This is a genomic window from Paenibacillus luteus, from assembly GCF_006542765.1.
Taxonomy (GTDB): domain Bacteria; phylum Bacillota; class Bacilli; order Paenibacillales; family Paenibacillaceae; genus Pristimantibacillus; species Pristimantibacillus luteus.
This window is the reverse complement of record NZ_SKCD01000037.1, coordinates 1-44905: the sequence shown is the minus strand read 5'-3', so window position 1 is coordinate 44905 and position 44905 is coordinate 1. Positions and strand designations below refer to the sequence as shown.

The 44905-nt window shown below is 43.3% G+C and carries 27 protein-coding genes; 25 read left to right on the top strand and 2 right to left on the bottom strand.

Going from position 1 to position 44905, the window contains the following annotated elements:
* Positions 1-585: 585 nt before the first annotated feature.
* From E0496_RS25205 to E0496_RS25125, 17 genes are all read left to right on the top strand, one after another.
* Positions 586-1887, top strand: a complete 1302-nt coding sequence (locus E0496_RS25205; RefSeq protein WP_241674986.1) for a S1C family serine protease — start codon at positions 586-588, stop codon at positions 1885-1887.
* A 605-nt stretch (positions 1888-2492) separates the two neighbouring features.
* Positions 2493-3059 (top strand): RNA polymerase sigma factor SigW, encoded by a 567-nt coding sequence (gene sigW / locus E0496_RS25200; RefSeq protein ID WP_139990775.1) that lies wholly within the window; start codon positions 2493-2495, stop codon positions 3057-3059.
* Between the two features lie 208 nt (positions 3060-3267).
* Positions 3268-3906: a zf-HC2 domain-containing protein gene (locus E0496_RS25195; protein WP_141504517.1), complete on the top strand. Its 639-nt coding sequence runs from the start codon at positions 3268-3270 to the stop codon at positions 3904-3906.
* A 140-nt stretch (positions 3907-4046) separates the two neighbouring features.
* Positions 4047-4889 carry a diadenylate cyclase CdaA gene (cdaA, locus tag E0496_RS25190; protein WP_141504516.1) on the top strand — a complete coding sequence of 281 codons (843 nt, stop codon included), beginning with the start codon at positions 4047-4049 and terminating at the stop codon, positions 4887-4889.
* Positions 4882-6276 carry a CdaR family protein gene (locus E0496_RS25185; protein ID WP_161601563.1) on the top strand — a complete coding sequence of 465 codons (1395 nt, stop codon included), beginning with the start codon at positions 4882-4884 and terminating at the stop codon, positions 6274-6276. The genes cdaA and E0496_RS25185 overlap by 8 nt, the downstream gene beginning before the upstream one ends.
* 83 nt (positions 6277-6359) lie before the next feature.
* Positions 6360-7700, top strand: coding sequence for a phosphoglucosamine mutase (gene glmM / locus E0496_RS25180; RefSeq protein WP_141504514.1), 1341 nt, complete (start codon positions 6360-6362; stop codon positions 7698-7700).
* 554 nt (positions 7701-8254) lie between these two features.
* Positions 8255-10087: a glutamine--fructose-6-phosphate transaminase (isomerizing) gene (gene glmS, locus E0496_RS25175; RefSeq protein ID WP_141504513.1), complete on the top strand. Its 1833-nt coding sequence runs from the start codon at positions 8255-8257 to the stop codon at positions 10085-10087.
* A gap of 273 nt (positions 10088-10360) precedes the next feature.
* Entirely contained in the window at positions 10361-11185 is an 825-nt protein-coding gene (locus tag E0496_RS25170; RefSeq protein ID WP_141504512.1) for a TnsA endonuclease N-terminal domain-containing protein, read from the top strand.
* Positions 11182-13386 carry a Mu transposase C-terminal domain-containing protein gene (locus tag E0496_RS25165; protein ID WP_141504511.1) on the top strand — a complete coding sequence of 735 codons (2205 nt, stop codon included), beginning with the start codon at positions 11182-11184 and terminating at the stop codon, positions 13384-13386. The genes E0496_RS25170 and E0496_RS25165 overlap by 4 nt, the downstream gene beginning before the upstream one ends.
* Entirely contained in the window at positions 13383-15053 is a 1671-nt protein-coding gene (locus tag E0496_RS25160; RefSeq protein WP_241674985.1) for an ATP-binding protein, read from the top strand. Before E0496_RS25165 ends, E0496_RS25160 begins: the two co-directional genes overlap by 4 nt.
* A 12-nt stretch (positions 15054-15065) precedes the next feature.
* A complete protein-coding gene (locus tag E0496_RS25155) occupies positions 15066-16793 on the top strand; it encodes a TnsD family Tn7-like transposition protein (protein WP_141504510.1) in 1728 nt (575 codons plus the stop codon).
* Between the two features lie 35 nt (positions 16794-16828).
* Positions 16829-17236, top strand: a complete 408-nt coding sequence (locus E0496_RS25150; protein WP_141504509.1) for a hypothetical protein — start codon at positions 16829-16831, stop codon at positions 17234-17236.
* Complete coding sequence (locus E0496_RS25145; RefSeq protein ID WP_206669857.1) at positions 17223-18440, top strand: Tn7-like element transposition protein TnsE; 1218 nt, start codon at positions 17223-17225, stop codon at positions 18438-18440. Before E0496_RS25150 ends, E0496_RS25145 begins: the two co-directional genes overlap by 14 nt.
* Positions 18441-18536: 96 nt before the next feature.
* On the top strand, positions 18537-21101 hold the full coding sequence (locus E0496_RS25140) for a sensor histidine kinase (RefSeq protein WP_141504507.1): 2565 nt from the start codon (positions 18537-18539) through the stop codon (positions 21099-21101).
* A 17-nt stretch (positions 21102-21118) separates the two neighbouring features.
* Positions 21119-23479 carry a hypothetical protein gene (locus E0496_RS25135; protein WP_141504506.1) on the top strand — a complete coding sequence of 787 codons (2361 nt, stop codon included), beginning with the start codon at positions 21119-21121 and terminating at the stop codon, positions 23477-23479.
* A 120-nt stretch (positions 23480-23599) separates the two neighbouring features.
* Positions 23600-25279: a DNA adenine methylase gene (locus tag E0496_RS25130; protein ID WP_161601562.1), complete on the top strand. Its 1680-nt coding sequence runs from the start codon at positions 23600-23602 to the stop codon at positions 25277-25279.
* Positions 25280-26422: 1143 nt separating this feature from the next.
* Positions 26423-27100, top strand: coding sequence for a stalk domain-containing protein (locus E0496_RS25125; protein ID WP_141504504.1), 678 nt, complete (start codon positions 26423-26425; stop codon positions 27098-27100).
* A gap of 622 nt (positions 27101-27722) precedes the next feature.
* Here E0496_RS25125 and E0496_RS25120 read toward each other — a convergent pair.
* The gene (locus E0496_RS25120; protein ID WP_141504503.1) at positions 27723-29741 is read right to left on the bottom strand and encodes a methyl-accepting chemotaxis protein; all 2019 of its coding nucleotides are present in this window, start codon (positions 29739-29741) and stop codon (positions 27723-27725) included.
* A 342-nt stretch (positions 29742-30083) separates the two neighbouring features.
* Between E0496_RS25120 and E0496_RS25115 the strand changes: the two genes are divergently transcribed.
* The 8 genes from E0496_RS25115 to E0496_RS25080 all read left to right on the top strand — a co-directional run bounded on the left by E0496_RS25115 (position 30084) and on the right by E0496_RS25080 (position 43966).
* Positions 30084-31814: a sensor histidine kinase gene (locus E0496_RS25115; protein WP_141504502.1), complete on the top strand. Its 1731-nt coding sequence runs from the start codon at positions 30084-30086 to the stop codon at positions 31812-31814.
* A 3-nt stretch (positions 31815-31817) separates the two neighbouring features.
* Positions 31818-33401 (top strand): response regulator transcription factor, encoded by a 1584-nt coding sequence (locus tag E0496_RS25110; RefSeq protein WP_141504501.1) that lies wholly within the window; start codon positions 31818-31820, stop codon positions 33399-33401.
* A gap of 77 nt (positions 33402-33478) precedes the next feature.
* Positions 33479-35188 (top strand): type 2 periplasmic-binding domain-containing protein, encoded by a 1710-nt coding sequence (locus E0496_RS25105; RefSeq protein WP_206669856.1) that lies wholly within the window; start codon positions 33479-33481, stop codon positions 35186-35188.
* A 277-nt stretch (positions 35189-35465) separates the two neighbouring features.
* Positions 35466-38813 carry a glycoside hydrolase family 9 protein gene (locus E0496_RS25100; protein ID WP_141504499.1) on the top strand — a complete coding sequence of 1116 codons (3348 nt, stop codon included), beginning with the start codon at positions 35466-35468 and terminating at the stop codon, positions 38811-38813.
* A 374-nt stretch (positions 38814-39187) separates the two neighbouring features.
* Complete coding sequence (locus tag E0496_RS25095) at positions 39188-39676, top strand: hypothetical protein (RefSeq protein ID WP_206669855.1); 489 nt, start codon at positions 39188-39190, stop codon at positions 39674-39676.
* Positions 39677-40097: 421 nt separating this feature from the next.
* Complete coding sequence (gene helD / locus E0496_RS25090; protein WP_141504497.1) at positions 40098-42515, top strand: RNA polymerase recycling motor HelD; 2418 nt, start codon at positions 40098-40100, stop codon at positions 42513-42515.
* A gap of 52 nt (positions 42516-42567) precedes the next feature.
* Complete coding sequence (locus E0496_RS25085; RefSeq protein ID WP_161601561.1) at positions 42568-42843, top strand: MFS transporter; 276 nt, start codon at positions 42568-42570, stop codon at positions 42841-42843.
* A 754-nt stretch (positions 42844-43597) separates the two neighbouring features.
* Complete coding sequence (locus E0496_RS25080; protein ID WP_141504495.1) at positions 43598-43966, top strand: hypothetical protein; 369 nt, start codon at positions 43598-43600, stop codon at positions 43964-43966.
* 176 nt (positions 43967-44142) lie between these two features.
* Here the strand turns inward: E0496_RS25080 and E0496_RS25075 are convergent, their stop codons facing one another.
* Positions 44143-44475, bottom strand: a complete 333-nt coding sequence (locus E0496_RS25075) for a hypothetical protein (RefSeq protein WP_141504494.1) — start codon at positions 44473-44475, stop codon at positions 44143-44145.
* Positions 44476-44905: the final 430 nt, after the last annotated feature.

The window sequence follows — 44905 nt, the reverse complement described above, 5'->3', positions numbered from 1 at the left end:
TGGGGAGCTTTTTGTAGGCGACAGGGACGAACGTCGGATAGGACATCTAAGGGAAGAAGGAAGGTGGAAGGAACAAAACCACCACCGTCTCCTCTTCCCAAAGGAATGAAACGTGTTGCCGTAAAGATCATAGTGGAGAAGTAGTCAAACAACAGAATAATACCATAAAATGGTAACCACCTACAATTAAGCCTCCTCTATTCTTTTTCTTTTAAGAGAAGGAATTCAATTGTAAAATTATTCATTTCGAAATAAAATTTGGATTGATGTTAGGTTGTTTGTAAGGCTAGTGTAAAAAGTAGATCTATTTCATCGGAAACGGTCCAATTGGCGAAAATAGGTCTAAAAAGTAGATCTAATCTGGATGGGGGAGCTACTCTGGGGCGTAGACTTAATTTTTGATGTAATTTGAAACTTTTTGAGCGCATAAAATATATATTTCCATTGATAGAATCTCCGCAAGAAGAAAACATAACTTCGTTGTTTTCTTATGTTCATTTATAACCGGCTTAAGTTTCGTTTAAGGTACATCCTGCATGATAGGTACATGGGAAACAGACACCTACATTGGAGAGGATGAACACGATGAACGAGGAAAACAAACGCATGAATGCGAACAACAATATGAATCACAATACGAACAACGATACAAACAACGATACAAACAACGATATGAATTACGATACGAACAACGGTGCAAATATCGATTTGAACAACGATATGAACTATGATGCGAACAATCATTCGAATACGAATCAAACTGCCACTCATACCTCTGCTACGCATACATCTGCCACGGGCAACCAGTCACCATCGGTCACTACTTATATCTATGAATCTACCAAATCGAGCAACGATCTGAGAGCATCATATGAGAGGGAACTGAGACTTCAGCAAGAGACGGAGCAGCTTCCAGATGAGGAGCAGGGGAAAAAGAAGAAACGTTCCGGAGGAAGCTCTCCCAAAACGCTGCTCGCATCGTTTCTGATCGGCGCTATGGTAATCGGAGGCTTCTCGTACATGGCGGACAAAAACAATTTGTTCAGCGGAGGGACAGCGGCGGTTCAGGGTACGGGCTCCAGCGTAGTGAGCAACACGGCGCAGCAGGATGCAGGCTTATCGACCGCATCGCTCAGCACAAGCGAGGATATCGCATCTGTGTATGCCGCAACAAGCCCGGCGGTTGTGAAAATTGAAAACTACGGTGAAGCGGCTAGTTCCAGCTCTATGTTTGACGACCCGCGGTTTCAACAGTTTTTTGGTGGCGGGCAATCTGGCAGAGGCGGTCAGCAGCAGGAACAACAACAGCAGCAGCAACAACAGCAAAGTGCTGCGGAACTGGAGCTGGTGGGTTCAGGAACCGGATTTTTCTTTGAGCAGGACGGTTATATTTTGACGAATGAGCATGTGATTGCAGATGCCAAAGAGGTAAAGGTGACGGTGCAAGGCTATGACGAGCCGTTGACAGCTAAAGTGCTTGGTTCTAGCTATGATCTCGATTTGGCCGTGCTTAAGGTAGAGAGCCCTGACGGAAAAGCATTCCCGTCACTCAAGTTAGGTAGTTCAGATGAAACTAAAATCGGGGATTGGGTGATGGCGATCGGCAACCCTTATGGCTTCGACCAAACGCTGACGATGGGTGTTCTAAGTGCCAAGGAACGTCCAATTACGATTGCGGATGAACAAGGCAACCATGAATACGAGCATTTGCTGCAAACCGACGCTTCCATTAACCCAGGCAACTCTGGCGGACCGCTTCTAAACGAGCATGGCGAAGTAATTGGCATTAATACAGCGGTGAACGCGGAAGCACAGGGCATTGGGTTCGCCATTCCGACATCGACCATTACAAAGGTGCTCGATCAGTTGAAAACAAATACGCTATAATCTCTAGCGTCAGCAAAGTGTAGAGAAAAGCTTGGGAGCCGCGAGGTGCCTGAGCTTTTTTTGGCATCTACAATCCATGCAGCCTAGCCGGAAGTCGAAGCATGAAACTAGCCTAAAGTCGATTGCTGAGCGGACATTAAACGTATATAATTGGCTAAATGGTTGCCATCCGAAACGTACGCCAGAAAATAGAGCCTGCATCGTCATTTCTAGCGACTGAGGTTTAGGGCTGTACGTGGTAAGTTAGTCTTCCAATTTGGGGGATATGTTACTACAGATTGGCATTTTCTTTTCAATTGCCTTGCTTTTTCAGTTCAGGTCGATTACGATTTTTCTATTGCTATATAAGATTGCTGGGCAATATTGATGACGTTAACGATGAATATGGTGAATGCCTCGGCAAAGAAAATACATATATAATCCTATTAAAGATTTACATAGATAAAGGCTGATACATCGCTCACTGCGGTTACTTGCCTTAGGCTTAGCGGGCGGTTGCTGGCGTACAATTTCTCTTAATTGTAATTGCAGCTTTGGACGGCGGCTCATGCATGGTCTATGGCACACTGGTCAGTTGAACGAACGGAAGGTTTGGAGGAGTTAAGGTGAATGTATTGGAAGCACGCCTGGCGAAGTTAGCGCTCAAAGGCGATCAGCAGGCATTTGCTGAGCTTGTTGACCTCTATCAGGATAAGCTCTTTCATATGGCATATCGAATGTTAAACAGCCGCCAGGAGGCGGAGGATGTCGTTCAGGACACCTTCCTTCGCGTATACAAAAACCTGGATCGGTATGATGATACGTTAAAATTTTCGACATGGATCTACAGAATTGCTACGAACTTGTGCATTGATCGGCTGCGCAAGCGGAAGCCCACTTATTCGCTTGATGCCGAATCGAACGACCATGAAGGATTGGACGGCTATTCCATGATACCGAGTGATAACCGGACACCCGAATCGGAGCTGCTGCTCTCGGATACCCAGCGGATCATTCATTCGGCGATTGCCTCGCTACCGCCAAAGTATAAGAGCGTGATGACGCTGCGTTACATGCAGGATTTGTCGTTGCAGGAGATCGGGGATGTGCTGGACATGCCTGTGACGACGATTAAGACCCGCGTGCATCGCGGCAGAGAGTTTCTGAGAAAGAAACTGGAGCACAAGCTATAACCCAGATTCCTTACTGAACATAAACAAGTGAAGCCATGTCTGCTTTGGACATTGGCTTATTTCAGGGATTAATGGCGACCTTTTTTGGGCTTGGGAGGGTGAGTTGCGACATTTTTAAAAAAAGTGAAACATCCCCTCGCGAGCAACGTATCCTAATAACGAGAATAGAACTTAATGCGCGAGCAATGGAAAGAAAGGACTGGCTGCTATGAATTGCAACGTCGCCATCGTATGGATGCATGACTATTTGGACGGCGAGCTGCCGCGTGAAGATATCGTTACGTTAAAATCTCATTTGCTCTCCTGTCCGGCTTGCCGCAGTCGGTTTGAACAGCTCCAGAAGACGGACGCCGCGGCGTTCCAGACTTTAGAAGCGCTTAAGCCTGCCGCGGATTACGACCTGAAAGCATCAGAGCAATTGACGGAACGCATTATGCAGCAGCTGCCGAAGAAACGAAGCAACCAGCGGAACCGGATCGTACGCTTTATTTACCGCTATCCGGGCGTAACCGCTGCTGCGGTGTTCGTACTCGTAATGCTGGGAAGCTTCTTCACCATGTGGGAAGAGGACACCAAGTTGATCGTCGCGGGCGAGGATCTTCAGCAGGTCATTATAGAGGGCAACACCGTAATCGTACCAGAAGGGGCCCATTTAACTGGCAACCTGACGGTAGAAAATGGAACAGCCGAGGTTAAAGGCGAAGTAGATGGGAATGTTACTGTTATAGACGGTACCTTGAATCTGGCTTCCACCGGCCATATCGCGGGGCAGAGCCGGACCATCGATCAAGCGCTCGATTGGTTCTGGTACAAAGTGACGCAAACGTTTGGCGGGAATGCTCGTTAATGTCGGCTGCCTCCCTCTTGCAGGGAGGCATTTTTTATTTTTTTTTGAAAAAAAGGATTTCCAATCCCACATCTAGAAAATAATAAAGTTGAAAACCAGTATAGACCAGAATAAGGGGATCAGCTGTTGGGGGTTGGCATATGAGTTATTTTTCGGATTCGACTTGGCATGACTGGTTAAAGGACATCATCGATGTTGGCATAGTCAGCTATATTATTTATAAAATGATTTTGCTTGTGCGCGGTACACGGGCGGTTCAGCTTCTGAAAGGGATCTTTATCCTTGTTGCCGTATGGGCGCTGAGCACTTGGTTTAATTTGTACACGCTGAAGTGGCTTATGAACCAGATGTTCACGTTCGGAATCGTGAGCGTGCTCATTATTTTTCAGCCGGAGCTTAGAAGAGTACTGGAGCAGCTCGGACGGGGCAAGCTTTTTGCGAGGTCATATTCGCTTGATCGGGATGTCGTTAATGAGCAAATAGACGGCGTGATTAAAGCTGTCCGTTTTATGGCAGAACGCAAAATCGGAGCGTTAATCGTATTCGAGCGCACAACGGGCCTAAGCGAGCTCATCGAATCGGGCATTCGGATGGAATCGCGGATTACCTCCGAGCTGCTCATTAATATTTTTACGCCGAACACGCCGCTTCATGACGGTGCGGTCATCATCCGCTCGAATCAGATTATGGCAGCAGGCTGCTATTTGCCGCTGTCCGAAAATCCTTTTATCAGCAAGGAGCTGGGAACGCGCCACCGCGCGGCGATTGGCGTAAGTGAGGTCACGGATGCCATATCCGTCACCGTGTCGGAAGAAACTGGACAAATATCTCTTTCGCTCGGAGGCATGATTGTCCGGGATATCAACGAGGAATCCCTAATTTCGAAGCTCTTTGATGAGCTGACGCCGAAGACGAATGGGCGCACCAAGGAACGTGCGACGATATCGTCGCTTTGGAAGCGGAAAGGAGGCCAAGATGGATAAGTGGCTAAGCCATCCTACCTCGCTGAAAATTATTTCAATTATTGTCGGGCTGCTGCTATGGGCGGTTGTACATATTGATCCGGATACGTCGCCGCAGACGATGACTACAAATATTGATACGAAGACGATTGAGGCCTCTGTCATTACGCCGGATGGTCTCGATACCAAAAAATATGTGCTAACGGCCATGGAGCCTACCGTCGTTCGGCTCGACGTACAGGGCAGGCTTACTGATCTGCTTAAGGCCTCCTCCACCGATGATTATGTCGTGAAGGTGGACTTAAAGGGCGTGAAGCCCGGCATTCAGGAATTGCCGCTTACCGTAGACCTGCCTAAGGGGATTCTGCTGGTAAAAATGTCACCAAGGACCGTAACGGTGCAAATTGAGGAGATTTTGACCAAGCCTTTCGAGCTGCAGGTCGTAACCGAAGGCAAGCCGGCAGACGGCTATGTCCTAGGAGCTGCAAGCGTGGTATCGCCTACAGATGCCGTACAGGTTACGCTGCCGAAGGATGATATGAGCCGAGTTGGGCTTGTAACGACTGAGGTAGACGTCGAAGGCGCAGATAAAACAATTGTGAACAAAAAAGCAAAAGTTATCGTATATGATACAGACGGCATTGAAATGACGAACGCAATGATCTCTCCGTCTACCGTACATGTGGAAGTCAAGATTACGCCTCCGTTCAAGAAGCTGCCTCTTCAGGTGCGCTACACGGGCACGCTGCCGGAGGGATTAAGTCTGGTGTCGGTTAAGCCGACGATTGATCAGGTTACCGTATATGGCGATCAGAAGACGTTAGACGGGCTTCAAGTCTATGATGGGGTCGTGCTGGATCTCTCAAAGGTGAAACAGTCCGGCAGTATACAGGCGAAGACCGAGTCCATTGACGGCATCAAGTCGATTGATCCAGGCGAGGTGACGCTTGAGGTTGTCGTGGCGCCGAATATTACAAAAACCTTTACCGGCATGCCAATCACCATTGAAGGACTTGCGAGCGGGACCTCTGCGACAGTTCGCACGCCTGCGGACGGTAAGTTTAATTTGACTGTGAGCGGTGCGGAATCGGTCTTGTCTGCGCTTAAGGCAGAAGCGATCAGCATCATTGCTAACTTAGAGGGGCTTGCACCGGGCTTGCATGAGGTGACGCTGCAGGTGGATGTGCCATCCTACGTACAGACTGTGCTTGCAGAGGGGCAGACGCTTACGGTTTCGATTGAAATTGTAGCGGATGAAGCTGCTGGCGGCACGGATGGGGAAGAAACCGAGGAGGTCGGGGGAACCCCGACAGAGGAAACGCCAACCCCTACGCCAACACCAAGCCCGGCTACCACTGATGGGAGCGGTAACGGAAACAGTGGTGGCAATGCAACTAGCGGAGCATAAGGGTGTAAATCAAATGAATATGGAACAGGAACAACTAACAAAAAACGACGATTGCAGCATATAACAAAGGAGCATTATCTATTATGGGGAAATATTTCGGAACAGACGGTGTACGTGGCGTAGCCAATCGCGAGCTTACACCGGAGCTAGCTTACAAAATCGGCCGCTGCGGCGGCTATGTCTTGACGCGTCAAGCCAAAAAACCAAAGGTGGTCATTGGGCTTGATACACGAATTTCGGGGCCAATGCTGGAGTCTGCGCTGATCGCGGGTTTGCTGTCCATTGGCGCAAGCGTAGTTCGCCTTGGCGTCGTATCGACACCTGCGGTGGCTTACATTACGCGCGAATTGAACGCCGATGCTGGCGTTATGATCTCGGCTTCGCACAATCCTGTAGAGGATAACGGCATTAAGTTTTTTGCCGGCGACGGCTTTAAATTATCGGATGATACCGAGCTCGAAATCGAGCAGTTGATCGATGCCGACACAGATGAATTGCCACGTCCTGAGGGCGGCGATATCGGAGCGGTATCAAGCGATAAAGGCGCGAAGCAGCGTTACCTGGATTATTTGAAAACGACGATTAAAGGCGAGTTCAGCGCTTTGAAAATCGTACTCGACTGCGCAAACGGCTCTGCCTATGAGCTTGCTCCATCCGTATTCCGCGAGCTTGGCGCGAATATTATTACCGTTGGCGCTGAGCCAGACGGCTTGAATATCAATGCGGGCGTAGGCTCGACGCATCCGGAATATTTGCGTGAGCAGGTATTGCAGCACGGCGCGGATCTCGGCCTTTCTTTTGACGGGGATGCGGATCGTCTTATTGCGATTGACGAGAAGGGCGACGAAGTGGACGGAGACTTCATTCTGTGCATTATCGGTGATGCGATGAAACGCGCAGGCAAGCTGAAGGAAGATACGATTGTGACCACGGTGATGGCTAATATCGGGTTCTTCAAGGGCGCTGAGCGTATCGGCCTGAAAACCGCACAAACGGCTGTAGGCGACCGTTACGTGATGGAAGAAATGCGTCGCGGCGGCTTCAACTTAGGAGGCGAGCAATCCGGCCATGTTATTTTCCTGGATCATATTACGACAGGCGACGGCATCCTTACGGCGCTTCAGCTGGTGGATACGCTTGCTGCTTCAGGCAAGAAGCTTAGCGAGCTGAAAGGGCTAATGCGCAAGTACCCGCAAAAGCTCGTTAACGTGCGTGTAGCCGACAAGAGCTTGTACCAAGGCAATACGGCTATCGAAGAAGCAGTAAAGCGCGTAGAGCTTGAGCTGGGCGACAACGGCCGCGTTCTTGTCCGTCCATCGGGTACGGAATCGTTGATCCGGGTCATGGCGGAAGGTCCTGAGAAGGAACAAGTCGAGGCCTATGTGGATCAAATCGCTGACGTCGTCAAAAGTGAGCTAGGTTAAGCATTGTGAGGATGCTGTCGAAAGCCTGTCAGATCGTGTAGAAGGCTGGCTTTCGGCTCCTTATTTTGGAAGATACTTGTGGATATTTTCACACAGTGGTTGCACAGTTTGCTGAAAATGAATATGATAGGTAGTGTGATTCAAGAAGGAAAGCGAGGATTGAGGTTATTTAAGCAAGTTAAGCGCCAGAGCTTGCGTGATGAATGATTCGTTGTAGAGCTTGGAATATTGAGCTTGAAGCGGGTGTTCATACGGGAAGCTGACGAGGTGAAGGTGTTCGAAACATTCGGCGGGGACCTTCCGGTATTATAAGCCAACCGAAAGCCGTTACGTAAAACGGCCGGGCGACCGGTCATACAATCGTGCGGCAGGCTTCGTATATGATTCATTCTCCCGTATGTCCAAGATGCCACCAATGGGTGGGCATGGGCAGAGGGGTTACATTTTCCGCAATAATTGGGATTACTTTGTGACAACTTCATATTGCCTGTGCCACGCATTGGCAGGCATCCGGTTTGGGCGGGAAAATAACCTAATCGGAGGCCTATTAAATTATGTGTGGAATTGTAGGATATATTGGTAAACGCGACTCGCAGGACATTTTGCTCGAAGGATTGAAGAAGCTGGAGTACCGGGGTTATGACTCCGCCGGTATCGCTGTCTTCACGAAGAACGGGCTTGAAATTACAAAGTCGAAGGGTCGTTTGGCGAATCTTGAAGGCTTGCTGCGCGAAGAGCCGCTTGAAGGCTCTGTCGGCATCGGCCATACTCGCTGGGCAACGCATGGCAAACCATCAGACGTGAACTCGCATCCGCATACGGACAACACGGCGAAGTTCTCGGTCGTTCACAACGGAATCGTTGAGAACTACCTGAACCTGAAGGAAGAGCTGGTGACGAAGGGACATATATTCGTATCAGAGACCGACACGGAAGTCATTTCCCATCTGATCGCAGACGAGTATGACGGCAATATCGTTGAAGCGGTACAACGCGCAGTGAAACGTATGCGTGGAGCGTTCGCGCTTGGCGTATTGACTGAGTTTGAACCGGACCGCCTGGTAGCGGTACGTTTTGCAAGCCCGCTGGTTATCGGCGTTGGCGAAGGCGAAAACTTCATTGGCTCGGATATTCCGGCAATTTTGGAGCATACTCGCAATGTGTACATTTTGAACGACGGCGAAATGGCGATCTTGACACGTGATGCTGTCGAAGTGATGACGACTGAAGGCGAAAGTATTTCCAAGGAAATATTCCATGTCGATTGGGATCTGGTAACCGCAGAGAAAGCCGGATTTGATCACTTCATGCTGAAGGAAATTCATGAGCAGCCAAAGGCTTACCGCGACACGATGATGAGTCGTATTTCCGAAGACGGCAAATCCGTTGACTTAAAAGAGCTGGGTATGACAGCTGAATATATTAAATCGATTCGCAAAGTCCACATCGTGGCTTGCGGTACGGCATTCCATGCTGGGCTTGTCGGCAAATCGGTCATTGAATCACTTGCACGAATCCCGGTAGAGACGGACGTGGCATCGGAGTACCGTTACCGTTCACCGATCATCACGCCGGATACGCTTGTTATCGTTGTTAGCCAATCAGGCGAAACAGCAGATACGCTCGCGGCTCTTCGTGAAGCACAGCGCAACGGCGCTCGCGTGCTTGCCATTACCAACGTTGTCGGCAGCTCTGTTGCCCGTGAAGCGGACCATGTGCTAATTACTTGGGCAGGTCTTGAAATTGCGGTAGCTTCGACAAAAGCTTACACTTCGCAGCTGATTGCGTTCTATCTCTTCGGCTTGCATCTTGCAGGAACACTGGAGACAAAAGATGCAGCGTATATCGAAGAAGTTATTGTAGCTATGCATAAGCTACCTGAGCAAGTAGAGCATATTTTGCAGCAAGCGTATGTGCTTAAGCAGGTTGCTGAATCCATTTCTAGCCACAAACACTTGTTCTTCATTGGTCGCGGCGTAGATTATGCTGTCGCACAGGAAGGCTCGCTCAAGCTGAAGGAGATTTCGTACATCCACTCCGAGGCTTACGCGGCAGGCGAATTGAAGCACGGTACGCTAGCACTGATCGAGGACGGCATTCCGGTTATCGCTTTAGTAACCCAGGAAGAGCTTTACGAGAAAACGCTTAGCAACATTAAAGAAGTGAAAGCGCGCGGCGCACACGTTCTTGGCATAGTGAACGAAGGCTCGCAAGAAGAGGTAGCGAAATCTGTCGATGAGCTGTTTGCGATTCCGAAGACTCTTCCAATCCTGTCGCCAGCATTGTCCGTAATACCACTGCAGCTGATCTCCTACTATGCATCACTTGCTCTTGAGCACGACGTGGATAAACCGCGTAACTTGGCGAAGAGTGTGACGGTGGAGTAGGTTAATTATTTAAAATATAGTTTGTGTTAAAAGAAAATAAAGTGTTAGACTGAAAAATAAAGTATTAGACTAGGAAAATAAAGTATTAGACTGAGAAAATAAAGTTGTAGACTGGGAAAATAAAGTATTAGACTGACGGAATTGGCCATACTGCTACTAGGAGCTCTACTACTGTCTACAGAATCGACATCCAGAATAAACAACATGACTCTATTTGAGGCTGCCTTCGGGTAGCCTCATTTTTTTTGAATTTCATTTTGGAGGTGGTTCGTAATGGCCAAACGGAAACGGGAGATCACAGAAGCAAAGATAGATCGCTTTATTAGAGAAGGAAGAGGTCAAGGAACAGGCAAAGATTATCTTCCATGGCTTCGGATTCAGGATGTTCCCTCGGATGGCAGAGCCACTCGTGGTATGGGCTGGACAACGGGCAGAAGGCATGAGCTTCTTTCAGATATAGAACGTGATTATTGCTATCTATTGGATTATTCAGATAATGTGTCGGATATTCGTGAGCAGTTCCCTCTTCTTCCGTTGGAAGAAACTAAGTTGATAGCAGAAAAAATAGGCGTAAAGCACCCTGCTGATCCGAAGACAGCCGTGGACATTGTAATGACAACTGATTTTCTTATTACATATAAGGATAAGCACTACGCAAGAACGCTTAAGCCATTTTCGGAATTAGAAAATGAGCGAACAATCGCAAAATTTGAAATAGAGCGTGTTTACTGGGAAGAACGGCATGTTGACTGGGGAATTATCACCGATCAAGACTTGCCGGATGTTCTAATTAGGAATATTGAATGGATTCATAAAGAGTATCACAACGATGACGTCTCTGAATTAGGAAGATTCGTTATCAATAATTTACAGCGAATGCTTTCAACCCGTCTGAATTCCGGTGAGGCTATTTCCAGAGCTTGTTCATTCTGTGACGAACAACTTGGATTAGAGTTAGGAACGTCTTTGGCACTTTTTCGTCATCTTTTAGCACGTAAAATATGGTCTGTAGATATGAATGAAAGAATCATTCCAACGAATGCAGTGAGAGACTTCATCATAAATGCAGCAGTAGAGAAACTAGCGAAAGGTGGATGAAAGACTTGCAATCACTCTATGAAAATATGGTTGTGGAATGGAAGATGCCTGATTCTGAGGATCGTTTTGTAGAACGTATAGTATGGATTTCGCCTGTCGAAGATATTCTTTTTAGTATTGCGATGGGTGATGAAAAAGCTTTCCCTATTATGAAAACTTACTCTGAGTATACAGCAGGCTTTGAAGCAGATCTGTTAAAACAGATTGATTGGGTTAATGATAATGTTCCCCTATTAGATTCTAATATTGATAGTGAGCATTTAAATATTCGTGATAAATCATGGGATGCTATTAAGGATATAGTGCATGATGAGCCAAGTTGTTTTGAGAAGGGCTTTAGAGGATCTCGCATCAAGGAAGTACAAGAACGTACAGGACTTCATAAAAGTACGATTTATCGTTATTTGCGTAGATATTGGCAAGGTGGCAAGATGAAAAATGCATTATTGCCCCATTTTAATAATTGCGGCAGCCTCGGAAATGATAGAACACCTAAGGAAACTAAACGTGGCCGTCCAAGAAAATTTGAAGATGAACCTGTTGGGATCAATATTGATGAAGATATCAAACAATTGCTCAGATCAGGTATTCGGTTGTTTTACAACAATAAGGATAAATCTCCACTCAAGCATGCCTATCAGAAGACGCTTGAAAAATTCTTTGCATCCGGTTTTCGTCAAAGCGGACAGGCGGTCGTACCTGTACTTCCTTCTCCAGATCAGTTGCCAACCTTCGGACAATACAAATATTGGTTCAAAAAAGAAATGGACCTGGAGGATACGCTTAAAAGCAGACTGGGCAAGAAGAGATTTGCATTAGATTATCGCCCCATTCTCGGTAGTTCTACTTATGAAAGCTTTGGTCCTGGTTCCAGATTTCAAATCGATGCAACAGTAGCGGATGTTTATTTGGTCAGTGAATATCGACGCGAATGGATTATTGGTCGCCCCATTATTTACATTGTAATCGATGTTTTTAGCAGATACATTGCAGGAATTTACATTGGTCTAGAAGGACCAAGTTGGATTGGTGCAATGATGGCATTAGCCAATACGACAACTGACAAGGTAAAGTTCTGCGCACAATATGGTATTGATATTGATCCGGAGGATTGGGTAAGCAGTCATTTACCACAAAAACTAACGGCAGACCGTGGGGAACTTGAAGGAACTAGACCAAGCCAACTTATTGATGTTCTGGGCGTCGATGTAGAAAATGCTCCTCCTTATCGGGCAGATTGGAAAGGAATTGTTGAGCAGCAGTTCCGATTAACGAATCTGCGAAGCATACGATTTATTCCTGGAGCAATTAAAGAACGTTATAGAGAGCGTGGAGAAAGGGATTATCGCTTGGATGCAAAGCTAACCCTTCGTGAGTTTACACAGATTATGATTCATAACATTCTCTATCACAATAATGACCATCATATGTTGTGGTATGACAGGAACGAATTTATGGTGGCTGATGAGGTTACGCCTATACCTAGGGATTTATGGCATTGGGGGATTGTTAATCGTAATGGGCGTCTTAAAAAACAGCCCGAGCATATCGTAAAGCTAAACTTAATGCTTCAAGGTGAAGCTACCGTTACTGCTGCAGGAATTCAGTTCAAAGGCGTGCATTACGTATGTGAATTAGCGATGCGGGAGCAATGGTTCATAAAGGCAAGAGCAGGAAAAACGTGGCGGGTTAAGGTATGCTACGACCCTCGTTCTACTAATGAAATTTATTTGTGGTTGGATAATGGGCACCAATTCGAAACATGTACACTGCTTGATCGGGAAGAAAGATATCTCAATAAAAGATTTGAGGAAGTAGAGGATCTGTTAGAGATTGAGAGATACCAAGGAAGGTATCAGGATGTGAATAATATGCTGTCCAAAATTGAGCTTGATGCTCAAACCAAGGCAATTGTTGAAATGGCAGCTAAGAAAACGAATGAAGCCATTCAACAAAGCGAAGAAAGCAATAATCAACGTGTGAAAGGAACCAGACAGCGTCGTAGCAATGAAAAACTTGAAAACCGCAAACATGAAGCTTTTCAGTTATCCGATCAAGGTGCTGCGTCGAATGACTCAACCAATAATGTAGTTCCTTTAAAACGCGATGATGCTGTTGAGAAAAAACAAACGTATATCCCTCCTGCAGATAAGCTATCGAAAATAAAAGCGTATTTGCAGGAAGATGGTGATGAAGAATGAGTGAGTTTGATATCCCGTTGTTTCAGTTTAGTCGCGGTGAGTTTGTAGAAGCGGACTACCAAGATCCTTTATTGGAGGATTATCGGAATAATCCATTACTAGAAGCACTCCCACCAATCTGGGATGATCAAACAGTAGTGAAAAGCCTGTCTTCAAGTCCGATTTTTAATCCTTCAGAACGTAATTTGCCGGTTCATCTTCGCATGCATTGCGTTCAGAGGATTTCAAGGGATTTCTTTCGGCCGCTATCCAGACATTTGGAATTGCAGCAAAGCCTCTCTAGATTGATTAGAGACGGCTATGTGGGGCGTAATCCACTGACCCCTAATTATGCTTTTAGAGCCCGTAAAGACGCGTATGAGCTCATTATGAAGGGGTCTACAAACGGATACCCGGTCAATACCCCTACCTCTGCTGGATTTGCTCTTGTGGGTATATCTGGAATTGGTAAATCCAGCAGTCTGATGCGGATTTTGCAAATGTATCCGCAAGTCATCCTGCATCGCAAATATAGAGATCAAGATATGCCTGCTCCCTATCAAATTGTATGGTTGAAAATGGATTGTCCGCATGATGGTTCTATTAGAGGGCTATGTTTGAATTTTCTGCTGGCGGTTGATAGCCTGGTCGGTACTAGGTATTACAAAAAGAATGCGACTAAAACTCCGGATGAGCTGCTCCCAATCATGGCTCAGGCTGCTGCGGTTCATTGTCTTGGTGTATTGGTCATTGATGAGATTCAAAATTTGCAAGAAGCCAAAGATGATCGCGCAGCTCAAATGTTGAACTTCTTCGTTCAATTGGTAAATACAATTGGATTGCCGGTCATTCTTGTAGGCACATACAAAGCGCTCCCGGCACTAAATGGTGAATTCCGAAATGCGCGGCGTAACAGCGGTCAAGGGGATGCTACATGGCATCACTTCAAGAAAGATGATGAGTGGGAATGGCTGCTGCGAGGCTTGTGGAAGTATCAGTGGACAGACAAGAAGGTCGATTTAACTCAGGAGTTTATAGATGTTATGTTCGACGAATCTCAAGGGATTTCTGACGTTGCAATAAAGCTGTTTATGTTGACGCAATGGCGAGCGTTGGACAAAGAAATCGAACATATTACACCGGAACTAATTCGATCTGTTGCCAAGGATCGCCTCATCTTAATCAAGCCTGCTCTGGAGGCATTACGTTCGGGTAAGAAGAAGCAAATTCAGATGTTTGCTGATATTTACGATAGTGTTTCTGTGGATGATTACCTAGATCGGATTGAAGCTGAACAACGGCAAGCTGAGAGATTAGAAGTGATACGTACAGAGCTTGGTTATGATGTCACCGAGCAGACTGTTAACGAATTAAGCGCTTGGCTAATAGATGCAGGCGTAGAGGAGTCGGTAGCGCTACAGTCTGCAAATGAGGTAACAAAAGCACATATGCATGAGTTAGATGTCGTTGATCTTCACAAAGAAGCGCTAAAGCTCGCATTGCAGAAGCAGAGGAAAGTTACGAGTGAAGCCTCAGTGCAACGCAATAAACGTACGCCTAAGGTTTTACCGACAGCACCTCATGATTTGCGAGTAATTGTGACCCAGTGGAAAAAGAAGAAGCTATCAGCCTACGATTCACTTAGGGCTGCTGGATATATTAAAGATCCTTTGGAGTTTCTTGGCTAAGGTGGTGATTAAATGAACGAATATGGTAGCTTGCCTCTCCCCTATCCGGATGAATTGTTGTATGGCGTAATCACTCGCTATCACTTGCGTATGAACAACTCAAGTCCAAAATGGACGCTTAGAGAAGTATACGGTACGGAAAGTGTTATTCCGACAATGGATCTTCCCAGTCACTTGGATGATTTCACCGAGCGGAGTTCACAAACAGGAATGTCTTCCGATCATTGGATTGATGAGCATACGCTATATCCGTTCTATGCACCCTTTCTTCCGATTGAACGGAGCAAACGACTGAAACAACTGATGAAAAGCAAAGATGGCTCAGGTATTCATACGTTCGTTGGTATTACGGCTAGCACCATTGATCGAAGCTGTGAATTGAAGTTTTGTCCGGATTGTTACGAGGCTAATATTAAACAGTTTGGAGAGCCCTACTGGCATCGCATTCATCAGAATACTGGTGTAATGGTTTGTCCATTCCATTGTGTTGTATTGCATCGAATAATATATCCTGTGGCGGAGCGACACGGTTTAACGGCGCTGCCTATTTCCAGATATTTATTTAAGTCGGAGCCGATTCAGAAGAATCTACCGGACAAGCTTTTATTAAAGTTGTTTGACATTGCGCTGGATGTTCAACGGCTAATAAGCGTAGGAAAGTCGCTTGAGCTCTATAATCTCCGTGAGTCTTTACTTTATAAATTAAACGAACGCGGATGCTTGACGCCTGGTAAACACATTCGGCAACGTAAACTTGAAGATCAAATCGTGGGCTACTACGGTCGGGAATTACTTGAAATGCTAGATTGTGTGATTTATGGGGAACATTATTCATGGCTGGCAGTGGCAGCTAGGAAAGCTCGTAGGGCTGTTCATCCGTTGAGACATCTATTGCTGATACACTTTCTATTTGGATCCTTCTCGGACTTCTTGGGTCAAATGAAAACAGTTTACTCCCCTTTCGGACAAGGTCCATGGCCATGTCTCAATAAGGCTGCAGATCATTACAAAGAATCTATAATTGAAGGTATAAGGATTACTCGTTGCACGGACACAGGTAATCCGGTTGGCACATTTACATGCAGATGTGGTTTTTCATATTCCAGAAGAGGACCAGATCATAATATTGAGGACCGTTTGCGGATAGGTCGTATTAAAGCCTTTGGCCATGTATGGATGAACCAATTAAAGGATCATATGCAGAATGGTTTATCATATCGGGCAACAGCCGTGAGATTAGGGGCAGATACGAATACAATCATTAAATACTCACGCTATGATCAGGTAATTCAGAAAGCATGTCCTGAAGAGTCACTACCTTCTCAAAAATCTATAAAAGCGCAGTATTCAAGAAAAGGACTTGCCTCGGGTTACGTTCGGATAGATTGGGAAAAACGTGATCTCGAATTAAGCTGGGAAGTTGAAAAAGGTTGTAAAACGCTGCTTGATGAAAGGGAAACTAAGCCTGTTCGAATCACTATTGCCTCAATAGGCAAGCGTATTGGAAGACTGTCGTTGCTTGAAAAACATAAAGAGAAGCTTCCAGTCACAATAGGAATCCTGTCGAACTATCTGGAGTCAGTGGAACAATTTCAAATTCGAAGAGTTAAATGGGCTTCGGAACAAATGATAGACGAATTTCCTATCAAACGATGGAAACTTGTAAGGAAAGCTGCTTTAAAGCCGGGATATTCACAAACTGTTTCCGCAGCGCTTGAATGCTATAACGGCTATGGATAGCATACATTGGAATACACAAATGAGGTGACGACACAGTGCGTTCAATAGGATTTCGACCATGGACATTTTTAGAAGATGAAGATGTCGAGTTGTTTTGGTTTGGCTCGCCTTATATGAATTATAGGAGAGATTGGAGTGTTCGAATTGCATTTAAAAGGGCTTCTGGTGATCTGAAAACCCTGACTTACCCATGGGGGAAAATGCCACTATTAAGATTGGGTCAAATTTATGCAAATGGTAACTTGAATCAAGTTCGCCCGATGAGTGGGTCAGCCTATAATTTCACTATACCATCTCTAGATTCAGGGGTGATTGTGAATTCCTTCAAACTGCCAAAGAGCCTTATTGATTTTGGCAAGAATCCTGAGCTTGGCATGCAAAATATCATTCAATATTCTATTAGGGGGATTAACATTTTGTATTCCTGTTATGGAGCTGCTTAGAGCAATGTTTATTAATTCAAAACTATTAGCTAATTCTTTGCTAGAGCCACATGGCTTGGAACAACTTATTGACAAGTGTGAGTTTGAAAGAAATGTTCTTCACTTTCATTTGGGCAACCGTGTTTCCAATACAATGGCTACGGAGAGCAATGCTCGTCACATATCATGGATATATTTGGACTTTAAGATCAAAGCTATGTGGGATTCTGTTTATCGAATTTTGTTCAGTCAAGCTGTGAATGGATCTCCTATTAATCCTTCTATTATGTTAAGGAGAGGTATTCCACTTAGCGTAGAGTTGCCGCCTACAAGCCCAATTGAAATGACAGTTCGTGGTGAAAAGTTTTCAAATATAATGTTGGTTAAAGAAATTATTGCTTTTGGGGGATTTACACATCCGGCCAATGAAATTGAATTCTGGCATCATTCTAAGAAGCGACAGGAGCCTATTTTCGGCGAAAAACGGTTACGGATAACGTCACGTAGTAAGAATGAAGACATTGTGATTAATGATGAAAGTGAAAATGCAAAAGAAGATACCAATCAAAATGTGTTTGAGGCCCCTCCTACCTACATAAAGTTTATCAATTATCCAGTAGTTAGGACTCGAAAGAAAAGCGTGAGGCGAACGAATACAGGCAATGATGTTATTGTTAACTCCGGGAAAGGCGGCAAATCATCGGGGGGTGCAAAGGAAGTGAGCGTGCAGGATTCGATAGTTGGTGGAGATACGCCGCCCATTGATTTTCAAACGTTAGAGTTGGTTCCGATGACTGAAGCTATTGGTTTGGAAGACTTCTTCAAGATGATCAGTGTGCTGAAGGAGATGACTTCGTATTCTATTCGGATGTCTGTAGTCCGAGTTCCTCCAGGTAAGCGATTTTCCATCTGTCCGAATGGAGCTCGCCGGACTTGTGCTATTGTTCAGGTATCGAATGCATCTAGTACAAAATATATAGTTGAAGTTGCTAGGCCTGATAATTGGTCAATATCGATGCTTATTTTGCAATTACTGAAAGATATTTCACTCAAAGCGGTAGAAAATGAAATTAAACTACTATTAGATGGTCTAGTGCAAGAGGGGGGACATTGGGATCAAACTCTTCTTAATCGATTTAATAATATGGATATTGAAAAAGTAAAACACTATAGCAATGATACAATTGAAGGTTGGTCAAAGAAAATTGTGAATAAACTATTTTAAGTGCATATATTGAGGGAAATAAAGGATATTGAAATCCTTTATCTAATTCTTATATAAAGTTAACTATTTAAATAGTGTAAGGTGGTGATTAAGAGTATGGAACAAATGGATTTATTCGAGAGTTTTTACGAGGATCCGGATATAGACTTTGTTGATATGAATAGAGTAGGTTTTAAGGTCCATGCTTCTTTGATATATAAATTAGGTGAAGAACTGATAGCAGATGAGATAACCGCAATATCAGAGTTAGTTAAGAATTCATATGATGCTGATTCGCCATTCGTAAATTTAATAGTAGATCCCTATTATGAGGAAGAGATAATTGATGAATATAATGGAAGAAAAACTCCATTGACAATCAAGGGACAGATTACTATTAAAGATGCTGGGCATGGTATGAATAAAAAAGATATCATCAATGGCTGGTTGACTATATCGAACTCAATAAAGAAAAAAATGAAGAAAAATAAGGAAGTAACAAAGAAGTTTGAAAGAATGCCACTTGGAGACAAAGGTTTAGGTAGGCTTTCTGTGCAAAAGTTAGGGAATTACATGCTTATGAGAACAAAAAAAGAAGGAGAAACAACGGAATATTCCGTGTATATTCCTTGGGGGCATTTTCGTAAAAACACAACTATTGACAATGTACCAGTCAAAGTAACTGAAAAAAATATTGACTCGAGTGAGGCTGATAAAGGGTACACTGAAATTATTATTAAGGGCTTAATAAATCCTGATTTGTGGACTAATATTAATAGTATTAGAAAGTTAGAAAAAGAGCTTTCCCAGATTGTTTCGCCTTTTAAAACTAACAGTAATTCATTTTATTTATACGCAAAAGTAGGTCAAATTGAGCTGAATTTCAACAAAATTTCTGACGAAGCGCTAGATGGTGCAATATCAAAATATAGTTTTAGTCTAACAAGAGATCAAATAATGATTGAAGGTTACTATAAACCGGAATTTTTTGAAGGGAAAAATGATAGCTTAGTTAATATTGATCACCTGAAAGAATTTATGATTAAAAAAAGTGAAGTCTTAAAAGGCTGTATGTTTATTGATTCTCCAGAGGATTATTATATAAAGTTTGAGCAATCAATTTCATTAGAAAGTATTGGTGAATTGATAACTGACAAGCTGGATAATAGCATTTTGTATCCAGGTAATTTACACGGGGAAATATATTCTTATTCACTAGACCCTTTAAGAATAAAGTCTCAAATCCAAAAGTTGAATTTTGAGTTTTTGGATGATACGTATAAATTTAGAAACTACATAGCAAATAACAAAGGAATAAAGGTCTTTAGAGATGATTTTTCTATATTACCTTATGGTTATGGGGAAAATGATTGGCTTTCATTAAGCGCTAATGCAGCAACAAAGGGAAAGTTTACTGATTTGAAAAACGATACTGTAATAGGTTATATCCAACTACCTGGTAAAGAGAGCTATAATCTTAGAGAGAAAACAAATAGAGAAGGTTTTATAGTTGATGATAATTATAATAATTTTGAGTTGATTATTAAACTTGCTATAAAAAGAATAAATAAAAATAGAGAGAATTTAAAAAAATATTTTAATGAATACATACTTCAAATCTATAGTGATACTCAGCATACTGATTCAGTTACTCTGTCACATGAAATTGCAGTGAAGAAAGCAAAATCAGTCACTGAGAAAATAGAAAAGATAGCTACGGCTTTAGAAAATAATCATAAACAAGTAAATGAGACTAATAAGATATTTACGTCAGTTGAAAATAAAATTGAAGACATAAATATTACTACGGAGGAGAAATCTCTACTTAATCAATATTTGCTGCAACTTCAAGTTGGAATTAATTCTACTAATAATACTCTAATAGAAGCTGCTAATTATATTAAGGAGATTGATGTTTTAAAAAATCAGATTAAAGTAATTGAATATGAGTATGAGCAATTAATTGAAAGGATGGAAGAAATAACTGAGTTAGCTGGTTTAGGTATTGTGGCCGAAACATTAACTCATGAGTTAAATACATTAGTGAGCAATACTAAAAAAAATACTGATGAAGTCGCTGGATATTTTAAAAATAAATACGAACCAGATAAGAAGATTGAACGGTATTTTAATTTTGTTAAGTATTCATCTGATTCCATCAGAAAACAAGTTAGTCATCTATCTCCAGGATTTCGAAGTGTAAGGACTTTGAAAAGGAATATAAAAGCGAGTGAGATATTAAAAGAGCATATTGATAACTATTCAGATAGAGCTACTAGACTTGGAATTAATATTAAATTAAGTATATCAGATGATTTCGAAGTTAATGTCAGTCAGGGCATGATTCATCAAGTGTTTGATAATCTATATCTTAATTCAGAGCATTGGCTACAACATTCTTTAAGAATTAACAAAATCCAAGTGTGTGAATATTCAATAGTAGTTATTGGAAATGGTCGTATACATGTTTGGGATAATGGGATTGGAATTGATCCAAGTATTGAAAATCAAATTTTTGATCCCTTCGTTTCAAATAAGAAAAATGGTCGAGGACTTGGGTTATATATAGTTACTAAATTATTGCAACATAATAAGTGTACAATCAGATTAATGAGAGAAAGAAATCAATTTAATAATTTATACAAGCTTGAACTGGATTTTTCAAAATGTTTAAGTTCCTAGGGGCAGAAAGGAAATTTATGAATATAGTTGATGAGCTATTTAAGACTAATAGTATCAAATTCATTGTAAGCGTTGATGACTGTTACGGTTCGATAGAGGAAACCGTAGAAATGAGCGAATTAATTGATGAGATACTTGAACGAACTGATTCTTATTTACCTATCATTGGTGCTATAGGTAAATATAAATTTAATTTAGTGGATTTTATAGAATTACCTGATGAAATTAAAAGAAAGATGATAACTGAGTGGCTTGATGTCTTAGATAGAGAAGATATAGTAAAGCTTGCAATTAATCCCGATTCGCAAGAGCTGCTTACTCAAAAAAGAACATTGTTAACTTTTTTCGATGATTTAAAAACAAAAGAGATAATTACTGACTTTAAAACGTTTGATTCAATAGAAGTAGCAAAAGAGTTTCTTGAAAAAGGAATATCCGGCTTGTGGGATCCGAATGAAGAAAAAAAAGTGCTATGGCTTATTGATAGAGATTTCGGAGAAAAAGGTGCTGAAAATAAGGGCTTCAGTTTATTAAAAGAATTTCATAGTGAAGAATGCAAATGGAATATTGCAATTCTTGCGACTCAAAAAACAGAGGATATTGAACAAGAAGTTCAGTTTAATGACTTTTTGAACAGAGTTTCTGATTTATCTGAGAGTAAGAATATGTTTTGGAAAATTAACAAAGATTTTATAGATACTAATAGTAATGAAGAGTTTGCAAATGCTATTAGCTTTGGTCTAAAAAGAAATTACACATTTAGAGTAACCAATTTTATGATAGATGCGTTAAAAGAAGGGATAGAGTTAGCAGGGAATGAATTTAAAAACATAGAACAATCTACATTTAATAATATTGTATTAAATTTTAGTAACGATGAAGGTGTTTCTATTGTTGATACGTTAACTCGAGTATTGTTAGTATTAACTAAATATGATTTGAATGAGAAGATCACTCAAAAGTATGAGGATCTGGTTAAACTAATTCATAACTATGAAAACTTATCAACCCGTTCGCAAGGAGATAACAAAATTCAAAACCTTAGCGAAGTAAATCGAATCAGGAACTTAGAAAAGTATAATTCGTGGGTTAATAACCACTATTACCCAGTTGGGTTCGGGGATATATTTTCAATAAATTCAGAAGAATATTTGTTAATTTCTCAACCTTGTGATATTACATTACGGGCTAAAGGAGATAGAAAGATCAAGAATGGGCTTTTACTTAGACTAACAAATGTAAAACCCAAACATGAAAATTTTGTGTTTTTGAACTATTTTAAAAAAGGCGAGCAATACTATGTAAACCTAAAAGATGAATTTCAGATTGATTTGGATATATTAGATCTTTGTGCACTAAATGCTGATGGAGCGGCTAAAATTGTTCTTAACGGTGAAGGGAATTTTGAAATCAACGAGGATTACCGATATTCTAAGGGGCTTAGGAATAGATTGTATGAGGTTTTAGAAAGACTGAAGCAGGTCTACGATAATAGAATCTCTTTAACTAGAACACTAGATAAACTCACAGAAAATGGCGATGAATCTGTTGCGGGTATTATTGCTGAATATAAAGTTAAAGAGCAGGAGATGTGGGGGAAGTTTGTAACAATAAATAATTTTCATCAAGAAAAAGATTATATTTATTATAATGTTCAACGAATTAATAGATTGAATGAATTTGTAACAAATAGCATTTCTTTTGAGCATTTTACAGTTAGTTCACGTATTGGTTTGCCAGGTGACTACGCCAAACAATATAAACTTACTAAATATAATTTAAATGTCAATAATCCTTCTGAGTTTTTTGGTGAAGAACATGCGCCTCCCTTACTTTTAGCAACAGATGATTTCTCCGCACAACAAATAGAAGATACTTTAGAGATCAAAAAAATTATATTAGAAGCAATAAAACAGGTGGCCCCCGCCGTACAAAAAGAGCAAATATTGTTTAAAAAAGAAGGTAATACAATAATAGTAGACTCAAGTGCGTTACCCATTAAGATTAAAGACAGCGAGTATAATTGTGTTATAAAAGCGGATAGTTTGAAAATACCAACTGAAATCATAGCGCTCAAAGCAGTAAAGTTTATGGAACTACTACATTCTCAATCATTAATGCTTACATCAAATCCTTTATTCAGGAAGTTTTACAATAATGAAGCAATGAAACGTTCTAAGATAGTTGTGATAAATGAATCAATTACATTTAAAAAAGAAGATTTCATTACAGGGAATTACTCCTTTGATTATGACGGAACAAGATTATTAACAATTAATGCGTCCTTAAATAAGGTTGCGGATTTTGATTTTGAACTTGTCATGGATTTTATAGAAGAAGTTGACGGGATAGAATCTGTCGCTAGTACTCATAAGTGAAAACATGTATTATAGTATATTGATTTAGTTGCGACTATAGTTGTATACTTAATTAAATCGAGCCGCGCATCACTTATGATGCGCGGCTCAATCCTGGATTCAGTTTGGAGGTGTTGGACGATGGCAACTAGTGTTGAAAAAGAATGGTGGAAGGGACTAGACCTTAATTATACTGGAGAAAACAACTTTGCATCCTTCTTTTCGTCTAACGGAAATATCCATTCTTATCCGGCAAAGGCTGTTCCCGAAATGGTGGTTTCTTTACTAAAAAAATTAAAAGAAGAATACTCAATCAAAAAGGTTTTGGATCCGTTTGTTGGTAGTGGAACTGTTGCGTTGGAATGCAAATACTTAGGATTAGATTTTTACGGGTCTGATCTAAACCCATTATCAATTTTGTTAGCTAGAACTAAGTCGTTAACTGTAAATAACACATCATTTATTCAGAGGTCATTGAAAGTCTTCACAGATTCAATTACCGAAACATATACATCTACAATTTTAGTTGAGTTAGCTAAATTTGATAATATTGAATTTTGGTTTAAATCTAAAAATATTAAAGAGTTATCGTTTATTAGACAAGAAATAAGTATCTTTTTACAAGGATGTTCGCAAAAGTATAAAGAGACTTTTGCATTGATTTTATTAACTGCTTTTAGCTCAACTATACGTGAATGTTCTTTAACACGGAATGGTGAGTTTAAACTATACCGAATGTCGCCAGGTGATATAGATAAGTTCAATTTAGACGCTCTATTAGTTTTTAAAAATAAGATAGAGAATTTATTAGGTTTGCTAGTCGAAACCAAAAAGATATCTAAAAGTAAAACAATAACCGATATTCAAATGAAGAATGCAAAGGAATTATCTCATCTCAATGGTAAGAAAATTGATGCGATACTTACCTCTCCACCTTATGGGGATTCTCAAAGCACGGTAGCTTATGGCCAATTCTCGAGACTATCATTACAATGGTCTAAGGAATTACTATCACGTTATTTAGGAATAAACACCGAGGCCGAAAATGTGGATGAGTATTTATTAGGCGGAAAAAAATCTGCTTGTAATACTTCTCTGAGAAAGGTAATTCGTTCATCAGTAACATTAAAGAATTTATTTCAAGAGATGAGACGAGTGTGTCAAAAAGACACTAAACACTATCGGATTTTAATGCAAAAAATCAAGAACTCAATTAAAGAAATTGATGAAGATAATTTTGATATCATTATGCTGTTAAGTGATAATGAATTATATGAGTTAGTTAAAGAAAGGGTTCGTTTGGACTACTACAGGGTACTTAATAAATCAGGACAATTATCCAACAAAGAAGTTAAAGTAAGGGCCAGAGAATTAGCTGAGGGATTCATGGATGAATTGTCTGCGGTTGATCTTAGTCCTGAAACGATTAAAGAATTAGCCAGCAAGTTACCCTTCATTAGAGAAACGCTGCATAGAAAAGTAATTGCTTTGCCCCGCAGGGTTAAGTCAGTATTACATTTCTTTAAAGAATTATATTTAGTTGTAGAACAGACTGATAGGGTTCTAGTAGATGGTGGAGTACAATCATGGATAGTAGGGCATAGAACAATTTTAGGTTCGATTACCGTGGATATGGCAGAAGTATTAAATGATTGGTTTGTTTCTCGTGGATACGATAAAGTTATTACTTTGCACAGGCAGTATTCTTTTAAAAGACTACCTCACCATATTAATTCAACAGTAACACGAAAAAATGAAATAAAGACCATGATGGAAGAACATATAGTTGTTGTGAGGAAGCCTAAAACTCCTATTGAGTGATCAATAGGAGTTTTAGGCTTTTAATGATGATTACAATAGTCTAATACTTTATTTTTCTGTTTAACAGTAATCAAGACTAACAAAATGGATATAGTCTAAAACTTATTACTTAAAAGCTGACGATTTTCAAACTCAAAAACCGCGTCAAATCAACAACTCCAGTCTAATACTTTATTTTCTTCGAACAGTTTGATGTCCCGGTCTAATAAAGTATTAGACTCGAAAAAAAATTGTAGACTGGCATGGTGATTAGCAAACGGCTGAGCAGCGAGCCTGCAACTCGTGCTACTGATTCTTTTGGATGCACCGTCACATCATTGTAGTGACCCAAAAGATATGGGATGCTAATCAAAGGTTTATTTTAACTCCTAGTAAAGTTGAGGATCTCAACATCCAATGTGGCTATGTTGGAGGAAGTAGATACAAAAAGAGAATTAGATTATATGCCTAAACAGACCTATAGCAAGGATACGCTCGTCCGACTGGTTAGGGTCATGGAACAGTAACCGGCTACTTCACAAAAAAAGTTGGTCGAGCTAATCGGTGTATCCCAGGGAAGAGTGAGCCAGTTAATTCAAAAATTGAAAGAGACAGCTCGCGGATCTGGAAAGTAGTTGGCACTGCTATGGGTATGAAGTACGTATAAGGTGGACCATCGTGTAAGAAAGTTCCGGCCATATACAATTGAATATGAAGTAGGCGCTCCTGGACTATTGCCGGGAGTGCCTTTTTTCGTGTTATGATGATAATACACAGAAGAAGCCCCGATTTCGTTTCCTCCAGCTTGGATTTGAAAACCCTTAAATCATCTACTACCTTTCTATACAAGCGTGAACGAGTTGGATTACTTATCATAACTTATCTGAATCGATAGACAAGCTGTTTATGTTTTACTGATAAATTCAATTTATGCAGAATATAGTTATATGCTTTTAGAAAGGGCTCGGTTAATCAGTAGCTTGGAAGAAGGAAGAACTAGAAATGAAGCATTGGGCTTTATGATATAATAAGGTAAAATCTTCAACTCCAAAAACGCAGAGACTATCCCACATTTAGCGTCATCTTTCAGAGAGATTATCTCTCAATAACCATTGTTACCGGAGTTCCTGGATTTGAAGACACCCCAAGAGGAGGAAAACAAAAATGAAGAAGAAGGTTGTTACGACTTTATGCGGTACCATGATACTTTTGGTGGGCATGGGCACAGGTGCTTTTGCGAGCTCGCATCTCCAAGAAATTAAAGCGCTGTTAAACGGAGATTTAAAAATCAGAGTGAACGGAGAGATTACCCCTCTCAAAGATGGCAATGGCAAAGCGGTGCTTCCCATTACTTATAATGGAACTACGTATCTTCCGGTACGATCTGTTTCTGAGCTGCTGGATGTTCAGGTGAGATATGACGGGACAGCCAAAGAGGTGATTATTGGCGAACAGCAGGCAGGCGTACCTGTGAAGCAGGAGGATTTCAACACCAGTCTGCATACAAAGGACCCTGCACTGACCAAATACGGCGACAAAAATTATAAGGAAGTTCTGTACAGCGCACCTAATTCCAATATTAAATATACCGCGCTCAGCCCTAACGGCAAATATAAAAAGCTTGTTCTGCAATTCGCTGCAGTCGGCAAGGAAGTGGAGTCTCTTGAAATTAAGGATAATGACAAGAATGTGCTCCTTAAAAAAGTAGAGAAGATTTCGCCTAATAGTGATCTTCTGACGATTGAGGTAGATATTACTGGAGTAAAGAACATCGCAATAAATGTCACACAAGCTGTTGACGGCGGATTCATTATCCCGCTAGATACTTCAATTTACAAGTAAGATTAAGCAGAGAAGCCCACAATGCCCGAATAGGTGTAGTGGGCTTATTTTCACTTGAGATTAAATTGGATTTTTCCGTGTTCTTTTGCAATGAAGAGATTTAAATCCAAAAGGATATTAGAAAGCTTAATCAACTCAACCTAATTGAGTTTTCGTAGCGTATTGTGTATCTCAAGGAACCCGAGCGAGTTAGAGAAGAACAAATACAATCCATCACTGGAGACGATTCAACAATTATTAAAGTATTCGATGTTAATGTTTTTGGATTTTATTAGGTGATGAAGCAAATGATCTGAGTATCTATGAGGGAGATGGGATTCTAAATCAGGTGGAAAGATCAATTAAAGCGATTGATGCCATTAATTAACGGTCGTCTCAGGCTTTTTTTCTGTCCTTTTCTCAGCTGTTTCTAAGAGCCCTGACCCCTTAATCCCTGTTTCTCTTCCTGTCTTTCACCACTACGGGGTAACTCGCTCTTGTTCCCAAACAAAAACACCTCCAAGTTGTACGAGTATCTCAAAATATTCGTATCTTCAACTTAAAGGTGTTTTATGCTGTCTCATGCTTTGGAGTCAGTTCCCTTACTTTTACCACGCACCGAGACTTTTCTTATAACTCCATGCTACAGCTTGAATTTATTAATTTGTATACGCAGCTTCTCGGCCATATGAGCAAGCTCTGCGGAGGAGGAAGCTACTTCTTCCATCGAAGCCATTTGCTCTTCTGCCGCAGCGGAAACATTTTGTGATTCTGCCGAAGTTTCAGTGGCCGAGTCGGAGATGAGGCGAATGGATTCTACTAATGTATTTGTGCCGGATACCATCTCGCCAGATGCTTGCGATACGCCTTGAATACTCACGGCTACCTCTTGAATGGAAGAGCGAATGCGGGCAAATAGCTCGCGAGCTTCCTCACCCGTATGTCTTCCTTCAGCCGCTTGGGAGACGGTCTGTTCGGAGGCTTGAAGAGTACGATTAATTTCAGTGCGGATACTTCCGATGAATCCAGCAATTTGTTCAGCAGAATCCATCGATTGGCCTGCAAGCTTGCGGATTTCATCCGCTACGACGGTAAACCCGCGCCCTGCCTCCCCGGAACGAGAAGCTTCAATCGCTGCATTCAACGATAAAATATTCGTTTGGCGGGCGATTTGGCTAATGATGCTCACGACATCGCCGATTTTGCCAGACAATCCGCTGAGAGCATGAATCGTTTGGGATAGCTCGCTGATGCCTTGCTCCATTTGGATCATCTTTCCATTAAGCTGATCCATGGAGGCCGCTCCATCATCAGAAAGATTGGATGCCTCCGAAGCAATGCCAGCCGCATTCGTACTATAAGAAGCAATTCCATCAATTTGTACAGCAATGTTGTCTGCTGCTTGGCTTCCATCCTGCAAGCTGGACGTTTGGCGCTCTGAGCTCTCAGCTACGACGAGAATCGCTTCAGAAATGCTTTGTGCCACGCGCGCGCCTTGATCTGCTCCCTCAGCAAGCTGCTTCGCAGAATCCGTCAGTTGCTCGGACAAGCCATTAACTTCCTTCATTAACAGCTGCATTTGATCGCCAGCGGCGTTAAAGGATTGCAGCGCCTTGCTAATATCGCTTTTGCCTTTGACTGGAATGCGGTAGGTTAAATCTCCTTGCGCCAAAACATCAATGCCATGTGTCAATTGGCGAATGGGGTGTACAATTCGTAGAGCAATCAGAATGGTGGTGATAAGGGCAAGAATAATAATGCCTGAGCCAACTAGGACGATTAAATTTAGCAAAGTATTGACTGGTTTTAAAATTTCACTTTCCTCTGCAAACATCGTTATTACCCAGTTGAGGCCGGTCACACTCATAAACCCAATTTTTTTAGCGCCATTTTCCGTATAATGAATTGCGCTGGTATGGCCTTGGGTTGCATTAGTGAGTGCTTGATCAAGCGGAACGATGCCCAGATCGGACAATTTTTTGCTTAATACATACGATTGATCGGGGTATGATAGGAACGTTCCGTCAGACAACGTCATATAGGCTTTTCCAGTCTCCCCGAATTGAGCTTTGCTAACACCAATTACCGCATCGCTAATGGAATAGGAGGCCCCGTAAAATCCATAGGCTTTGCCATCTTTCATTAATGGAGCGCCAACAATAACGACCATGGTACCCATTGTTTTGGAAATAACCGGATTAGAAATGAACGGTTTGCCTTCTTTGGCAAGCTGAATATAAGGCCGATCGGCTACATTGACGTCCGTATTTTTAACGTTAACGGCGTTGGCACCGATTAAATCAAGCGAGAAAAATATCGATTCAAATTCGGGATGCTGCTTGTGGGCTTGGACGAGAAAATCAAGCTGCTGCTCTCGCTCTGCTGCTACTTTGGAGCCTTGCTCGGCGATAACTTGCATAATCGCTTGTTTCTCTACCAAATTGGCATCAATTTCTTTGGCCAGTAAGCTGGAGTAGAGCTCCATTTGTTCCTCGGCTTGAATTTGAACTTCTCTGGCGGTAGGGACGTAGAACGTGTAGGAGAGGACAGAGACACAAACGATAATAATCAACAGTGTGGATAAGACAATTCTACCTGCGGTCTGACGAATCGAGCCAAGTATAAGCAAATTGCGCATAAAACGGGAGTTCTTAAAGGGCATTACTATTCTCCTTTGTATAAAGTATGTATTTTATTAATATCGGTTGCAGAATACAAATTTATTACCATTATTTTTAGGGTCTATATTGAAAAACTTTCATATTATTAACTCTTCTGATGTAATCGCTTGCATAATACTAGATGATCGCACGTTAAATTAATAATTACTGCGTAGAAATTATTAAGTTATTATGTTTTTGTAAAAACTAGTTAAAATTTAATCGAGCTGCGAATGTCGAACTCACGGGCTAGCTGACATTTTGAATTTACATTATTGTAAACGCTTCCAAATTATTGTAATATATCGGATGAAGTGCAATTTCGAAACAAGGATGGAAATGACATGCGGATCAAATTCAACATCTTTCAGAAATTGCTTGTGATGCTGCTGATTTTGCTGACGCCGATTGTCGCGCTGTATTATTATTCCACGTACAAGAGCATCAACGTCATACAGGAGGAGCTCATCAAGGCGAGTTTGAACCAAATGGAGCTGTTTATGGCGCAGTTGGATGCTAGCATAGAGAAGTTTGATCTGGTCTCCGCTCCCATGCTCGTGGATACGAATGTGCTGGAGTACCTGTATAGCATCAATAAGAGCGAGTATTCCCTTATGAAAACAAGGATGCTAATCGAGGAGAAGCTGTCGCTGGCAAGTGCGTCGGGCAACTGGCGAAATGATGTAACCATCTATTTTCCGCAGCGTCGCGATAGCATATCTTCTTCTCCCTCCTATGAATATAATCTGGAAGAGTTTGAGGGTCGCTTCTCGCTGGGCTGGAGCTACCGTGAAGACTTGGGAAGTGGATCGGGCTTTACTCGAACCTATGTCACGACGGGGTACAAGCCGGCTCATCCGGACGATCTGGATGTTGCCGTTCGCATTAACCTGTACAGGTGGAGCTTCGAGAATCTGCTCGATACCTACAAATCGGGACACTCCGACAATCCGTTTTTTTATAAAAAGGGACATTCCATTATTGCCAGTCGGTCCGCAGAGGGGCTAAAGATGGACGGAATCGTCGCACAGTTAGGCGACAGGGTTAATAGCCGTTCTTCGGGTTTCTTGATCCATTCGTTCGAGGGCATGCCTTATCTGATAACCTATTATTATTCTAATCTTCTTGACTGGCATCTCATCGATTCCGTTCCGCTCGATCAGATCATCGGACCGATCAAGCAGCAGAGGATCTTGTTTGGAGCTTCTTCTATCATTCTGCTTCTATCGGGTATCGCTGCCGCGTCTGCCTTGTACTGGAATGTACAGAGGCCGATCTTACGTCTTGTGCATGCGGTGCAGAGAATTAAACGAGGCGATTACGCCTACCGCTTGCCGAAGAAATCGAACAATGAATTTGCGTTCCTGATGCAAAACTTCAACGAGATGGCAACGCAGATCCAAGATCTCATCGAGAATGACTTACAATCTCGTATTCTTGCCCGAGATGCCACGCTGAAGCAGCTGCAGGCGCAGATTCATCCTCATTTTCTATACAACTGCCTAGGTTTCATCATTAACATGACCAAGATGCGAAAGGATCAGGCGGTCATGGACATGGCGTATCATCTAGCGGACTATTACCGGTACACAACACGTATGGACAATCAGGGAGTCAGCATGGGCGAAGAGCTTGCATTCGTACGCATTCACCTGGAAATTCTCAAGCTTCGCAATGAGACGCTGACCTACAGCATCGAGCTGCCGGAAGAGCTTGCGGAAATCCGCGTTCCCCGGCTTCTTATCCAACCGATCGTGGAGAATGCGATAGTGCATGGATTAGAGAACGTCGATTACCCGGGCCGGGTGGAAATCAGGGTCTACGTCAAGGATAGCCAGGTGCACTTGGAAGTGGAAGATAACGGTATAGGATTGAATGCGGAGGAGATCGACCAACTCCAACTGGAACTACGTGTCCCAGCTGGCGAGTATGCCGGCTGCGGGCTATGGAACGTGTATCAGCGATTGCAGGGCAATTATGGCGCAGACGCTAAAATTGCTTTTATTCCATCTAGGCTGGGTGGGCTAACGGTGCGATTGGTTTGGAGACTGGAGACGAAACATATAGGAGGATGAGCGATGAAGAGCCTGCTTGTGGTAGATGATGAGAAGCACTATGCAGATAGCCTTGCCGATACGATTCCATGGACGAAGCTTGGCATCACCCGGGTGTTGAAAGCTTACAGTGCCAAAGAGGCGCTTTCACTGATGGAATCATTTCCAGTCGACATCCTCATGACGGATATCCGTATGCCGCGTATGAACGGCTTAGAGCTGATCGAGCAGGCCAGGCGGCGCATTCCTCAATTAAAATGCTTGCTGCTCACAGGTTATGCGGACTTCGACTATGCACGCAAAGCGATTGAGCTTCAAGCGCTCGAATACCTGATGAAGCCGGCTAAGGACGAGCATCTGCTGGAGGCAATGGGCCGGATCGTTAAGCAGCTTGAACAGGAGCGAACCATTGATCAGGGCTTCCGTATCTACAGGGATAACAGCGCGGAGCTGAAGGCAGGACTGCTGCTCAAGGCGCTCAGCGGCGCCCTAAACGGCGAGATGCTTGCGGAAAAGTTGAAGCTGTTCGACCTCCCGCTTTTGCTGCCGGGACATGTCTCGCTATGCCTCTTTCGGTTGGGTCCGCCCTTTGACAGACAAGATCTCTATTCGCAGTCCCTCATCCGGTTCGCGGTCACGAATATGCTGGAAGAGCTGCTGATGGAGCGGTATGATTGCTGGCCGGCTGCGAACGAGGAAGGAACTCTGCTTGTGCTGGTGTACGACCTATCGGGTGCGCCGCCTGATCGGGAATGGGTGTACGAGCGAATCGACCAGTTAAAACGAGAAGTACAAAATTTGCTTAAAGGTGAAATTTTCGTAGGGGAAGTGGATTGTCTCTTTCCGGAAGGGCTGCAAGCCAGCTACATGGCGGCGACTTCGTGCTTGGAAAGCGATGGCCGCTCGTTAGGTCAGGTGCCGGAGAGGAACGAGGAGGAAGCGCGCCTCATGCGCAAGCTCTACGAAACGCCTCTTCTGACGCACCTATTGGAGAGTGAGAAATGGGAAGAGGCGGAAGCGAAAATCCGTACGTTCGTATCGCCATTGCTGCACACGGGTTCGCCCGACCTCATGCGGGACGTTTTTTTCTTTCTGTCCAATGCCTTCCAGTATATCGCGAATCGCAGCGGCAGGACGCTGGCTCAGATGCTCACTCCCGGGCAGTCCGCCTATGTAAAGGGCAAAATCATGCTTCATGCGTCGCAGTTGGAAGGCTGGGCACTAGACTCGCTGCGTACGCTTCGCGATAAGCTGGGCGAGGAATCCGAGGATCACAGTCAGGTGATTGTCCGAAAGACACAATCTTACATAAGGAAGGAACTAGACAAGGACTTGTCGCTTACCATGCTGGCAAGGCGCGTCTTCGTGCATCCTAACCATCTGTCTAAACTCTTTAAGCAATGTACGGATACTACCGTTTCCCAATATATTTACGAGCAGCGCGTAATTAAGGCCGGCGAGCTGCTAAAGCATACAAATAATAAAATTTACCATATTGGAGAAAGCATTGGCTACCCTAATACCAACTGGTTTATTCGTAAATTCCGTGACTATTATCAGGTGACACCGCAGGAATTCAGGGACAGATACCGATCGGGAATGGAGTGATTTGTTCTATATCCTAGTTAAAACCAAAGGGGAGGGTTGGGCTGGTGCAGCGGCATAGTAAATGGTTGATAATTCTATTGGCGTTACTGATAGGGAGTCTGCTGCTTGCCGGCTGTTTAAATAGCGGTGGGAAAATGACCAAGAGCAGTCTAGTCAATGATGTAACAAGGCCGTTGTGGGACTTTGAATACGATCCGCCAATTACGATTACGACGACCATCGTGGACGAGAATCGCCCTAACGCATTCAAGCCAGGCGAGAGCCTCACGGACAACGTGCATACTCGATGGATGGAAGAAAACCTGGGACTCATCACGAAGTTTGACTGGATCGTCAGCAAGTTCGAGGACGCGGATACCAAGATTCGGCTGGCGTTGGCCGTGAACAGCAAGCTGCCAGACACCTTCGGGGCAGAGGGAGAGATCCTGAAGGATCTGCTCAAAGCCGACAAGCTGCTTCCGCTAAACGATGCCATCGAGAGGTTCGCGCATCCTAAGCTAAAGGAAGCACTTAAGGAGTACGCTTTTACCATGACCGAGGTAACCAAAGACGGCAAGATTTATGGGCTTCCTCGTTTTAATGTAGGAGATGAGGGAACGGTCATGTGGATTCGCAAGGATTGGCTTGAGCTGCTTTCGCTGGAACCGCCAACGACAATTATTCAATTGGAGAACGTACTGAAGGCCTTTTCGGAGCAAGATCCTAACGGGAATGGCAAGGACGACGAAGTCGGCTTGGCGGTTTCTTTAAAGGAAGGTCCATGGAATTGGATGGGACAAACCGATGCGATAGCAGGCGCCTTCTCCAAACAGATGCTCAGCACCTTCGACATCCGAATGTTCTGGAATGAGGACGAAAATGGCCGCCTGGTTTATGGCGCCGTTCACCCGGATGCCAAGAAATACTTGGAGACGATGGCATCCTGGATGGCAAAGGGCTACATGGACAAGAATGCAGGCATGAAGGACTCCAGCAAAGCGGCTGAGCTGGCAGTCAAAGGAATGGCGGGCGTCATGTTCGGCCCGTTCTGGATGGGAGCATGGCCGCTCGGTGACACGATAAAGGCTGATCTTAACGCGAATTGGCAGGCGTATCCGCTTCCTGCCGGACCTGAGGGACTAAAGGGCAAGGCGCAGAAGCCGTTGTACGGCATTTACTCGGTTTTTAGCAAGGACTTCATCCATATTGAAGCTTGGTTTGCGTATTATAATAAGCTGCTTGCCAAAAATTTTGGTCCGAAGGACCCGTACTTCGATCTTCGTTTTGAAAAAGGGTTCCACGAAGGCTACGATTATGTGCTTATGGACGAGAAGGTCATCACCGTTAATTTTGAAGCGGAAGGCGTGCCCCATAACGAATGGCCGCTCTCGGACGGTTCATCCATCGATATGCGTTGGATGCTGTATCCGCTGACCGGCGGCGCACCGACGCTGCCGTATATGAATGCAGCCGCGATCAAGAAAATAGTGGAAAATTCGAATGCTGAAGTAATGACGCCGATTGAACAGGGCATCAAAGGACTGAATTCGGCCCAGCTAATGGCAGCTGGGGTCGCGATGTCCGAGCAGGGGCTTGAAATTCCGAACCGGTACCACGGGCCGTTGACGGACGGGATGGAGAAACACGGAGTGTTCCTGCAGAAGCTTGCAACGGAGTGCTACCTGGACATCATTTATGGGGAGAAGCCACTCTCCTACTTCAATGAGTTCGTAGCCCAGTTTTATCAGAATGGCGGCGACGTGATTACGAAGGAAGTCAACGATTGGTATCAGGACAATAAACCATAATGGCGTATCAATTAGAACATAGAGGGGGAGGCCGCATTCGGTGCATCGGATGCGGCCTCCCTTATCTTTTGGATAGGACGACGAACGCAATGGCTTGTTTTCTTCTATGATCGTTTATTCCTTCTATATACCGGAACCAGCTTCACGAATTAAAATATTTACATAAGTAAGCGTTTTCATTGAGGGAGAGGTGATGGCGCACAGAAGCCGCTAAGAAGTCGAGTGCGAATAAGATTCATGCAGAGCAAACCGTCAACCATTTGAAGGAGGAGAGGTAATGAGGAAAAAAGTAAGTTTAATCCTTTCGATTACGATGTTCGTTACAATCTTATTTTCGAATCCGATCACGACGAACGCCGCTACCCCCGAAGCGCCAGCAGGGTGGAGAAACTTATTGGATTATAAAATATTTAGCAATATAACAGATGGCTGGGCAGGAGATAGCGGATTCGGCTTGGAAACAGTGGATAGCAAGCTGCCGATTGATCCGACGGTTACGTACAATGGATTGCCTTCTTTACTATTAAATACGAAGACGCCTACCAGTCCGTCCTGGTTCAACGCGTTAATTACGGTTGCCGGCTGGAAAGCGTATGACTTTACGTCTTATCATCCAAACGGTTTTCTTGAGTTTAATATTAAGGGGAACGCCGGTGGAGAGTCCTTCCTTATTGGCTTCAAAGATAGAGTATTCGAACGGGCTGCCGGCAATGAAATTACGACTACAGTAGACATAAAAACCTATACCAACATTACGACGAGCTGGACCCATGTGAAAATACCTTTAAAGGATGTCATTCAGGTCTCGCAAGGCATTGACCGAACTTCGATCGATTCGTTATCCATCAAAAATAATGGTTTTCAACCTTTAAAGGTCTGGTTCAATGACATTAGGGTTACCTCTCCCGATAAGGAGAAAGAGTATGCGCCCATCAAGGTCAATCAAGTGGGCTATCCTGTCGATGGCATAAAGCAGGCACTCGTGACCGGGTTTGAGGATGTCCTTACTGTCGATGAGGGGACGCCGTTTAACGTTGTGAATGCAACCACCAATGCTACGGCCTTCTCCGGAACGCTTGTGCTCACCGATAATTATGAAGCCATAGACAGTGGAGAGCGAATTTTCACGGCTGACTTTACGAATTTCACTGTACCGGGCAAATACTATGTGGCGGTGCAGGGAGTCCAGAATTCACCTAAATTCTCGATTGGCAGTGCTAATGATATTTATGAGCCATTCTTGGTTGACGTATCCAGATATTTTTATCACCAGAGAACCGGTATAAATATTACGAGCCCGTATACTCAGAATTATCAGAGAACCGATTTTACGCCAGACACAGCTGTACCTTTAATGTCCAACCCTTCCATTAAGAAAGACGTTTCTAAAGGCTGGTATGATGCGGGCGATAAAGGCAAATACGTTAACGCTGGCGCCAAAGCCTTGTCCGATCTCTTCTGGGCTTATGAAGTGATGCCGGAGAAATTTACAGACAATCAATTTAATATTCCGGAGAGCGGAAACGGCATTCCTGATATTCTCGATGAGTCACGCTGGGAACTGGAATGGATGCTGAAAATGCAGGATGCGGCAAGCGGAGGCTTCTATGCCCGCGTGACTTTCCAGGATGACGACAATATGGTCGACAGACAGATTATCGACAAAGATACCGTAAGCTCACGGACAGCTATCAAAACAACTGCCGATACGGCTACCGCAGCTGGAGTATTGGCACATGCCTACCTGATCTATCAAAATATCGATCCGACCTTTGCTCAGCAATGTCTAAATGCGGCAGTAGCGGCATGGGGGTATTTGGAGGCGCACCCGGAAAATATCCGAACGCCTAATACGGGCAGATGGCCTTACGATGTTACCGATGATGCTGCGAATCGTTTGTGGGCTGCAGGCTCTCTATATCGTTCAACTGGTGATGTCAAATACAATAATTATTTCCTTGCGAACTACACCAATATGGCGATATTTTTTGAGGATACCCTTGATTTCGCAAGCAGCTGGGCGAACACCTGGAATACGGGCTTCTTCAGTTATATGAAAGCCGCTAATAAAAGCTCTGCAGTCGTCAGCTGGTATACGACCAAATTCCAGCAATGGTTTAATGATAAGGTCACCAGATACAACGAAAGCTCTTGGAAAAGTATCGTAAAAGACAGCAACTATTATTGGGGAATTACTATGCAATATGCCGATACGCCGATGGAAATGATCATTGGCACCAAATTGCTCGGAACCTACGAGAGCAACCGCGCGATTATTAATAAAGTGACTTATAGCCAATTAGACTGGATCCTTGGCCAGAATCCGGTAGGCGTATCTTTCGTATCGGGGTATGGGGATAACAGCGTTAAGTATCCTTTTAGTATTATGTACAGAACCGATGGCTTGCCTGGCGTGCCGAAAGGCTTTTTGGTTGGAGGACCAAATAAATACTCCAACGATGAAGCTGTAGGAAACCAGATTTCCAGATTTGCAGCCAAAAATTATCACGATAACTTCCAGGAATGGACAACGAACGAGCACACCGTCTATTGGAACTCGGGGCTGGTGTTTGTTGCCGCCTATGCCACAGGTAACAACAACAACTCGACAATCAGCCCGGCGACCGCTGCTTTTGACAAGAAAACGGCTATGCAAGTGAACATTCCAGTAACACTTACCCTGAACGGTAATACGTTTAGCGGCATTAAGAATGGTACGGCGTCTCTGGTTGCAGGCACAGACTACACCGTTTCAGGTAACACGGTTACACTGCAAAAAACGTATCTCGCTCAGCAGCCCGTCGGAACGACAAACCTAACATTCCAGTTTAACGCAGGTTCCTCCGCTGCGCTATCCATCGCAGTGACGGATTCGTCGTTGACCAACTCGACGATCAATCCGACGTCCGTTACCTTTGACAAAAATACCGCTATACAAGCCAATGTTCCGGTGACGCTGACGCTGAACGGCAATACGTTTAGCGGCATTAAGAATGGCACTGCTACCCTGGTTGCGGGAACGGACTACACCGTATCGGGCACGTCGGTGACGATTCAGAAGGCTTATTTGGCCGCCCAACCGGTGGGAACAACGACACTGACATTCAACTTCAGCGCGGGAGCGAATGCGACTCTTGCGGTCACCGTAATAAACACCACTTCCAGCGGAAGCGGGTCAATCAAGGTGCAGCGGTACAATTCCACCACCGCGGCAACGAGCAACACGCTGAACCCGCGGATCAAGCTGACGAACACGGGCACTACCGCCATCAATATGTCCGACGTGAAGCTGCGTTATTATTACACGATTGATGGTGAGGTCGCCCAGAGCTTTTTCTGTGACTGGTCGCATGTGGGCAGCAGCAACGTAACGGGCACCTTCATCAAATTGGCGACTCCTCTGACTGGGGCCGACCATTATCTGGAGATCGGCTTTACGAGCGGAGCCGGAAGCTTGGCTGCGGGAGCAAGTATAGAGCTTCAGATCCGCGTGTCCAAGACCGATTGGACGAACTATACGCAGACGGGTGATTACTCCTTCGATTCGACCCACACGGCTTATGCGGATTGGAGCAAAACGACTGGCTACATCGCTGGCGCTCTCCAATGGGGAACGGAGCCCTGAATAGAATAAAGCTGAAATGATGTGGAGCGGGTGGGAGCTTCTCCGAGTTTGGTGGTTGGCATGTCCACTCGAATTCATCATAATAATTTATTGGAATGATTGCAGTATATGATTATTATGGATTGAAAACGAAAAGAATCTGGGTCGCTCTGAAGCTTGATATCAGAACGACCCATTTTTTGTTTGGTGGCAACTGAGACATAACGAGGAGAAATAAAAGCCCTTGTGAAGCTCGAGCAGGAAATATAATTATCATCGCGAATACCTCGGATGTGGTAAATTAGGGAAGGTCGTATTTAAGATTTACTCTGAAAATGATGCAATAACGCTGGGGAGATACTGTGGGAACAATAATGTTATGCTACGTCGAGAAGATGAGGTTTCGCCGTGACGATATCTTAAAACAAAATGGAGTATGGGTCACTCTAGATAAGTGGGTAAAGAATGAAAATGCAGTATTGTACCCTGAACAAAAGCATTCGTTGTGGCATGTGGATTGGGGAGATTTGATATATACGGGAGGTGGATATTGGCTTCATGCCATTCTAGCCAATCAAAGGAACGAATATATTACGATTCCCTATATTAGCAATCCTAAAGGAATGCCTAATGATGTATCAGAAGAAATAAGACAAGAGTTTGAATATGGAGAATCTCAAACGTGTACCTGGTTTACATTTGACGAAATCTTCAATTTTAACTGGGATCAAAAGATAAAATATGAGGATTATACTATGGATAACCAATTAATCACTGATGTTGTTGATTATACAGTAAGCGGAGAAGAGTTTTTACGGGCATTGAAGAGAATAGGTCATGGAGAGCCATCCCATTATAGAGTTGTAATTATGTTTCATAATTAAGATAGCTCTTTATTTAGTGAATTCCAAAAAGCAATAAATACCTAAAAACACTGCATAAAATAAAATCTGTTCCTGACACAATCGTTGTACATTTCGAGGGAGGAGACACCCCTGTTCTCCACCGAACAGAACAGTAGATATAAAAAAAGATGACCCAATTAATTCAAGGGTCATCTCTTGGTATCTTAACTCCGCTATAGTTAGTTTAAATAATCATCAATTCGACTAAGTGTTCAGCTCAGCCTAAATAAAAAATAAATTGAACACAAATTAACGCTATGATATAATCGTTAGCGTAATTGACAAATTAAAATATGAAGGTACTAATTATTACTCCTAATTTAATTGTACATCTGCCACTTTAATTTGTCAATGCTCTTTTTTGTTCCAGAAAACGGAAAAAGGAGTGTGTTCAGAAGAGATGGATAGGATGGATTGGCAGCAGGAACAGGAACGGCTGGAACGGGTCAGGAACAAGCTACAGGAGAGGATCGCTGAGTTAGAGCCAGAGGTGGCGGGGCTGCAAGATCAGGCTACGGACATCCGCAAGCGATTTTGGGAAGAAGTTACGATTAACACAAGCACTTACGAAGATTTCGAAGAGTCCTTCTACACGATAAATCAACAGACCGCGATATTGGCGGAACGGGAACGTGGCCACAAGCTGTTAACACAGCAATGGAAAAGCATGAACCGTCTGCTCCCGTCTCCTTATTTTGGACGCATAGACTTTCAGGAGGATGGCCTGGACTTCGGCGAGCAGATCTATATAGGCGTATCCTCTTTCCTTGACGAAGAGGGATTGAACTTTCTGATTTATGACTGGCGTACGCCTATTGCTAGCTTGTACTACGATCACTCTCCTGGCTTAGCGTCTTATGTCACACCAGCCGGACGAATCGAAGGAACGATGGAGCTCAAAGGACAGTTTCAAATTCAAAACGGGCAAATCCGCAACATGTTTGACGCGAACGATACGATCGGAGATGAGTTGCTGCAGCAAGTGCTCGGCAAGGGTGCGGACTCGCAAATGAAGAGTATCGTGGCAACTATCCAGAAGGAACAAAATGCCATCATCCGCAATGACACAAGTCGGATGCTAATTGTACAAGGGGCGGCTGGCAGCGGCAAGACTTCCGCGGCATTGCAGCGAGTAGCGTACTTGCTGTACAAACACCGCCAGACGATCAGGGCTGATCAGATCGTTCTTTTCTCACCGAATCCGATGTTTAGCAGCTATATTTCTACCGTCCTTCCGGAGCTCGGAGAAGAGAATATTCAGCAGACGACCTTTCAGGAATATGTCGACTATTGGTTAGGTTCTTCGTTACGCGCGGAGGATCCCTTAGATCAGATTGAATATGTACTGACCGCTCAAGGAGAACCGGAGTACGAGGCCCGTATTCAGGGGATCGAGTATAAAGCTTCCGAGTCTTTCCTGCAAGCCCTGCAGAGCTTTGGATTATGGTTAGGAAGGGAAGGCATGAGATTCAACGCTATTCGGTTTCGGGACCGCGATTTGATTACCGCGGAGCGAATGAGAGCGGAATTTTATAATTATGACCGTTCCTTGCCGTTGCTCAACCGTATCATTCTCTTGCAGGAGTGGCTGCTGAATGAGCTTGCTTCGCTGGAACGCATGGAACGGGACGCGCCATGGGTAGAGGAAGAGTTGAACTATCTTGACACCGAGCAGTATGCAGAAGTTTTCGATATGCTGCATAAAGATCGGGAAGTATTAGACATTGCTGAACAATTCGCCACAGTTCGCGAGAAAATGACCAACAAGCGACGAGAAGATGAAAGTGATTTTGACTTCTCTCGGAAGGAGGAGGGGCTGCTCCGCCGAAGGATCGTGAAAGAAAGCTTTATACCGTTAAAGAAAAGTGTAAAGAAACTTTCATTTGTAGATGTCATAGACATATATGGCGAATTGTTTGCGGACGAAGCCTCTTATCGGGAGAAAATGAATGGGGCCGTGATCCCGCCGCTGTGGCTTGAAATATGTAGGCAAACCAAGGAAAAGCTGCTTCGGAACGAGTTGTTCCACGAGGACGCAACTCCGTATTTGTATGTAAAAGAACTGATCCAAGGCGTACGGACAAATACGGAAATTCGCTACGTCTTCGTTGATGAGGGTCAGGATTATTCTTCGTTTCAATATGAATATCTGAAAAAGCTGTTTCCCCGTGCCCGAATGACGGTGCTAGGTGACTTCGGGCAAGCGATCTTCATGCAGGCTACAAGTTTGGCCGCATCCGATTCGCCGCTGATTCGCCTTTTTGGAGAGGAAGAAACAAGTCTGGTCTCCTTGGTACGCAGTTATCGTTCCACCAGGGACATTGTTGAATTTACGAAATCGATGCTTCCAGGCGGAGAAGAAATCGTACCGTTTGAAAGGATAGGCCAAAAGCCGCTTCTGACGAGACTGGACGGCCGGGAGAAGCGTGATGCCCAAATCGTGGCAGATATTAAGGCGCTTAAGGCCGAGGGCTTCGATTCCATCGCCGTTATTACAAAAACCGCAGCTGAAAGCCGGGATGCTCATGAAAGGTTGCGGATTCAAGGTGGCGAAGCTCAGCAGCTCATGACGAAGGAGACAATGGGCTTTGAAAAAGGAGTAATGGTCATTCCTGTGTATCTCGCCAAGGGTGTCGAGTTCGATGCAGTCTTGGTCTACGATGCTTCACCCGAAGCCTATGGCCAGGAAAGCGAACGAAAGCTTCTTTATACAGCGTGTACGCGGGCCATGCACCGGCTTCACCTTTATACGACGGGCGACTGGTCGCCGTTTGTGCAGGCATTGCCTGCTAATTTGTATGAGAAAGCGCCATATTGACGAATTGTACAGCTCGCGATGTTTGGGGTAATGCCGATCGTGCTGCTTGTATTTGAAAGGCAGCATACACTACACTGCGCTTGAAACGGGTTGGATCCTGATGCTTTATGCGCTATACGCGGCGATCAGCATGCCAATCAGCGGCCGGTTGATCGACAAAATCGGCGAACGTCCGCTCGACTTCGTCGGCCTTTCCGTTGTATTCATTTCGCTGTTTATCTTGTCCGGCATGTCGGCGAATATCTCGTTGTGCGTTATCATCCTGTGTATTTGCAGCATGAGAATGGAGCAACCGCCAGTGGGGACAATGCGGACCCAGCGAAGATGATGGGCAACTAATTGCGAATTGGCTCTGATTCGCGTGTATGCAGATAGCCTTGGCCGTTAATCGGCCAAGGCTATTTTTGCTGTTGCTGATAGTCTTTAAATTACATCTTTAAAAGGACGTAGGACTATTCCTCGCTGGCTCGGGTAGTGGCTCCTTGAAGCCGTGTAAATAGACGATTCGACCATCCTTAATGGTGCAGAATATCTAATTAGATGAGTTCGCTTATGCTAAAATCAGAGTGACTCATCGGATGATTCTTCTTCTGTAAATGGTGTACGGTAACTTCATTCTACATGAATCTATTAGGGGCATTTGTGTTTAATGTCACAGTGTGAAACTTTAGAGGACGAGATTAGGAGATCAAAATGAAGAAGTCGGTAATATCTTTCTTTTTAGCGTTGATTCCGAGTATATCAGCCATATTTCTATTAGTTGAATACTTCCCTTATACAGGTCTTGGAAGAATCGTGAGTATTCCAATAACGATAATTGTTAATATTATTATTTTGTTATATTCTCTGTTTCTCACTCAAAGATTAAAATCAAGAGTATTCAAAAGCTTTATTTGGATTGCAACCATACTAATAAGTATATTGGTAGCTGTTATTTTGCATCCACAAGAATATTTGCCTAGCGTTTTAAAGCAACTTCGGGAACTGACATTTTCCCATACTATTAAATGACTAACTCCGTACTTTTATCCAAAGGGCCATTAGGTCCTCTATCGAAACGATTAACCAGTTGGAGGTTTAATATGCTTAAATATATTTATTGGCACGCTTATTTCAAAGTGAACAGAGAAGAAAAAGTGCATAAACTGCTTGCAAGAATCAATGAAATATGTGACATGAAGGGTACTCTAATTTCGAGTGAACGTTATTGGAAGGATTCCTCTTTATTCGATGTTGTTTTTAGAACGCCTTTAATTAAGGATAAAATTGCTGATACTGTATTCGAAGCATTGGTTATATCTAATAAGCTGGCTTATCAATGGGAGGTTACTGGCCCGTACATTTCTGAACCAGGGATGTGGAATTTTCATGGATTGACCACAAAAACGAAGGTTACGGGGATTGAATGGATCCAGTTTAGAGTGGAGCCTGAGATAAGTAATTTAGACTAATTGGCGAATTAGTTACAATAAGAATAGCGCAAGTGGAGCTTCTTTACCGTTTTCGTTCTTTTGCTTATTGAATTTGTTTAGACCAAAAATCTGGTGATTCACTCGCCAGATATCCCAGTGTCATAAGTGGTAAATAGCCGATGGAATGCGTAATATATTCGACTAGGATTATAGCTCTATCTGCCTCCACCATATGTTCTATGCCAATGGTTTTCATATATGGGTCTTTTATAGTTAGGATCATTCATTATAACTTTGAATTTGATTTCTGTTCCCTTATCCATACCCTCAAGAATAGGAATAGTGTTGGAATGATAGTATTTTTGGATTTCTACTTCCTCTGGCGATTTCATAATTGAAGTCGGTTCAGGTGGCTCAAGCTGGCTCAAACGTTTTACTAGTTCTTCAACCCGTTTATTTACCTCTTCAGGGTCACTTGCATGGAATTTCGGCAATCCTTGTGCATAAGACCTTGAGAAGTACACGGAGGAAGCTAATAATATAGACATGGTTATCATATACCCATTCCTTACTTTTGATATTTTCAACACCTCATAGATATGTTGATACTTCACAAGCAAATTTATGTAAGGAATTTCTTTAACTAATGGGACACTTGCAAAGAATAAAGCCGCCCAAATGTGGCGGATTTTTCAGTTATTTAGCAGGAAAGATTGGTTATAATCATCATCCACCTTTATAATTATGGTAAAATATCACAAGGTTTCCTTAGTGGATTTTCAAACCATATTGGATTAAAAGGACACGGTCCTACTGAAAATAAAGGGGTTTAGTGTTATGTATGAACTGTCTGTAAATGCTAATCTAAACATGTACAGAAGTGCTTGAATAATAATGTACAACTTTGACGAGATGAAACATACTGGTCTCAAGGGAGAGATGAGTATGTACATCACGTTGAATGTTCAATCCAACATC

Excerpts from the sequence above, each read along its gene's own strand:
- E0496_RS25205 (WP_241674986.1), top strand. The coding sequence starts at position 586 with ATGAACGAGGAAAACAAACGCATGAATGCGAACAACAATATGAATCAC.
- E0496_RS25195 (WP_141504517.1), top strand. The coding sequence starts at position 3,268 with ATGAATTGCAACGTCGCCATCGTATGGATGCATGACTATTTGGACGGC.
- cdaA (WP_141504516.1), top strand. The coding sequence starts at position 4,047 with ATGAGTTATTTTTCGGATTCGACTTGGCATGACTGGTTAAAGGACATC.
- E0496_RS25185 (WP_161601563.1), top strand. The coding sequence starts at position 4,882 with ATGGATAAGTGGCTAAGCCATCCTACCTCGCTGAAAATTATTTCAATT.
- glmM (WP_141504514.1), top strand. The coding sequence starts at position 6,360 with ATGGGGAAATATTTCGGAACAGACGGTGTACGTGGCGTAGCCAATCGC.
- glmS (WP_141504513.1), top strand. The coding sequence starts at position 8,255 with ATGTGTGGAATTGTAGGATATATTGGTAAACGCGACTCGCAGGACATT.
- E0496_RS25170 (WP_141504512.1), top strand. The coding sequence starts at position 10,361 with ATGGCCAAACGGAAACGGGAGATCACAGAAGCAAAGATAGATCGCTTT.
- E0496_RS25165 (WP_141504511.1), top strand. The coding sequence starts at position 11,182 with ATGAAAGACTTGCAATCACTCTATGAAAATATGGTTGTGGAATGGAAG.
- E0496_RS25160 (WP_241674985.1), top strand. The coding sequence starts at position 13,383 with ATGAGTGAGTTTGATATCCCGTTGTTTCAGTTTAGTCGCGGTGAGTTT.
- E0496_RS25155 (WP_141504510.1), top strand. The coding sequence starts at position 15,066 with ATGAACGAATATGGTAGCTTGCCTCTCCCCTATCCGGATGAATTGTTG.
- E0496_RS25145 (WP_206669857.1), top strand. The coding sequence starts at position 17,223 with ATGGAGCTGCTTAGAGCAATGTTTATTAATTCAAAACTATTAGCTAAT.
- E0496_RS25140 (WP_141504507.1), top strand. The coding sequence starts at position 18,537 with ATGGAACAAATGGATTTATTCGAGAGTTTTTACGAGGATCCGGATATA.
- E0496_RS25135 (WP_141504506.1), top strand. The coding sequence starts at position 21,119 with ATGAATATAGTTGATGAGCTATTTAAGACTAATAGTATCAAATTCATT.
- E0496_RS25130 (WP_161601562.1), top strand. The coding sequence starts at position 23,600 with ATGGCAACTAGTGTTGAAAAAGAATGGTGGAAGGGACTAGACCTTAAT.
- E0496_RS25125 (WP_141504504.1), top strand. The coding sequence starts at position 26,423 with ATGAAGAAGAAGGTTGTTACGACTTTATGCGGTACCATGATACTTTTG.
- E0496_RS25120 (WP_141504503.1), bottom strand. The coding sequence starts at position 29,741 with ATGCCCTTTAAGAACTCCCGTTTTATGCGCAATTTGCTTATACTTGGC.
- E0496_RS25115 (WP_141504502.1), top strand. The coding sequence starts at position 30,084 with ATGCGGATCAAATTCAACATCTTTCAGAAATTGCTTGTGATGCTGCTG.
- E0496_RS25110 (WP_141504501.1), top strand. The coding sequence starts at position 31,818 with ATGAAGAGCCTGCTTGTGGTAGATGATGAGAAGCACTATGCAGATAGC.
- E0496_RS25100 (WP_141504499.1), top strand. The coding sequence starts at position 35,466 with ATGAGGAAAAAAGTAAGTTTAATCCTTTCGATTACGATGTTCGTTACA.
- E0496_RS25095 (WP_206669855.1), top strand. The coding sequence starts at position 39,188 with ATGAGGTTTCGCCGTGACGATATCTTAAAACAAAATGGAGTATGGGTC.
- helD (WP_141504497.1), top strand. The coding sequence starts at position 40,098 with ATGGATAGGATGGATTGGCAGCAGGAACAGGAACGGCTGGAACGGGTC.
- E0496_RS25080 (WP_141504495.1), top strand. The coding sequence starts at position 43,598 with ATGCTTAAATATATTTATTGGCACGCTTATTTCAAAGTGAACAGAGAA.
- E0496_RS25075 (WP_141504494.1), bottom strand. The coding sequence starts at position 44,475 with ATGTCTATATTATTAGCTTCCTCCGTGTACTTCTCAAGGTCTTATGCA.